The following is a 55,819-nucleotide window of genomic DNA, read 5'->3' as shown; positions in this document are numbered from 1 at the left end:
CGCTCCGGACACCAGGGCCATGGCCACGCCGACGATGGTGATGACCCATCCCACCGGGCCGTCGGCGACGAGCCCGATCACGATCGTCGCTGCGATGAAGGGCGCCGACAGGACCAGCAGTGCGGCCGTCGGCCAGCGCAGCAGCCGCACGGCCGAGGTGATCGCCACCGCGGCCCGTGTGCTGGTCTCGCCCGTGGTGTCGTCCACGTTCTGGGCCGCTCGATGAGCTGCTTGATTGGCCTGGGATGCCCATCGTCCGGGCCGCGATCTGCGCTCGTCCATGAGGCCATCGTAGGCAGACCCAGGTAGCCCTAGGGTGGCTTCGTGGTCATCGTGCTGTCGCTCGTCTCAGCTCTGTCGTACGGCATCTCGGACTTCCTCGGTGGAATCTTCGCCAAGCGAGCGAGCGCCTGGCCGGTCGCCGTGGTCGGGCAGTCGACGTCGGCGGTGTGCGCGCTCACGGCGCTCGCCCTGTTTCCCGGTTCGCCTGCCACGCCGGACCTGGTCTGGGGCCTGCTGGCCGGCAGCGGAGGAGGCGTCGGGGTCGGCTTCCTCTACCGGGGTCTGTCGACCGCCCGCATGGGCGTCGTGGCGCCGATCTCCGCCATCGGCGCCGCTCTGCTGCCCGTGGCCGCGGGCCTCATCTCCGGCGAGCGTCCCTCCCTGCTGGCCTTCATCGGAATCGTCGCCGCCTTCCCGGCGATCGTGTTGATCTCGCGCGTCCCGGCCAGCGAGGAGTCGGGCACCACGACCGCCAGCGGTATCGGCGACGGAGCGCTCGCGGGGCTCGGCTTCGGCGTGCTGTTCGTGTGCCTGGACCGTGTCAGTGACGGCGGCGCACTGACCGGGCTCGCGGCCTCCCAGGTGACGTCGGTGGTCACGGTGATCGCCGTCGCCACGGCGATGGGGGCGCCGTGGCTGCCCCGCGACCGGTTCGCGGCGCGCGCTGTCGTGATGGGTCCGCTCGGCTTCACCGCACAGGGCGCCTTCCTGTTCGCCACCCAGCAGGGCCTGTTGTCCGTCGTGTCGGTGATCTCGTCGTTGTACCCGGCCTCGACCGTGCTGCTGGCGGCCCTGCTGCTGCGCGAGAAGATCTTGGCGTGGCAGGCCGTCGGCCTGGCCCTCGCCGCCACCGCCGTCACCCTCGTCGCCCTCGCCTGACCGCTGACGAGTCACGGAGACCCGCCGACGAGTCACGCACGCCCGCTGACGAGTCACGTAGTCCTACCGACGAGTCATGAAAGCCCCCTGATGAGTCACCGCGACCCCGCGCCGAGACGGTCAGTGCAGTCCTTTGCCCGGCCACACGTTCACGCCACCGGCCCTGAGTGGCTCCTCACCAGTTCTCCGTGACTCGTCACCGGGTCTCCGTGACTCGTCAGCGGCCTACTTGAGGAACTTGGACGTGCTGCGGTCCTTCAGGGGCTTGCCGCCGGTCTGGCAGGTGGGGCAGTACTGCAGTGACGAACCGGAGTAGACGACCTCGAGGACCGTGTCGTCACACACCGGACACGCCTCGCCGGTGCGACCGTGCACGCGCATGCGGGTGCGCTTGCTGTCCTTGAGCTCCGCGGCGGGCTTGCCCCGGGACTGCTCGACAGCCTCGCTGAGAATGTCGTGCAGGGCCGTCTCGAGTCGCGAGATCTCGGCATCGGCGAGGGTGTCCGCGAGCGCGAACGGGGACAGCTTCGCAGCGTGCAGGATCTCGTCGCTGTAGGCGTTCCCGACGCCCGCGATGATCTTCTGATCCCGCAGCAACCGCTTGACCTGCATGTGGCGGGCCAGCAGGGGGCGCAGATCGAATCCGCCCACGAGCGGGTCGGGCCCGAGCGCCGCGATGCCCGGCACGTCGAGCGGATCGTTGACCAGGTACATCGCCAACCCCTTGCGGGTCCCGGCCTCGGTGATGTCGAATCCCTCGTGGGGACCGTCACCGCGATCCAGGCGCACGCGAGCCGCGAGCGGACCGTTGCCCATCTTGATGCGGGTCTCGGAGAACGCACTCGACCACCGCAGCCAACCGGCCTTGGCCAGGTGGACCACCAGGTGGATCCCATCGACATCGATGTCGATGAACTTGCCGTGCCTGGTCACCCCCGTGACCGCGAGACCCGCGAGCGAGTCGATCGGCGGATCGAAGGTCTTGAGCACCGAGAACGAGCCGACCTCCATCCCGGCGACGACGGCGCCCGCCATCTCTCGATCGAGGAACTCGACCAGGGCGTTGACCTCGGGCAGCTCGGGCATGACACCAGTCTGCCCCCTCGAGTCCGACGGAGCGCTGGATTCAGGAGTCGTGGTCGCTGAAGAACGTCTGCAGGCCGGGCCACGTGGCGTGGCGAGCACCCCGACCGGTGAGAACTCCCAGGTGACCACCCGCAGCCCGGATGATGCGTGTCTCCGGAGCACCGACGACGAGCTCGAGCAGACGGGTCACGGCGCGTTCAGGCGCGAGCGTGTCGCCGGTCCCGGCGACCACGAGTACCGGCACGTCGATGGCCCCCAGATACACCCGCCGACCCGCGATCTCCATGCTGCCGCTCGCGAACTCATTGCTGCGCATCACCACGTGGTACAGCTGCCCGAAGGTGCGCCCCGGATAGGCGTACATCGAGTCCATGAACTCATCGACCGCTTCGAGCTGGGCCAGGAAATCTCGGTCGTCGGCGTGCATCAGCATCGCGAACGGCTTGGTGAGGTACTTGTCGAGCGCCGAGATCTGAAAAGCGGCTCGCGTCATCCAGGCCGGAACACCGCCCATGGCGCGATAAGCAGGTCCCACCAGGGCGCCGACGGTGCGGTCGATCGGGCGGGCCAGGGCGAGCAGGGGCACCTCGCGCAGGTCGAAGGGGCTGGCCACCGCGGTGACGCCGGCGAGCGGCAGCTCGGGGTGCGCCGCGGCGGTGAACATCGTGAAGATGCCGCCGAGGCTCCACCCCGCCACGTGCACGTCGTCGCCCTCGTGGTGCGCCGACGTCGCGCGGATCGCCGCCGGCACGACGGAGTCGATCCAGTGCTCGAATCCCTGGGCCCGGTGCCGGAACTCCACCGGACCGTAGTCGGCCAGGTACACCGGGCGACCCTGCGCGACGAAGTACTCGACGACGCTGCAGGTGCGGCGCAGGTCGAAGGCGAGCGCGGGCGCGGCGAGCGGCGGGATGAACAGGACCGGCTTGCCGTGGGACTCCACCCCGGGCACCGGCACGTAGCGGTACAGCGCGAAGCCAGGCCCCTGCTCCACGATCTCGCGCGGTGTCCGGCTCAGGTCGGCGATGGGGCGGCGTCGCACCTTGTCGCCGACATTCTCGACGAGGGCACCGAGGTCTCGGGGAATGCGCACACCAAGCAGAGCCACGCGCCGATTGTCCCAGATGATCAGGCGACGAACGTCAGGTACAGCAGAACGGCGTTGAGTGCGATGACGATGCCTGCGACGAGGCAGGCCAGCAGCGTGGTCGCCCTGCGGTTCAGGTGTTCGCCCATCACGTCGCGCCGCGCGGTCAGGATCACCAACGGCACGAGAGCGAACGGGATGCCCATCGACAGGACCACCTGGGACACCACCAACGCCCTCGTCGGGTCCGCGCCCACGGCGAGGACGAGGATCGCGGGGATGGCGGTGATGACCCTGCGCACCACCACCGGGATCCGCACGCCCAGCAGCCCGTTCATGACCTCGGCACCCGCCGCACTGCCGATCGACGTGGAGGCGAGTCCCGATCCCAGCAGCGCGACGGCGAACAACAGCGCCACCCCCGCGCCGAGCTCGGATGTCACGACGTCGTGCACGCCAGCGAGCGTGTCGGTGCCGGGCAGCCCGGACAGGCTCGTCGCCGCCACGACGAGCAGCGACAGATTCAGTGCGCCGGCCAGGATCAGCGCGAGCACGACATCGGTGCGGGTCGCCGACAGCAGCTGCCGCACGCTGAGTCCGTCGCCGCGCCGTCCCAGCCGGGTCGTGGTCAGGCTCGAGTGCAGGTAGATCACGTGTGGCATGACCGTGGCGCCGATGATGCCCGAGGCCAGCAGCACGCTGTCAGCGCCGTCGAACGCAGGCACCAGGCCACCGGCCAGAGGTGCGATCTCAGGCGGGGCCACGACCAGCCCGGCCAGAAAACCGACGGCGATGAGCACCAGGAACCCCATGATGACGCGCTCCAGCGCCGCCTGTCCGCGTCGGTCCCCGATCCGCAGGATCAGCAACGACACCGTAGCGGTGATGACCGCACCCACGAGCAACGGCAGGTCGAACAACAGGTTCAGCGCGATGGCGCCACCCACGACCTCGGCCAGATCGGTCGCGATCGCGATCGCCTCGGCCTGCGCCCAGTAGGCGAGTCGGGCCCGACGGGGCAGCCGAGCACCCAGGTGCGAGGACAACGACTCGCCGGTGACCATCCCGAGCTTCGCCGACAGATACTGCACGAGGACGGCCATGACGTTGGCCAGGACCACGACCCACACCAGGGTGAACCCGAACTGCGAGCCCGCCGTCACGTTGGTCGCGACGTTGCCCGGATCGACGTAGGCGACCGCCGCGATGAACGCAGGGCCCAGCAGACCCACACGCGGCAGCCGAGGTCTCACGAGCACAGGGTCAGCATCCCCCACCGCCGCCTCGGCTCACGGCCGCCCCGCGCCGGGGTCGTGCCTGGGACTCAGAGGTTGCCGGTCTTGCCCTTGATCGTGTCCTGCACCTTGTCGACCTTGTCGGCGTACTTGCCGCCGGTCTTGTCGTCGACCATCTTGGCTGCCTTGTCGACCGCGCTGTCGATCTTGTCCGCGTTGTCGTTGACGGCCTTCTTGGCCTTGTCGAAGATTCCCATGGTTCCTCCAGTGGCATCGGTCCGAAGCGGACGGCTCCATCCTCTCTGAGCCCACAAAGCGAGACAACCTCGAACCGATCGCCGGTGGGGCCGCCTGCCTAGGGTGGAAATCTGATGCATCGCTTCCTGCCTGCCCTCGCCTCTCTCGCGGCGTCGCTCGCCCTGCTCGCCGGCTGCTCCGCGCCGGCCGACCCGCCTGCGGATCAGCCGCCCTCCTCCTCACCCACGCCCACCCCCACGCCCACACCGAGCACGACGCCTGCCCCGGTCTCCCTCGAGGCCGAGGTGTCGCGCATCGGCGATTCGCGATGGGACGCCATGGTGGCCACCGGCAGCTGGCGCGAGGGGTGCCCGGTCGGGCGCGCCGACCTGCGCGAGCTCGAGGTGCCGTTCGTTGACTTCGACGGGCAGACCCAGCGCGGGGTGATCGTCGCTCATCGCGACGTGATGGACAGCCTGCAACGGATCCTGCTCACCCTGCACGAGCGAGAGTTCCCGATCGAGCGGATGGAGCCGGTCGAGGCGTTCGAGGGCGACATGCTCGCGAGCCTGCAGACCAACAACACGTCGGCGTTCCACTGCCGCCGGCCCGACCAGATCAACGCACCGCAGGCCGAGTCTCCGCACGCCAACGGGCGGGCGATCGACATCAATCCCGACCTCAACCCGTGGATGGACCTGCGGTGTCAGTGCTGGTCACCGCGCGCCACGCACAACGATCGCGCTCCCGCGCCGGGCAAGATCACGCCCGACGACTCGACGGTGCGACTGTTCGAGGACGAGGGCTGGATCTGGCAGAACATCAGCGTCGCCGACTACATGCACTTCGACACCGGATATCCGTCGCAACCGCTCGGCTGACCTACCGCTGGCGCGAGCGCTGACCGCCGGTCGACGATCCGCCACCGCGCGAGCGGTTGCCGCCACCGCTGTTGCCGCCGCCGCTGGGACCGCGACCGCGGCCTCCGCCGCTGCGTCCGCCTCCGCCACGACCGCCGCGGCCCTGGACCTGGCCCTGGCCGCCGCTGCGCGAACCGCCCTGGTGGCTCGGTGCCTCGGGGGCTGCGGTGCCGGCACCGGACAACGACTCGACGGTCATGGGCGAGGGGGCAGTCGACGCGCGGTGGTGGCGTGCCGTGACGCCCGCCTTGCGCTGCAGCATGATGACGTCGCGCACCTGCTCGGGCGTGGTCATCGTGACGACCGATCCGGACTCACCGGCGCGAGCCGTGCGACCGGAACGGTGCATGTAGGCCTTGTGCTCGGCCGGCGCGTCATAGTGCACGACCAGTCCGATGCCGTCGACGTGGATGCCTCGGGCGGCGACGTCGGTGGCCACGATGACGCTGGCCTCCCCCTTGCTGAAGCGGGCGAGATTGCGCTCGCGGTGACGCTGCGAGAGGTCACCGTGCATGTCGACGGCGTCGATGCCGTTGTTGGTCAGCTGGCGAGCCAACCGGGTGGCGCCACGCTTGGTGCGGGTGAACACGATGCTGCGCGGGTTGGCGCTGAGCAGTGCGTGCGCTGTCTGCGACTTCTGGGTGGCGTCGCTGACCAGCACGTGGTGCTCCATGGTCTCGACCTGGTCGTCGGCACCGTCGACCTCGAACGTGCTGTGCTGAGGCAGGTGGCGGCGGACCAGCTTGTCGACGTCTCCGTCGAGCGTGGCCGACAGCAGCAGACGCTGGCTGGACTCCGGGGTCTTGGACAACAGGGCGTCGATCGGCTTGTAGAAGCCGAGATCGCACAGGTGGTCGGCCTCGTCGAGGACCGTCATCTCGATGTCGTCGAGCGTGAGGCAGCGGCGATCGAGCAGGTCGGTCAGGCGGCCCGGCGTGGCGATGACGATGTCGACGCCGTTCTTGAGCGCGTTGATCTGCTTGTTGATCGGCACGCCGCCGTAGACCGTCGTGTGCTTGAGGTCCATCTTCTGCGCCAGCGGCAACAGGGCGGTGTGCACCTGGATCGCCAGCTCGCGCGTCGGCAGCAGGATCAGGGCCCGTGGAGCCTTGGGCCGGCTACGACGCCCGGCGAGGCGGGCGAGCACCGGCAGACCGAAGGCGAGCGTCTTGCCCGATCCGGTGCGGGCGCGACCCAGCACGTTGTGACCGGCCATCGCGTCGGGGATGACCGCCATCTGGATGGGGCTGGGGGTGACGATCTCCTGCTGGGCCAACTTGCGCACCAGGCCATCGGGCAGGTCGAAAGAAGAAAAAGTAGAACTCACGTAAGGACTCACTGACGATCGGGGGGTGATGCCCGATGCCACTTCGCGCGAGTCGCGCTACTTCGTCGGGCCGGAACAACGCGGATGTGCGCGTTCGCGAACCTTCAATCTAGCAGCGACACCCGCGGCGCCACGAATCCTCACGCCGCTGCGCGGTGTGGGTCCGATCACGCCGTCACGAACGACTGCACGGCCGAGGTGAAGAACCCCAGTCCGTCGGTTCCGGGACCGCAGAGGTCCTCGACAGCATGCTCGGGGTGTGGCATCAGGCCGACGACGTTGCCCGCCTCGTTGGTGATGCCGGCGATGTCGCGCAGTGAACCGTTGGGGTTGACCTCGGCGTAGCGGAAGACGACCCGGCCCTCCCCCTCCAGGCGGTCGAGCGTGGCCTCATCGGCCACGAAGCCACCTTCACCGTTCTTGAGCGGAATGGTGATCTGCTGGTCCAGCTCGAACGCCGACGTCCAGGCCGTGGAGTTGTTCTCCACCACGATCTCCTGGTCACGGCACACGAAGGTGCGGTGATCGTTGCGGATCAGGGCGCCGGGCAGCAGGTGCGACTCGCACAGGATCTGGAACCCGTTGCAGATGCCCAGCACCGGCATGCCACCGTTCGCAGCGGCCACGACCTCGGTCATGACGGGTGCGAACCGGGCGATCGCGCCGCAGCGCAGATAGTCGCCGTAGGAGAATCCACCGGGCAGGATGACGGCGTCGACGCCCCCCAGATCGGCATCACCGTGCCAGAGGGCGACCGCCTCGCCACCGGCCAGTCGCACTGCGCGCTGGGCGTCGGTGTCGTCGAGGGACCCCGGAAAGGTGACGACGCCGATCTTCACGCCTGGTCCGCCAGACCCTCGTCGACGCGGACGGTGAAGTCCTCGATGACCGGGTTGGACAGCAAGGTCTCGGCGATCTGGCGCACCTCGGCCAGGGTCTGGTCGTCGGCCGTGGCGACCTCGAGCTCGAATCGCTTGCCCTGGCGGACATCGACGACGGAGTCGAAGCCGAGCCGGGGCAGAGCCCCGTGCACGGCCTTGCCCTGGGGATCGAGGATCTCGGGCTTGGGCATGACATCAACGATGACGCGCGGCATGCTCACATCGTAGGGGTGGCCGCCCATCGGCATGGACGACGACCCATCGTTAGCCTCGAGGAGGGCAGACCAAGGAGGAAAACACACATGGCTCGACGCTGGCTCGACCAGTCATTCCTCGGGCGATCGCTGTGGCACATCGTGCCGCGCGATCATCGCCAGAGCAGCCAGTCGTTGCGACGCCGCCAGATCACGACGGCGGCGGTCGTGGTGGTCGGGGCGATCGTGCTGGGCGTCTCCTTGCGCATCGAACCGGGAAGTGCGTGGTTCTACCCGTCGACCCTGCTGCTGGCGGCGGTGTGGGCCGTCGGCGCTCTCATCTCCGGCCCGCTGTACCTGGGCCGGATCGTCGACGTCAGGGACGAGACCCCGCGCCGACCCGTGGTGCAGCCCATCGCCATCGGACTGGCGATGGGTGGGGTCTTCGCGCTCGGAGCGCTCCTGGTGCGTCCGATCGATCCCCTGGCCGATCAGGTGGCCAACGTGCTGCAGTTCGCGATCGTGGGCTCGCTGCCGATCCTGATCGCCATCACCGTCATCAACGGAATCGCCGAGGAACTGTTCTTCCGCGGCGCGGCGTATGCCGCGATCACCCGGCACCCGGTCGTCTGGACGACTGCGGCCTACACCGTCGCGACGGCCGCCACCGGCAACATCATGCTGTCGTTCGCCGCGGCCCTGCTCGGTGTCGTGGTCGGTCTGCAACGCCGGGCATCCGGCGGCATCCTCGCCCCGATCCTGACGCACTGCACCTGGTCGATGGTGATGCTGCTGGCCCTACCGCCGATCTTCGGCCTGCGCTGACGCATCCTCGAGCGCCTGACGCACCGCTTCGCCGTAGGTCAGCACGTCCCGCGGGACCACCGCGTCGATGGAGTGCTCGGAGACCAGCACCTCGGTCGACATCGAGTCGATCAGGTTCTTGGCCGTCGTGGTGTCGACGCTCGTCACCAGCGCGATCCACCGCGACGACAGTCCGGGGGTGAGGACCGGCACCGTCTTGATGGGCAGCCGCCGTCCGTGCATCTGTTCGGCAGCCTGCTGCATCATCTCCAGGTACGAGACCTGGTCGGCACCACCGATCTCGAACGTCTTGCCCACCGCATCGGGGTGGTCGACCACTCCGGCGAGATAGGCCACGGCGTCGTCGATGCCGATCGGTTGCGTGCGGGTCTCTGCCCACTTCGGCACGACCATGACCGGCAGGTTCTTGACCAGCTGGCGGGTCAGCTCCCAGGAGATTCCCTCATGACCCACGACCACCGCTGCCCGCAGTGCCGTGACCGGCACATCGGTCTCTCCCAGCAGCTGCTCGACCTGGCGGCGCGACCTCAGGTGCGGCGACAGGTCCTGACTGTCCGCTCCCAGACCGCCCAGGTAGACGATCTGCCGGACACCACACAGGGCCGCAGCCGCCGCAAAGGCACGCGCCGCCTTCGCGTCCTTGGCCTCGAAGTCGTCGTCGTCCAAGGAGTGGATCAGGTAGATGGCGACGTCCACGCCGTCGAGCACCGGCGCCAGCGTGGACGCGTCGTGCACGTCTCCGCCCACGGCTGTGCCGGGCCCGTCATAGTCATCGGGCCGGCGCGTCATCGCGCGGACCTCGTGACCCGCCTCGATCAGGACCGGCACCAACCGACTGCCGATGAATCCCGTCGCACCCGTCACCAGAACAGTCGCCATGCCGTCACCCTATGGGCGCACGGCTCGCTTCGCTCGCCGTCACAGCTGCTCGTTCCTCGCCGCTGCCGGGCTTCGCCCGGGCGCCTGCCTCGCTCCGCTCGGCCCATGGCCGCGTTCGGTGGCCCGGCAACGACGAGTTAGGAGAGTTCGCGCTTGAGGATCTTTCCGGTGCTCGTCATCGGCAGCTCGTCGACGAACTGCACCGCGCGGGGGTACTTGTAGGCGGCGAACTGGTCCTTGCCCCACGCGATGACGTCGTCCTCGGAGACGTCGTCGTGGTCCTTGTTCTTGACGATGACGGCCTTGATCTCCTCGCCGTGGGACTCGTGCGGGACACCGATGACGGCGACCAGCGAGACCGCAGGATGCTCCATGAGCACCTCTTCGAGCTCGCGCGGGTACACGTTGTACCCGCCTCGGATGATCATGTCCTTGGACCGGTCGACGATGAAGTAGTAGCCGTCGTCGTTCTTCTTGCCGAGGTCACCGGAACGGAACCAGCCCTCCTGGATGGACTCCTCGGTGGCATCGGGGCGGTTGTAGTAGCCCTTCATAACGTTGTGACCCTTGATGGCGATCTCGCCGACGGCATCGGCGTCACCGTCGACATCGCTCCAGTCGTCGTTGATCAGCTTCATCTCCACGCCGGGGATCGGCTTGCCGATCGAGCCGACGAGCGGCTCCTCACCGAAGACCGAGAAGGACGCGACCGGCGACGTCTCCGACAGGCCGTAGCCCTCGAGGATCGTGACGCCGAACTTGGCCTTGAAGTCCTTGTGGACCTCGCCGGGCAGCGCCGAGCCGCCCGCAGCGGCGACGCGCAGGTTGTCCGCGATCGCGCTGACGTCGACGTCGGGCTCGTCCAAGGTGCCGAGCAGACCCCAGTACATCGTCGGGACCCCCGCGAAGAAGGTGACGTCGTGCTTGAGCATGAGGCCGAGCGCCGCCTTGGCCTCGAACCGGGGCAGCATGACCACAGTTCCGCCGAACGCGATGGCGCCGTTCTGGATGACGGTCTGCCCGAACGAGTGGAACAGCGGCAGCACGCACAGGTACGTGTCAGGGTGATCGACGTCGGCGCCGAACAGGTCCTTGCCGGACAGCGCGTTCTCGCGCATGTTGCTGTGGCGCAGCTCGGCGCCCTTGGGCTGCCCGGTGGTGCCGGAGGTGTAGAGGATGACGGCCGTGTCGTCGTCGTCAGCGTCGACGGTCTCGAACGTGGGCGCCTGCTCGGCGATCAGGGGCGCGTAGAACTCCGGCGGCTCCATGGGCGCGGGCGCGGCCGAGTCGGCCTTGATCAAGAAGAACTCCTCACACGTGTCCGTGTTGCCGAAGCCCTCCCAGGCGGCGTCGCCGATGGGCAGGTCGGCCGATCCCTCAAACGCGAAGTAGGCCTTGGCCTCCGAGTCCAACAGGTGATAGGCCACCTCGCGCGCCTTGAGCAGCACGTTCAGCGGTACCACCGTGGCGCCGGCCTTGAGGATGCCGTAGTAGATGATCGAGAAGTACGGAACGTTCGGGCAGCTGAGCGCCACCTTGTCGCCCGCGCCGATGCCGCGCGATGCGAGCAGGTTCGCGACCTGGTTCGCAGCGCCGTTGAGCTGCGTGTAGCTCAACTCGGTGTCGCCGAACACGATCGCGGTGCGATCACCGTGCTTGGCGGTCGTGTCCTCCAGCAGTGCGGCCAGGTTTCCCACGGTGACTCCTCAGTTTTGTGACGGGGCTCTCAGCCTATCGGCCAAACGCATGGCCCGCGGGGCGGGACGAGTCGGCTGCCCCCGCACAGGAATCTAGAAGGTCTCGCCGGTCAGGAGCTCGTAGGCCCGCACGTAGCGGGCGCGGGTGCGATCGACGATCTCTGGCGGCAGCGTGGGCGGCGGTTCTCCTGCGTGGCGGTCCCAGCCGCTGACCTCCGACGTGAGCCAGTTGCGCACGATCTGCTTGTCGAACGACTCCTGCACCTGACCCTCGGCATAGGCGTCGGCAGGCCAGAACCGTGATGAGTCCGGGGTCAGCACCTCATCGCCGAGCACGATCTGGCCGGTGGACCGGAGCCGCCCGAACTCCAGCTTCGTGTCGGCCAGGATGATGCCGCGCTCCCGGGCGATCTCGTCGGCGCGGATGTAGACCTGCAGGGTCAGGGCCCGCAGCGCCTCGGCATCGTCGGCGCCGATGGTGCGCACCACGTGCTCGAAGTCGACGTTCTCGTCGTGCTCGCCCAGGTCGGCCTTGGTGGCCGGGGTGAAGATCGGCTCGGCCAGGCGGCTGGACTCCACGAGCCCGTCCGGCAGAGGCACACCACAGACCTCGCCCGTGGCGCGATAGTCGATCAGGCCCGAGCCGGTCAGGTAACCGCGGGCCACGCACTCGACCGGGAACATGTCGAGCTTCTGGACGACCAGGGCGCGGCCGCTGACGACGTCGGGCACCTCGGTGGAGACCACGTGGTTCGGCACCAGATCGGCCAGCTGGTCGAACCACCACAACGACATGCGGGTGAGGATCTCGCCCTTGTCGGGGATGCCGGGCTCCAGCACGAAGTCGTAGGCCGAGATCCGGTCCGACGCGACCATCAGCAGGTGATCGGCGCCCCATGCACCCGGGTCCGGTGCGGTGCCCCATGCACCCGGGTCCGAAGAGTAGGCGTACAGGTCGCGGACCTTGCCGGAGTGCAGATGGGTCGCACCGGGAATCGTCAGAGCCACGGAGCCCACCCTAGAGGTCGTCAGCCGAACACGATGAAGGCCACCACGGCGGCGACGGCGAACACCACGCCCAGAAGCAGCATGGTGCGGGCCACCGAGGAAGCCGCCTGATCGGCCCCGACCAGACGGGCTCGGGTGGGGTCGACGGGGTCGACCAGCACCTCGACGGACTGGCCCACCGCATACGACGGATCGAGCATGCCGCGCAGCTGGACGCGTCGGCCGTCCGGCGTCACGTACATGACGCGCTGGGGCCGGGAGGCGTCGACGACCGTGCCGCTGGTGCGCTGCCAGTGCTCGGGCAGCGTGCCGACCGATCGACGCGCGCGAGCACCCCAGGCCACGAACGCGACCGCGCCGGCCGCGAACAGCAGGGGGATCAGCTCGAGCCCCATGTCAGCGGCTCACAGGATCGAACCGGGCGTGTAGGCGGCGCCACCCGGATCGCCTGCGGCGACGGCCTCGATGGCCGCCACGACGGCCTCGATCTGGCTGCGGGCGGCACCCGTGAACTCGATCGGCTCGGCGACCAGCGCCTCGAGATCGGACTCGGTCAGGCCCAGTCTCTCGTCAGCGGCCAGGCGGGCGAACAGATCGTTCTCGGCGGCGCCCTGCTCGCGCATCTCCAGCGCCACGGCGACCGCGTGCTCCTTGACCGCCTCGTGGGCGGCCTCGCGTCCGACGCCGCGGCGCACCGCTGCCATCAGGACCTTGGTGGTGGCCAGGAAGGGCAGGTACCGGTCGAGCTCGCGCTGGATGACGGCGGGGAACGCACCGAACTCATCGAGCACGGTCAAGAAGGTCTCGAACAGGCCGTCGGCGGCGTAGAAGGCGTCGGGCAGGGCGACCCGGCGCACCACCGAGCACGACACATCGCCCTCGTTCCACTGGTCGCCGGCGAGCTCGCCGACCATCGAGGCGTAACCGCGCAGGATGACTGCGAGCCCGTTGACGCGCTCGCACGAGCGGGTGTTCATCTTGTGCGGCATGGCGCTGGAGCCGACCTGGCCGGGCTTGAATCCTTCGGTGACGATCTCGTTGCCGGCCATCAGACGCATCGTGGTGGCGAGGTTGGAGGGCGCCGCCGACAGCTGCACGAGCGCGGTGACGACGTCGTAGTCCAGCGACCGGGGATAGACCTGCCCGACGCTGGTCAGCACCGACTCGAACCCCAGGTGCGCTGCGACCCGCTGCTCGAGGTCCGCCAGCGCCGACTCGTCGCCGCCCAGGAGGTCGAGCTGGTCCTGCGCCGTGCCGACCGGGCCCTTGATGCCGCGCAGCGGGTATCGGGCGAGGAGGTCGTCGATGCGGCCGACCGAGGACATCAGCTCGTCGGCAACGGTCGCGAATCGCTTGCCCAAGGTGGTGGCCTGGGCCGCGACGTTGTGGCTGCGGCCCGCCATGACCAGCTCGGCGTGCTCGACCGAGAGCCGACCGAGCCGGGCAAGGGCCGCGACGGCGCGGGACCGCACGAGCTCCAGCGAGGCGCGCACCTGCAGCTGCTCGACGTTCTCGGTGAGGTCGCGCGACGTCATGCCCTTGTGGATGTGCTCGGAGCCGGCCAGCGCGGCGAACTCCTCGATCCGAGCCTTGACGTCGTGCCGAGTGACCTTCTCGCGCTCGGCGATGGACGCGAGGTCGACCTGGTCGAGGACGGCCTCGTGCGCCTCGATGACGCCGTCGGGGGTGTCGACACCCAGATCGCGCTGAGCCTTCATCACCGCGATCCAGAGCTGGCGTTCGAGCACGATCTTGTGCTCGGGCGACCAGATCAGCACCAGGTCGGCGGAGGCGTAACGAGAGGCCAGGATGTTGGGGGTGCTCACGGGGCCGATTCTTTCACCTGCCGGGCCGAGACGACCCCGCCGGGACGGGGTCACGGCCGACGCCGACTCGCGCCCACCAGGTCGAGGACGCCCAGGATGCCCAGGACGACACCCAGCGGCTGCCCACGAAACCACCCGAGCTCGGTGTCCCGGAAGAACACCAGCAGACTGGCAGCGGCGGCGAGCAGCAGGACACCGGCAATGAGGTCGAAGGTACGCATGGGTCGACGATGCCCGCGGCGATCGGCGCTGGCATCGGTCGAAGGTCGGTCGCGCAGTGGGCCGAAGGTCGGCCCCACCGTCACGCGCCCGAGCCGGCGGCTGCCCGCGCGATGTCGGTGCGGTGCTGCGCTCCGTCGTAGGAGATCTCGGCGATCCCGGAGTACGCGCGCTCACGCGCCTGCGTCAGATCCGTCCCTGTGGCGGTCACCGCCAGGACTCGCCCACCGGCAGTGACGACCTGACCGTCGACCTCGGCCGTGCCGGCGTGGATGACGTCGACACCGTCGATCGCGTTGGCGGCGTCGATACCGGTGATGACGTCGCCGGAGCTGGAGGTCGCGGGGTAGCCGGCCGAGCTCATCACGACGGTCACCGACGACTCGGCTGCCCACTGCGGCAGGCCGACATCGCCGAGCGAGCCCGTGGCAGCACCGTGCAGCAGCGCGGACAACGGCGTGCGCAGCAACGCCAGGATCGACTGCGTCTCGGGGTCTCCGAAGCGCGCATTGAACTCGATCACCCGCACGCCTCGACCGGTCAGTGCCAGCCCCGCATACAACAGGCCGGAGAAGGGGGTTCCTCGGCGCGCCATCTCCTGGACCGTGGGCACGAGCACGCGGCGGCACACCTCCGCGACCAGATCGTCCGGCGCCCACGGCAGTGGCGTGTACGCACCCATGCCGCCGGTGTTGGGGCCCTCGTCGTCGTCGAGGGCGCGCTTGAAGTCCTGCGCAGGCTGCAGCGGGAGCACCGTCTCGCCGTCAGTGATCGCGAACAGCGAGACCTCGGGGCCGTCGAGGAACTCCTCGATCACGACGGTGCCGCACTGGGCCGCATGGTCGATCGCCTCCTGCCGGTCATCGGTGACGACGACGCCCTTGCCCGCTGCCAGGGCGTCGTCCTTGACCACGTACGGGGCGCCGAACGTGTCGAGCGCCTCGACGACCTGCTCGGCGGTCTCGCACACGCGCGCCATGGCAGTCGGAACCTCGGCCGCAGCCATCACCTGCTTGGCGAACGCCTTGGAGCCCTCGAGCTGCGCGGCCGCGGCTGTCGGCCCGAAGCAGGCGATGCCGACCTCACGCACGGCGTCGGCGACTCCGGCGACCAGCGGCGCCTCGGGCCCCACGACGACCAGGTCGACACCAAGCTCGGTGGCCAGGGCCGCGACCGCGGTCCCGTCCATAGGGTCGACCTCGTGCACGGGCGCGAACGCTGCGATCCCCGGGTTGCCGGGGGCCGCATGAACTTCCGTGACCTGGGCGTCACGCGACAGGGCGAGGGCGAGGGCGTGCTCGCGGCCGCCGGTTCCGATCACAAGGGTCTTCACGACGACCGAGCCTATCGGCGTGTAGGGGCCGGGGGCACCCGCACCAACTTTTGTTGCAGAATGCAGGTGTCCGAGCCCGTCATAGCTGCGGTTCGCTCCAAAAGTTGGCGCCGGGGCACCGCCTGAATCAGAGCAGGTCGTGCCGCACGATGGTCTGCTCGCGGTCGGGTCCCACGCCGATCGTCGAGATGCGGGCTCCGGACATCTTCTCCAGGGTCAGCACGTAGTCCTGGGCGGTCTGCGGCAGGTCCTCGAAGGTGCGGCACGTCGACAGGTCCTCGTGCCAGCCGTCGAAGTACTCGTAGATCGGCTTGGCGTGGTGGAAGCCGGTCTGCGTCATCGGCATCTCGTCGATGCGCTCACCGTCGACGTCGTAGGCCACACAGACCGGGATGCGGTCCCAGCCGGTCAGCACGTCGAGCTTGGTCAGCACGAAGTCGGTGACGCCGTTGATGCGGGCCGCGTAGCGGGCGATCGGAGCGTCGTACCAGCCACATCGGCGAGGACGGCCGGTCGTGGTGCCGAACTCGGCACCGTTGGTGCGCAGCCGGGCGCCGTCGCCGTCGTCATCGAACAGCTCGGTGGGGAACGGGCCCTCACCGACGCGGGTGGCGTAGGCCTTGACGATGCCGATGACGCGAGTGATCTCGCTCGGAGCAATGCCCGATCCGGTGCACGCACCGCCCGTGGTCGCCGACGACGACGTCACGAACGGGTAGGTGCCGTGGTCGACGTCGAGCAGCGTGGCCTGCCCGGCCTCGAGCAGCACCGTCTTGTCGGCGGCGAGCGCCTCGTGCAGCAGCAGCGGGGTGTCGGCCACCATCGGGCGCAGCCGGTCGACGTAGGTGAGCAGCTCATCGACGATCTCATCGACCTCGACGGCCCGACGGTTGTAGATCTTGGTGAGGATCTGGTTCTTGAGCTCGAGCGCACCCTCGACCTTCTGGCGCAGGATCTTCTCGTCGAACAGGTCCTGGATGCGGATGCCGAGACGATTCATCTTGTCCGCGTAGGTGGGGCCGATGCCGCGTCCGGTGGTGCCGATCTTGCGGCTCCCCAGGAAGCGTTCGGCAACCTTGTCGACCGTGCGGTTGTAGTCGGCGATGACGTGGGCGTTGGCGCTGACCACGAGCTTGGACGTGTCGATGCCGCGCGCCTCGAGTCCGTCGATCTCCTCGAACAGGACCTTCAGGTCCACGACCACGCCATTGCCGATGACCGGGACGCAGCCGGGGCTGAGGATGCCGCTGGGCAGCAGGTGCAGCGCGTACTTCTGATCACCGATCACCACCGTGTGGCCGGCGTTGTTGCCGCCGTTGAACTTCACGACGTAGTCGACGCGGCTGCCCAGGATGTCTGTGGCCTTGCCCTTGCCCTCGTCGCCCCACTGGGCGCCGACGATCACGACTGCGGGCATGGAAATGCACCACCCTCACATGCGACAAGCCCCGTATTCGCGGGGCTCTGACCTCTGCAGTCTAACCGAGACGGGCCGTCCCACGTTGCACCGACCAGCACCTGTCAGGCTTGACGGGCGCGGTATGCGGCGACTGCGGCCCGATTGCCGCACGCGGTGCTGCAGAAGATCCGCGAGCGGTTGCGTGACAGGTCCAGCACCACGCCGTCGCACGTGTCGTCGGCGCACACGCCGAGCCGCGACATCTCGTCGGCCCGGATCACGTCGACCATCGCCATGGCGCTCTCGACGGCGATGCGCACCGCGAAGCGCTGATCATCCTGGACGGCGTGCAGGTGCCAGTCCGTGTCGCCGTGCCTCGCCAGCTGCGGGAGCGCCGCATTCTCGCGCAGCATGGCGTTCACCAGGTCGACCGCGTCGTCGCGACTCGCCAGGAGCAGCTGGCGAAAGGCCGGGCGCATCGCCCGCACCTCTTCCAGCTCAGCACGCGTGCCGCGCAGCACGCCGGTGTAGCCATGGTCGGCGTAGAAGGCGGCGAGCTGCTCGGGGGTCTCGAGGGTGTCGGGCTCGAGGGCGGAGTTGGCCAGCCAGACCAGCGATCCGAGCGCCCCCTCGACGTCATGCGCGAAAGCCATGTTGACACATTACACCGTCGCCACTAACGTCACATGTCATGGAGCCTATGACTCATGACGTTCGGTCCTCCGAGATCGCCGCGTCCCGCACGGCCGCCGGCCTCACCCTCGCCGTGCTGTCAGCGCTCTCCTTCAGCCTGTCCGGTCCCCTGGCCAAGGGTCTGATCGAGGCCGGATGGACCGCCGGCTCCGCCGTGACGGCACGCGTACTCATCGCCGCGGCCGTCCTCGCGATTCCAGCGCTGGTGGCTTTGCGGGGCCGGTGGGCGCTGTTGCGCAGCAACCTCGGACTCGTGCTCGCCTACGGCACCATCGCCGTCGCGGGCTGCCAGCTCGCCTACTTCAACGCCGTCGACCGCATGCAGGTCGGCGTCGCCCTGCTGATCGAGTTCACCTCGCCGGTCGCCGTGCTGGCGTGGATGTGGTTCCGGCACCACCAGCGACCCAGCCGGCTCACGGTTGTCGGTGCGTTGCTGGCCGCGGCCGGCCTGGTGCTCGTGCTGGACCTGCTGTCAGGAGCCGATGTCGACCCGCTGGGCATCGTCTGGGCCCTGGGAGCCATGGCAGGAGCGGCGTTCTACTGGATCATCTCCGGCGACGAGGACAACGGACTACCCGGCATCGTGCTGGCCGCCGGCGGCGTGATCGTCGGCGGAGTCGTGCTGCTGCTCGCCGGTGTCATCGGCATCATCCCGCTCGCCGCCAGCCGGTCGGACGTGGTCCTGGCCGGCACGTCGCTGCCGTGGTGGGCCGCCCTCGCCGCGCTGGGCATCGTCACCGCGGCACTCGCCTACGTGCTGGGCATCGCGGCCACCCGGCGCCTCGGGTCCCGACTCGCCTCGTTCGTCGGGCTGTCCGAGGCTGTTGCGGGTGTGGTGTTCGCCTGGCTGCTGCTGGGCGAGACCCCTCGGTCTGTCCAGCTGGTCGGCGGTGCGTTCATCCTCGCCGGCGTCGTCGCCGTACGTCTGGGTGAGCCGAAGGTCGCCGGGGCGCCTCCCGCTGGTGTCGCACCGTAGGCTGACCCTCCCATGACACGACTTCTCGCGATTGCCAACTCCGGTGCCGGATCCTCCGACGACCAAGTCACCGACCAGGTGATCAGGGCCCTCGAGAAGAGTTACGACGTCGAGCTGGTGAGCACGGGCGGCCTCGACGACCTGAAGGAGGCGTTGGCAGCTCGGCCCGATCTCGACGGGGTGGTCGTGCTGGGCGGCGACGGCAGCCTGCACGCGGTGGTCGCCGCGCTGCACGCAGTCGACCGACTCGGCGACGTGACGATCGGCCTCGTGCCCCTGGGCACGGGCAACGACTTCGCCGCGACGCTCGGCCTGCACCCCGATGCCGTGTCTGCGGCCGAGGTCATCGTCGAGGGCACGACCCGCCAGATCGATCTCATCATCGATGGCACGGGCAATGTCGTCATCAACGCGGCCCACATCGGCATCGGCGCCGAGGCTGCCGCCGCGGCACGGCCCTGGAAGAAGTCGCTCGGACCGGCGGGTTACGCGGTGGGTGCTGCCATCACCGGCCTCAAGGGGCTGACGACACCCGGCGCCCGGCTCAAGATCAGCGTCGATGGCAGGACGCTCTCCCGGAGGTCCCCCGTCATCCAGGTGGCGGTCGGCAACGGCCAGTTCGTCGGGGGCGGAGCGCCGCTGTTGCCGCAGGCCGACCCGTCTGACGGGGAGCTCGACATCTCGGTGTCCTACACCGAGTCGGCCCGACGACGCATCGCCTACGCATTCAGCGTGCGACGCGGCGACCACCACCAGCGCGACGACGTCGTCTACCTGCGCGGCAGCCACGTCACCGTCGACGGAGACGCCCTCCGCTGCACCAGCGACGGCGAGCTGGCGGAGGCCTCCCAGCACTATGAGTGGCGGATCGTTCCCGCCGCCCTGACCATGTACGTCCCCTGACCTCCGGCCCGACGAGCTACTTCACCAGTACGGCGTAGGCCTCCGGGCTCGACTCGTGCAGGAACTCGCGGCACCGGTGGGTCTCGGCGTCGTCGCCCAGACGTGCCGAGGCCTCGGCGAGCGCAGCGAGCGCGCGAAGAAACGGCTGATTCGGCTCGTGTGACCACGGCACGGGGCCGTGGCCCTTCCAGCCACTGCGACGCAGCATGTCCAGGCACCGGTGGTATCCGGTGCGGGCGAAGGCGTACCCCTCCAGGTCGATCCCGTCGTCGAGGGCCGTCTCGGCCAACGTGATCCATGCCGACACCGAATCGGGGTGCAGCGAGGCCACGTTCTTGGGATCGCTCCCCTCGGCCAGCATCGCCGCGCCGGGGTCCTCGGGCAGGAAGGTCTCGGGCGGTTCGCCCAGCAGGTTCGTCATGCCCCCATCCTGACACCCGTCACATGATTCCCAGGAGAACCCCGAAAGCTGGCGCCTGACCCTCGTTGCAACAGGGGTGATGTGTCACCTTCCGGGTACCGGGTCGCCGTCCACAGCGAGGTGGCCGTGGGTCGACTGTCCACAGTCCTTCAGGTGTCGTCGGTCGAAGGCCCCGCATCGATCAACGATGAGGTCGTGAACGATCAACTGATCCACCGCGCCGAGGCCCGAGGGTTCATCTCGCGCCGTGAGATCCTCGACTCTGGGTACGACGACCGCGACATCCGAGAAGCCAAGGCGATCGGTCTGCTGACCAGGATCGGCGCAGGGCTCTACGCACTCTGCGCTACCTACGACTCGCTCTCCGCCGAGAAGAAGCTCGTGGCCAAGAGTCGCGCCGTGTTCCATCGACATCGCGGGGCCGTCGTGCTCACCCACCAGTCGGCGGCGGCCATCCACGGCATGGCGCTGTGGAATGCGTCGCTCGAGGAAGTGCACGTCACGCGCAAGGACTCCGGCCGCGGACGGCATGAAGCAGGTGTTCAGCACCACGTGGGCACCATCGCCGACGCCGACGTGGTCGAGGTGAACGGGGTCCTGGTCTCCTCGCCCGATCGTTGCGTGTGGGAGCTGGTATGCGGCCTGACCACCGAAGCCGGACTGGTCACGGCGGATTCCGCGCTGCACCAACGGCTGGTCACTCCCGACTCGCTGCTCGAGACCTCAGGCCCGTTCCACACCTGGCGCGGATCACGGTCGGGACGACTCGTCCTCAGCCTGGCCGACGCTCGCGCTGAGTCGCCGGGCGAATCGCGAAGCCGATACCTGTTCTGGCGTCATGCCCTACCCCAACCGGACCTTCAGTTCACGGTGCTCGACGAGCGCGGACTCCTCGTGGCGCGTACCGACTTCGCCTGGGAGCTCTACCGGCATCTTGCCGAGTTCGATGGTCGCATCAAGTTCGACGGCACGTTCACTCCCGAAGGATTTCAGACGGTCTTTGACGAGAAGCGACGCGAAGACCGAGCGCGCGCGCAGGGGTGGGGTCTGTCGCGCGTCATCTGGAAGGACCTGCGCCAGGACAACGCCCACACAACGGCGACGCGGATCCGTCACGCACTCGAGCAGTCTCGTTCGCTGTACGGCCGCACGATCATCGCGTGACAGAAAGCTGGCACATCACCCCTGTTGCAACGAGGGTGATGTGCCAACTTTCGGGGTTCTCCTGGGAATCAGGAGACCAGAGTGATCAGAGGCGGGTGCCGGCGGAGCGGAGGGCGGCGCAGGCCTCGGCGACGCGGGTGGACATGCCGGCCTCGGCGGCCTTGCCCCAGGCGCGGGGGTCGTACTGCTTCTTGTTGCCGACCTCGCCGTCGACCTTGAGCACGCCGTCGAAGTTGCGCAGCATCCACTCCGCGACGGGGCGGGTGAAGGCGTACTGGGTGTCGGTGTCGACGTTCATCTTGACGACGCCGTAGTCGACCGCGGCCGAGATCTCATCAGGCAGCGAGCCCGATCCACCGTGGAAGACCAGGTCGAACGGTGCGGCCTTGCCGTACGTGTCGGCCACGACCTGCTGGGCCTTCTGCAGGACCTCGGGGCGCAGCTTGACGTTGCCCGGCTTGTAGACGCCGTGCACGTTGCCGAAGGTGAGCGCGGTCAGGTAGCGACCGTGGTCGCCGGTGCCCAGCGCCTCGGCGGTGGCCAGGGCGTCCTCGGGCGTGGAGTACAGCTGGTCGCCGCCGCCGCCCTCGACGCCGTCCTCCTCGCCACCGACGACACCGATCTCCACCTCGAGGATGATGTTCGCCGCCGCGCACCGGGCCAGCAGCTCCTGGGCGATCTCCAGGTTCTCCTCCAGCGGCACGGCCGAGCCGTCCCACATGTGTGACTGGAAGTACGGGAGCCCCCCGGCCTTGACCCGCTCCTCGGACGCTGCCAGCAGCGGACGCACGAACCCGTCGAGCTTGTCCTTGGGGCAGTGGTCGGTGTGCAGGGCCACGTTGACCGGGTACTGCTTGGCCACCTCGGCGGCGAAGGAGGCGAAGCCCAGGGCGCCCGACACCATGTTCTTGACCGTCGGGCCGGAGAAGTACTCCGCGCCGCCGGTCGAGACCTGGATGATGCCGTCGCTCTCCGCCTCGGCGAATCCTGCCAGGGCCGCATTGAGCGCCTGCGAATTGGCGACGTTGATGGCCGGGTAGGCGAACGACTCGCTCTTGGCCTTGTCCAGCATCGCGGCGTAGACCTCGGGTGTGGCGACGGGCATGCGAGCTCCAGATTTCGTGGGGGATCGTGTCCGGCCAGTATTCCAGCCGCCCACCCCGGCGACGAACTACCCCGCCATCGCCTTGACCACGGCGCGTGCCGCGACCTGCACCGGGCTCCACGTCGACCCGAAGGGCGGCGCGTAGGCGAGGTCGAGCATGACGACGTCGTCGATGGTGAGTCCGCTGGCCAGCGCCGTGCCGATGACATCGATGCGCAGGGCCGCGTCCTCGGCCCCGACGATCTGCGCCCCGAGCAGCCGGCGCGTGGTGCGGTCACCGACCATCAGCACCGTCATCTCGGCCGAGCCGGGCATGTAGCCGGCGATGTTGGTGGTGACCACCGAGGCGACCACGGGGTCGAATCCGGCGTCCCTGGCCTGCTGCTCGCCCAGTCCCGTGCGCGAGATCTCCAACGAGCAGAACTTGGTGATCGCGGTCTGCACGACGCCGGGAAAGGTCAACGAGGGAGCGCCGTCGAGAATGTCTGCCGCGATGGCGTCGGCGGCGACCATGCCCTGCTTGTTGGCGTGGGTGCCGAGTGCCAGGTGGACGTGATCGCCGGTGACACGGTCGATCGAGGCCACGCAGTCGCCCGCCGCCCAGATGTCGTCGCGACCGACCACCTGCTGGTGCTGATCGACCATCAGCGCCCCCTTGGGCCCCCGCGTCAGACCAGCGTCTGCGGCCAACGAGGTGCGGGCCGAGACGCCCAGGCCGAGAATGACCAGGTCGGCCGGGATCGACTCGCCGTCGACCTCGACGGCCGTGACCCGGCCATCGTCGTCGAGGGTGAAGCCGGTGACCGCCGTGCTCTCGCGCAGGTGGATGCCGCGGGCGCGCATCGCATCGGCGATCAGCTCGCCCATCTGCGGTTCCACGATCGGCAGGGGAGTCGGCGCCTGCTCCACGACCGTCGTGTCGAACCCGCGCGAGACGCACGCCTCGGCCATCTCCAGGCCGATGTAGCCACTGCCGACCACCACGACGTGCTCGGGGCGACGGTCCATGGCGTCGATCACGGCCTGACCGTCGTCGAGGGACTGCACACCGAGGATGCCGTCACCGTCGATGCCCGGCAGGTCCGGCCGCAATGGCTCGGCGCCGGTGGCGATGACGAGCCGGTCATAGGTGAGAGGATCGCCCTTCGCGAGGGCAAGGCTCTTGGCCTCGACATCGATGGCCGTGACCTCGACACCGGTGCGCAGATCGATGCCGTTCTCGCGGTGCTCCTCGGGGGTGCGCGCGACCAGGTCGTCAGCAGAATCGACGTCGCCAGCGATCCAGTAGGGGATGCCGCACGCGGAGTACGACGTGCGGTCGGTGCGTTCCAGCACGATCACCTCGTGCTCGTCGGGCAACGTGCGCCGCAGATTCGAGGCGACGGTCGCACCTGCTGCGTCGCCCCCGATCACCACCACTCGAGACATGCCTTCGACCCTACGGGCCGATGAGGAGACGCGCAGGCAGGATCAGGGCGAGGTGCTGTCGGCGATCGAGCCGCCGACGAAGACGGCACCTGCCACCAGCAGGCAGCCGAGCACCGGCCAGATCACCATCACCGAAACCCTCGAGACTGCGCGCGCGATGCCGACGCCCGACAACACGAACGCACCGATGATGGCGAGATAGACCAGACCCGAACCCAAGGAGATCCTGGCGGTGCTGCACTCGCCGGGGCCGCACGTGTCGGTGGCCATCACGAAGAAGCCGGTCAGGATGAAGGCCGCCACCGACTCCAGGACGAGGATGATCAACGCGAACGTCGTGGCGACGACATCGAGCACCCGACCGGCCGACATCAGCGCTCGGGCGAGGAGGGGACACCGTGGTCCCGGATCCACGCGTGCATCGCGATGGCGGCTGCGGCCCCTGCGTTGATCGAACGCGTCGATCCGAACTGGGCGATCGACAGCAGCGAGGTGCTCGCGGCACGGGCCTCGTCGCTGAGCCCGGGGCCCTCCTGGCCAAACAGCAGCACACAGCTCACCGGAAGGGGCGTCGTCTCCAGGGGCGTCGAGCCGGCCGTGTTGTCGATGCCGATGATCGGCACCGTCTCGCTGTCAGCCCACGCGTGCAGCGCAGCGACATCGGCGTGGTGACGCACGTGCTGGTAGCGATCGGTGACCATGGCGCCACGACGATTCCAGCGCCGCTTGCCCACGATGTGCACCTCAGCGGCGAGGAACGCGTTGGCGGTGCGCACGATCGACCCGATGTTGAAGTCGTGCTGCCAGTTCTCGATGGCGACGTGGAACGGATGGCGGCGTTCGTCGAGGTCCGCAACGATCGCCGCCAGGCTCCAGTAACGGTACCGGTCGGCGACGTTGCGGGTGTCGCCGTCGCGCAGGAGGTCGGGGTCCCAGTGGGTTCCGTCGGGCCAGGGGCCGCTCCACGGACCGACGCCGATGGCTGGTTCGGTCCCCGACGGCTCGGGCGCCGGGGGCTCGGTCACGGCGGGCCCATCAGGAGGACGCGACACCGAACTCGGCGCGGTAGGCGCGAACTGCGTCGAGGTGCTCGGCGTGGTCGCCCGTGCGCTCCAGGTACTCGACGATCTCGTCGAGGCTGACGATCGAGGTGACCGTGGTGCCGAGGTCGCGCTCGACCTGGCCGATCGCCGACAGGTCCCCGGTACCGCGCTCCTGCCGGTCCACGGCCACCACGATGCCGGCGATCGAGGCGCCCTCGGCGGCGATCACCGTCTCGACCTCACGGATGGCCGTGCCCGCCGTGATGACGTCGTCGACGACCAGGGCCCGCCCGACCAGCGGCGCACCGACGATCAGGCCGCCCTCACCGTGGTCCTTGGGCTCCTTGCGGTTGAAGCACCAGGGGACGTCGCGACCGTGGTGGTCGGTCAGGGCGACGGCCGTGGCGGCGGCGATCGGGATGCCCTTGTAGGCCGGCCCGAGCAGCACGTCGAACTCGACGCCGCTGTCGACGATCGCCGACGCGTAGTGCCGGCCGAGGGCGGCGAGACGCTCACCGGTGTTGAACAGACCTGCATTGAAGAAGTACGGCGACGTGCGGCCCGACTTGAGCGTGAACTCCCCGAACCGCAGCACCCCGTGCCGCAGGGCCAGCTCGATGAACTCCCCCGACGTGGCCGACGAGCTCATGCCGCGTCGGCGGAGACAGCCCGGTCCGCCGGCGGAGCCGTGGCCTCCTTGTCGACCGTGTCGACGAGATCGCCGACCACGATGTTGCGGTCGTCGGTGTGGAACAGCTCCGAGCAGGTCAGCATCGTCAGCTGCGAGGACGTGGGCGCCTCGCCCTTGGAGTCGGGGTCCGGGACGTTCCACAGCGGCCAGCTGGTGGTGAAGTCGACGGTGATCTCGTCGCCGTCGTGCTTCAGCTCGTAGGTGTAGATCTTGGTGCGCGTCTCGACCTCGACCATGTCGCCGGCGCGTAGGTTGAGGAAGTCGCGGAACGGCTCGCCGTGGGTGACGCGGTGCCCCGCGATGGCGAAGTTTCCCTTCTCGCCGGGCAGGGAGCCGTCGGGGTACATGCCCACGCCCTCGGCGAGGGTGGCGTCGTCGAAGCCCTCGACGATCGGGATCTCGAAGTCCTCACCGAAGCGGTCGACCCGCAGCAGCGCGACGGCGTCGCCCTCGATGCCGTTGCTCCACTGCGCCTGGGTGGTCTCGGTGATCTCGGTGGCCTTCTGCTTGGACACGATGTTGGTGCCGAAGTACTGCCACCCGAACCAGCCGACCATGCTCAGCCCACCCACGATCAGCAGCACACCGATCAGCGTGACGATGCGGCTGCCCGCACCACGCCGACGACGTGGGGGCCGCGAGGCGCGCCGGGACGGAGAGGCCGTGGTCGTCATGGACTCAGTGTTTCACCGAACACCGAATCAGACCGGCCCGGTCTCGAACCTCGCCGATAAAAATCTGATTTCGCTCCCCCGGCAGCGCGAGAGGGCCTAGACTAGAGGGGTCGCCCCACCGTTTCACCCCCCGAGAACGGTGGGGTGACTTATGTCCCCACCGCTGCGCGCGGCCACGCTCCACGCAGGTACTGCGGCGCGTAGCCGGCATCGTCGCGCTCCACGCCCAGCGTCGCCGCAGCTCGCAGCGGCCAACCTGGATCACGGAGTGCCGCGCGCCCCAGCAGGACGACATCGGCCGATCCGTCGGCCAGCACCTGCGCGGCCTGCTCGGGCTCGGTGATGAGACCGACCGCCCCGGTCGGCAGGCCACTGACCTGACGCACCTCGGCAGCGAAGGGCACCTGGAAGCCCGGACCGACGGCGATCTGCTGCTCGGCGATCGCGCCGGCCGAGGAGACGTCGACGAGATCGACGCCGTGACCGGCGAGCAGCTGGCTGATCCGGGCGGTCTGCTCGACGTCCCAGCCCTGCAGGCCGTCGGGCGCCCAGTCGGTGGCCGACAGCCGCACCAGCAGAGGCTTGTCCGCAGGCCAGACGGCCCGCACGGCGTCGACGATCTCGACGAGCACACGGGTGCGATTCTCGAAGGAGCCGCCGTACTCGTCGGTGCGCTCGTTGATGAGCGGGGAGAGGAACTGGTGCACGAGGTACCCGTGGGCGGCGTGGATCTCGACGGTGTCGAAGCCGGCCTCGTCCGCGCGGCGCGCTGCAGCCGCAAACGCACCAGGCAGGGCGCGCACCTCCTCGAGGCTCAGCGCACGCGGTGCGTCATTGCCCGGGTAGGCGGTCGCGGTGGGAGCCACGGTCTGCCAGCCGTCGGCTGCATCGGGCACGCTGCCCTCGCCAGCCGGGAACAGACCGTAGGTGGAGGCCTTGCGGCCCGCGTGCGCCAGCTGCACGCCGATGGGGGTGCCGCGCTCGTGCACGAACTCGACGATCTTGCGCCACGCCTCGGCCTGCTCGTCGTTCCACAGCCCGGTGTCCTCGGGACTGATCCGGCCCTCGGGGACGACGGCGGTGGCCTCGGTCAGGACGAGGCCGAAGCCGCCGATCGCGTGCGAGCCGAGGTGGACCAGGTGCCAGTCGGTCGGCACCCCGTCGCGCGCCGTGACGCTGTACTGACACATCGGCGCCAGCCAGATCCGATTGGCGGTGGTCATGCCGCGAAGGGTCAGGGGCTCGAACAACAGGCTCATGCTGGGTGCAACCGCACACCGGCGCAATCGCTTCCCCGGCTTCACCAGATCAGCGCGGCACGGACGTAGGCTCGGACCATCATGCGATCACCTGCGGCACGCCTAGACGGACTCGGCACGACGGTCTTCGCGGAGATGACCGCACTCGCTCTGAAGACCGGCTCGGTCAACCTCGGGCAGGGTTTTCCGGATACCGACGGTCCCGACAGCGTGATCGACCGCGCTGTGGAGGCCCTGCGGTCGGGGCGCAACCAGTACGCCCCAGGCGCCGGCGTTCCCGAGCTGCGGGTCGCAATCGCCGATCATCAGCGGCGCCTCTACGGCATCGAGCTCGACCCGGACACCGAGGTGGCAGCCAGCACCGGCGCGACCGAGGCGATCGCCGCCGCACTGCTCGGTCTGATCAATCCTGGCGACGAGGTCGTGGTGCTCGAGCCGTACTACGACTCCTACGTCGCAATGCTGCAGATGGCCGGCGCGGTCCGACGACCCGTCACGTTGCGGGCTCCGGACTTCCGCCTGCCGATCGACCAGCTGCGCACGGCGGTCACCGAACGCACCACCGCGATCCTGCTGAACTCGCCGCACAATCCGACCGGCGCGGTGCTGACCCGCGACGAGCTGGCTGCCGTGACCGACCTGGCGATCGAGCACGACCTGATCGTGATCAGCGACGAGGTCTACGAGCACCTCACGTTCGGCGTCGAGCACATTCCCATCTCGACCCTGCCCGGCATGGCCGAGCGCACCCTGACGATCAGCTCAGGGGGCAAGAGCTTCTCGTTCACCGGCTGGAAGGTCGGCTGGGCGAGCGGACCGGCCGGTCTGGTGCGCGCCATGACGGGCGCCAAGCAGTTCCTCACCTTCACGTCGGGATCGCCCCTGCAACCCGCGATCGCGGCCGCCCTGGACGACGCCGAGGCCATCACGGGCGATCTCCGCCGCACCCTGCAGGCCAGACGCGACCAGCTGTGCGCCGGACTGGCCGACATCGGATTCGACGTGTTCGTGCCCGATGGCACCTACTTCGCGACCACCGACATCCGCTCCTTGGGCTTCGAGGACGGCCTGGAATTCTGCCTGTCCCTGCCCGAGCGCTGCGGCGTGGTGGCGGTCCCCCACCAGGTGTTCTACGACGACAAGGAGGCCGGGCGGCCGCTGGTGCGCTGGGCGTTCTGCAAGACCGAATCGGTCATCGACGAGGCCCTCCAGCGGCTTCAGGCCCTGCGACCGTAGCCGGCAGCGATCACTCGACCAGCCCCCGCGGAACAGGCTCTGCGGCTGCTAGTGCAAGGGATCGATTGACGTGTCGAACTCTTGGGGCTTTTTATGCAGGTACAGGTCGCCGTCGGCCCGGGCAATGAGACTTTCCTCGGTGTCAGATGGTTGGGCCTCGACGAGGCCGTACGTCCAGGGGACACTCGAATCGACTTGGAGGCGGTCGAGCAGGTCCTTGGCCCGTGTCAGAGTGGTGTTCGGGAGAAGTAGCACGAACTCGTCGCCGCCCGTGCGAGCGATCGAGTCACGGCGACGTGTGGCGTGCTCGAGGTGTGCCACCATGACGATCAACATCTGGTCGCCGGCGGCGTGCCCGAACCGATCGTTGATTGCCTTGAACCCGTCGAGGTCAATGGCCACGACCGCCAGGGGTGCGCGCGTGCGGGCCGTGTCGGCGAGCTCGTGACTGAGCCGTGAGGCAAGCCCGTTGCGGTTCAGCGCGCCGGTGAGTGGGTCGGTCTCAATCTGCCGGTCCAGCTTCGCGCGCAGGTACAGGGCGGCTTCGAGACAGAAGGTCGACGCAAGTACCAGGTTCGCCCAGGTCGCGAACAGGCTCCCGATGCCGCCGATCCAGACAGCCGATCCAGACAGCAGGAACATCGCGGCGACGCTGGTTCGAGCGGTTCGATGGTCGAAGAACCACCCCAGGTAGCAGCTCATCATGGGGTAGAGCACGAGGTTGTTCACCGCCATGGTGACGTCGGCGGCCTGCGCGGTCTGCAGGGCTGTGACCCCGATGAACAGCCAGCACGCGGCGAGCGCCGCCCACGGTGGGAACCGTTCGCCGAGCGCGGCCGGCAGGCCCGCCGCCGTCACGGCCAGGGCAATGATCAAGATGGTCCACCGAGTAGAGACGTTGACCGATCCTGTGAGGAGGTCGAGGACCCCTGTGGCCGCGACCACCGCAGCAGCCAGTGAAGTCACCAAGGCAAACGACGCCGACCTGACGGTCTTGCTCGTGCGAGGTCCGTGCACCGTTACCTCCAATCTCGCGGTGCTTACCATGTCACGTTTCTGACCACCCTGCAGGGCCTTTTCGGCGGCGTGCTGCCAGGACTGCCCACCCGCTGCCCGGACCCGCCGCGTGTCGTTCGTCGTGGTCGTCACGTGCACCCCGCATCCCTCACGGACACCGTCCGAAACCATGGGTGGAGCATTCCTCCGTCATGACTGGGCGTGTCCAGACCGGATGTTCGCGGCGTAGGGTGGGCGGCGCGCGGGAGCCCGGGGACGATCGGGGCTGAGAGGGCACATACGCCGACCGCTGAACCTGATCTGGATCATGCCAGCGAAGGGAGCGATGATGGTGCTGTCCGGCACCGATGTACTCGTGATCGGCCACGGCGTGGTCGGCGCCATCGCCGCGTGGCGGGCGCGGGTCGCAGGCCTCGCGGTGACCTGCCTGGACCCGCATCCGGGTGCGGGTGCCTCCTACGCCGCGGCGGGGATGCTGGCGCCTGTCACCGAAGCCGACTTCGGCGAGCACGACCTCGTGCGGCTCAACGTGGCGTCGGCAGCCCGGTGGCCGGCATTCGCGGCCGAGGTCGAGCACGCCTCCGGCATGGACATCGGCTTCTGCACGAGCGGGATCCTCTCCGTCGCCTATGACGTGGGCGATGCCCAACAGCTGGACCGGCTGTGTCAGGTCCAGCGACGCTGGGGACTCGAGGTCGAAGAGCTGGCCGTCGCCGGGGCACGCGACCGCGAGCCTTTGCTCGGACCCCGGATCGCAGGCGCCTACTGGGTCCCGGGCGACCACCAGGTCGACCCGCGTGCCCTCCACCGGGCGCTGCGCGAGAACCTTGCCCGGCTCGGCGTCACGACGTTCTCGGTCGCTGCGGCTCGGCTTCTCACGGACTCCGCCGGCGCGGTGGTCGGCGCTGTCGACACTGAGGGAGTCACCCATCTGGCGGACCGCGTCGTGGTCGCCGCAGGACATGCAACTCGCGCACTGGTTGCCCCGCTGGAAGGGGTCGAGGCTCCCACACGTGCGGTCAAGGGACAGATCGTCCGCCTCGACGGTCGCGACGCAGGGTGGATCGGTGAAGCCCGCATCGTGCGTGGGCTCGTGCAGCAACGTCCCGTCTACGTCGTGTGGCGGCCCAGCGGCGAGATCATCATCGGGGCCACCTCCGAAGAGCTTCCCGACGACCGGCAGTCCACCGTCGGTGGCGTCTTCGGACTGCTGCGCGACGCGCGCGCCATCATTCCGGGCCTCGACGAGCTACCCATCGCCGAGCTCGCCGCGCGCGCCCGGCCGGGCAGTCCGGACAACCTGCCACTGCTCGGCCAGACCGCTACTCCGGGGCTGATTCTGGCCACCGGCCACTATCGCAACGGCATCTTGCTGGCCGCCCTCACGTCCGACGCCTGCGACGCGATCTTCGCGCAGCGCCCCCTCGACGAGTTGTGGTCGACAGCCGACCCGATGAGATTCTGCACGAAGGAGACCAGATGACCGCACTGACCGTCCACATCAACGGCGAGGCCCGCCAGCTCGCGCCCGACACCTCGCTCGAGCAGATCGTCATCGAGCTGTCGTCCGGTCCGGCCAGGTGCGCCGACGACGGCAGGCCTCGCGGAGTCGCGGTCGCCGTCAACGACTCGGTGGTCCCCCGCGGGCAGTGGTGCACGACGTCTCTCCGCGCCGGGGATCACGTCGAGATCGTCCGCGCCGTCCAGGGAGGCTGACCCATGACCGATGATCTGCTGTGCATCGCCGGTGTCAGCTTCGACTCGCGGCTCGTGATGGGGACGGGCGGCGCAGCAAGCCTGCTCGGCCTGGAGGAGGCGTTGCTCGCCTCCGGGACCGAGCTCACCACTGTCGCGATGCGCCGCGTGCAGGCCGGCAACGAAGAATCCGTCTGGGCCGTGCTCGAGCGCAACGGCATCAAGGCCTTGCCGAACACAGCCGGCTGCTTCTCGGCCAAGGAGGCTGTCCTCACCGCCCAGCTCGCGCGCGAGGCCTGCGCGACGAGCTGGGTCAAACTCGAGGTCATCGCCGACGACATCACGCTGCTCCCCGACCCGGTGGAGCTCCTCAAGGCGGCGGAGCAGCTTGTCGCTGACGGCTTCGTCGTGATGGCCTACACGAACGATGATCCGATCATCGCGCGCAAGCTCGAGGACGTGGGCTGCGCCGCGGTCATGCCGCTGGGCGCCCCGATCGGCTCGGGGCTGGGCATCCTCAACCCGCGCAACATCCACGCGATCACCCAAGCGGCGAGGGTCCCGATCATCCTGGACGCCGGCATCGGCACCGCATCGGATGCGACGCTGGCGATGGAGCTGGGTTGTGATGGCGTGCTCCTCGCGACCGCGGTCACCCGGGCCGCCGATCCGGTCCGCATGGCCCTGGCAATGAAGCAGGGCGTCGAGGCCGGGCGCCTGGCCTTTGGGGCGGGGCGCATACCCCGACGCGACGAGGCTCTTGCGTCGTCGTCACCGGACGGGCGGGCCAACCTCGACCTCGCGCTCTGAGATGCGGCTCCCACCTCGGCCTGCACGACTGCGGGGGCCGGCGCGTGGCGTGTCTCGGTCGGGCAGACTGACGGGATGAGTGACTCGACCGTGGCCTCAGCCAGACAGCGTCTTGTTCAAGCGCGCCTCTATCTGTGCACCGATGCGAGCAAGGGCCCGGCCGGCCTTGTCGCACTGGTGCGCTCGGCCATCGCAGGCGGTGTCGACATCGTCCAGGTCCGCGACAAGTCGCTCGCGGCTCGCGACGAGCTCGCCCTCCTCGACGACGTGCGCGACATCTGCGACGAGGCCGGGACGCTGTTCGCCGTCAACGACCGTGCCGACTTCGCCACGCTGACCGGCGCGCAGATCCTGCACACCGGGCAGGACGATCTCCCCGTGGCCGACGCACGCACCCTCGTGGGTCCCGACGTGCTGCTGGGACGCTCCTCGCACAGCGTCGAGCAGGCCGCGACCGCCGAGGCCGACAGCGATGTCGACTACTTCTGCGTTGGCCCTCTGTGGGAGACGCCGACGAAGCCCGGTCGCGCTGCCGTCGGTCTCGACACGCTGCGCCAGGTCGTCTCGTGCGATCCGGTCAAGCCCGTCTTCGCGATCGGGGGGATCGACAACGCACGACTCGGCTCGGTCATGGATACCGGAGCCACACGCATTGTTGTCGTGCGCGCGGTCACCGAGGCCGACGATCCCGAGGCCGCGGCCCGCAGGCTGCGTTCACGGCTCGACGCCTCGGCCTGATCCGAGCTGCCAGCACGAAGCGAAACGGAGACAGCGCAGCCAGACGAGGGCCACAGTGTCACGGTGCCCACGTCGGGCAAGACCCGACGCCGATTGCCGATCACTTGGTGCCGCTCCTGCTCGGCATGGCGCGCGACGGGGCACCACCGATCTTCTGGTCACCACCGACCGCGGTGGGCAACTCCACGGGCCCTCATTCCAGCGGTCAACGGACTGGCCGACGCTGGGTCGCGGTCGCCGATCCACGATCTGCGGCGCACCGACATGATGCCTACGGCTCGTGCGGAGCCGAGGTCGGGAGAATCGAGGCACGGGCCGATCACTCGTCCAGCGCCCCGGCGGACCAGGACATCCGCTACGTGGGTAACGCCGACGATCGCGCTGTGTGCGGCTGAACGCGCCCGGCGCACGTGAGGGCAAGCCAAGCACGAGGGCTCCACATGAATTCGTGGAGCCGCCTGTCGGAATCGAACCGACGACCTTTTCATTACGAGTGAAACGCTCTACCGACTGAGCTAAGGCGGCCAACGGTCCAGCGGGGATCGCCCGCCGAACCGGAATCGAGTCTACCCACTGCCTGCCATCGCGACGAACTGGCCGCCGCACTGCGGTCGCGAGGGCCGGGACAAGTACTCCGTCCGCGTCTACGCTGCGTCCATGACCACTCCCCCCACCACCACGGCCGTCGTCACCGGAGCAGGCCGCGGCATCGGGCTGGCCTTCGCCCGAGGCCTGGCCGATCAGGGCCACCGGGTCGTGCTGACCGACATCGACGGCGTCGCAGCAGAGCAGGCTGCTGTGGAGATCGGCAGGGGTGCCGTCGGGATCTCGCACGACGTTCGCGATCCGGCCTCGAGTCGCGCCGTCGCCGAGATGGCCGGCGAGCACGGGCGGCTCGCGGTGTGGGTCAACAACGCGGGTGTGCTGTTCGCCGGACCTGCCTGGGAGAGCACCGACGACGAGCTCGCCACGATCCTCGACGTCAACGTCCGTGGTGTGATGGGCGGCTGCTCCGCCGCGATCTCCCAGATGGGCACCGCTGGCGGCCGCATCCTCAACGTCGCCTCCATCTCCGCGCTGACGCCCGTGCCGGGACTCGCGATGTATGCCGCGACCAAGGCGGCCGTGCTGTCGTACACGACCTCGTTGCAGGGCGACCTGCGTCATGCTGGTCTACCCGTCACCGTCAAGGCGCTGTGCCCCGATGTCGTCGGAACCGACATGGTGACGTCACGGGAGAAGGACCCCGGTGCAGCCATGTTGTTCTCCGGGCCCAGGCCGCTCGACGCGGACGAGGTCGCCGCTGCCGGTCTCGACCTGTTGGACAGCCGGCAGGTGTTCCGGGTCGTGCCGCGCTGGCGCGGTGCCCTGGTGCGCACGGTCGACGTTGCTCCCTCGACCGGACTGCCCCTGCTGCGTGTCATGCGCAGGCTCGGAGACGCACGCCAGGCGAAGTCCTGAGCGACGTCCGAGCGTGTGGGACTGCCTCAACTCGTCGCGGGCCACCTAGGATCGGGGCGTGGACGACGACGTGCAGACCGAGCTGGAACAGATCCGCGCGAGCATCGACAACATCGATGCCGCGCTCGTGCACGTGCTGGCCGAACGGTTCAAGTACACCCAGCGGGTGGGACGACTCAAGGCCGAGCACGACCTGCCGCCGGCTGACCCCGACCGCGAGTCACGTCAGATCGCGAGGCTGCGCAGCCTCGCCGACGATGCCGACCTCGACCCGGCCTTCGCCGAGAAGTTCTTGAACTTCATCATCGATGAGGTCATCCGCCACCACGAGGCCATCCGGGGCTGACAAATTTTGTGACGTAGATCGTCACTCCTGAACCAGGAAGTGACGATCTACGTCACAAAATTTGGTCTACTCCTCGCACGTGGTGTCGTTCTCCGGGACCGTTCCGTCCACCAGGTAGGCGTCGATGGTGTCGTCGATGCACTGGTTGCCGGAGTTGTAGGCGGTGTGGCCGTCGCCCTCGCGGGTGAGCAGCACGCCCGAGGAGAGCTGGTCGGCCAGCTTGACCGCTGACTCGTAGGGGGTGGCGGGATCGCGTGTGGTGCCGACGACCACGATGGGTGCGGCGCCCTCGGCGGGCACCGGCTCCTGAGGGTTGCTGGGACGGATCGGCCAGTCGGTACAACCGAGCGCCCCCCATCCCAACGACCGCCCGAACACCGGCGACGCCTGCTCGAAGCGCGGCAGCGCATCGCGGACCGTCTCGAGGTCGGGCTGCTCGGACTCGTCGAGGCAGTTGATCGCGTAGATCACCTGCCCGATGTTGCCCGCGTACGAGCCGTCGGTGTCGCGGCTGAAGTAGGCGTCGGACAGCAGCAGCATCGTGGTGCCGTCGCCGTCCACGACCGCCTGCTGCAGCGCCTGGGTGAGGACGTCCCATGTCTGCTCGCTGTACAGCGGCAGCGCCAGGCCGTAGAACGCCTGGCCCTCGGTGAGCTCTCGACCGACCCCGGTGGGCATCGGCGTGGAGTCGAGCTGCTCGAGGAGGTCCGCCACGGTCGTGCGCGCCTCCTCGATCGACGAGCCGATGGGGCAGTCGCCCTGATCGACGCAGTACGCGGCATAGGCGTCGAAGGCTCGCTGGAATCCGGTGGCCTGTCCCAGCGATGCCTCGATGCTGTCCTCGAGCGGATCGACCGCGCCGTCCAGCACCATGCGCCCGACCGTGTCGGGAAACAGGTTGGCGTAGGTGGCGCCCAGCACGGTGCCGTAGGAGGCGCCGAACCAGTCGAACTCGTCCTGGCCGAGCAGCGCCCGCACGACGTCCATGTCCCGCGCGGCCTCCTCGGTCGAGACGTGCGCGGCCAGCTCGCCGGAGTTCTCCTGGCAGGCCGTACCCAGGTCGGTGAGGCTCTCACGCAGTGCCGTGACCTCCGCCGGGTCGTCAGGATCGGGATCGGTCTGGGTGAACTCGTCAAAGCCTGCGTCCGACAGGCACTCCAGCGGCGTGCTCTCGCCGACACCGCGCGGGTCGACACCGACGACGTCGTAGGCGTCGAGGACCGAGGAGCCGAACTGGGTGGACATGGAGTCGGCGAAGTCGAGCGCCGATCCGCCGGGTCCACCGGGATTGACGAAGACCGCCCTCGACGCGTCCGAGTCGCCGGCCGGATAGACCTTCACCGCGAGCTCGAGCGTGTCGCCCGTGGCGTCCTCGTAGTCGATGGGCACCGTGACCCGCGCGCACTGCGCGTCGCCGCAGTCAGTCCACTCCAGATCCTGCTCGTAGTAGCTGGCCAGCGACGCATCGACCGCCTCGCCCGTGGCCTGGGGCGGCTCCCACTCCCCGCCACCGGCACGGGTGCCCACGAAGACGGCGGCGATCGCCACCAGCACCACCGCCACAGACGCGGCAGCAATGACGACGAGACGGGTTCGGGTCATGAGCGAAGCTCCAACATCATGCGTTCGAGGGCCAGGGGTGCGGCCGCGTTGGCGGCCAGCGCGTCGCGACAGCTCACGATCGCATCGATCGTGCGGATGGTCGATTCGGGGGTCCACAAGCGGGCGAGTGCCGCGATCTGGTCGATGGCGTCGGCATTGACGAAACCGGTGCCGGAGCCCAGCTGCGAGGCGACGACGTCGCGACACAGCGACAACAGCTCGAGCAGCACCCCGTCGATGGAGTCGAGCGCGAGCCGCTTGCGGCGCCTGGTCTGGTCCTTCTCCATCGACGACAGGGCACCGGCATAGCCAGCGGGGCGGCGGCCACGCTCCTCCACACCCCAGGTCTGACGCAGGTCGGACAGCTCGTCGGCCTCAGAGGTGTCGGCGAGGCCGGAGGCGTGGGCCGTGGCGGCCTCGACGACGGCATGCGCCGCGGTCACGCAGTCGCCGATGGTGCGCAGCTCAGAGGGCAGGGACAAGATGTCGCGCCGGCGTTGCCGGGCTGCAGGGTCGCGCGCGAGCCCCCGGGCCCGTCCGATGTGACCCTGCGAGGCAGCGGCGGCTGCCTCGGCAACGTCGGGGTCGATGCCGTCGCGCTCAACCAGCAGTCGGGCGATGTCGGCAGCTGGCGGGGTGCGCAGCAGCACCGGCCGGCAGCGCGACCGGATGGTGATGACGACGTCCTCGAGCGCCGGCGCACACAGCATCCAGATCGCGTGCGGCGACGGTTCCTCGACGGCCTTGAGCAGCGCGTTGGCAGCCGCCTCGGTGAGCCGGTCGGCGTCCTCGACGATCATGATCTGCCACCGTCCCACCGCCGGACGCAGGGCGGCCCCTCGCACGTGCTGACGAGCGTCGGCCACACCGATCGACAGTCCAGCGGTGTTGATGACCGTGATGTCGGGATGACTGCCGGCCCGGGCCGTGGTGCACGACTGACAGTGACCGCACCCGTCGGAGTCGCACTGCAGGGCGGCGGCGAAGGCGCGGGCGGCGTTGGACCGGCCCGACCCCGGCGGGCCGGTGAACAGCCACGCGTGGGTCATGGAGCGGCCCTCCCCCGACGCCGACGCGACCGCAGCCTGCAGGGTCTGCACGACCGGAGCCTGCCCGACCAGGTCGGACCACACCGTGGCCCGGGCGACAGCAGTCATCTGCGCTTCTCCAACCACGGCTCGACGGCCGGGCGGATCGCCGCGTGGACGTCGTCGGGGCCACCGCCGGGAGGCACCACGAGGTAGTGCTGGGGGTCGGCTGCCGCGAGGTTCAGGAAGCCCTCGCGCACACGGCGGTGGAACTCCAGCGGCTCGGCCTCGATGCGATCGGCACCCTCGAACCGGGTGAGACCCAGCTCAGGATCGACGTCGAGCAGCACCGTGAGGTGCGGGCGCAGGGAACGGGTGGCCCAGCGAGCGACGTGCTCGACCTCCTCGACGGCCAGAGCACGTCCGGCGCCCTGATAGGCCAACGTCGAATCGACATAGCGGTCGGTGATGACGACGTGTCCCGCCTCGAGCGCCGGCAGCACCACCGAGTCGACGTGTTCGGCCTTGTCGGCGGCGTAGAGCAGGGCCTCGGTGCGCGGCGACAGGTCGCCGGTCTCGTGGCCGAGCACGATGGAGCGCAGCTGCGCACCCACCGCCGTGCCACCGGGTTCTCGAGTCAGCACGACCCGGTGACCGAGGCTCTCCAGCCACTCGAGGAGCAGGGCCGACTGGGTGGACTTGCCGCCTCCCTCACCACCCTCGAGGGCGATGAACACCCCGGAGTCGGCGAAGTACGGCTGCATGGGGGCGAGCCTAGTGGGCGGGTCCGACTGGCCCAGCCGGACGGTTGTCGAACCCACCTGCTCAGTAGGTGAGCACTACCGTGAGCGAGTCGAGGAAACCTTCGATGCTCGCCGAGAACTGCTCCTCGTAGTCGCCGTTGCCGCAGGCGGTGTAGGCGATGAGCGCGAAGTCGCCGTACCGGTGGGCGCGCAGCAGACCCTGGGCCTCATCGCCGGATCGGAAGGAGCGCTCGACGAACTTCTGCTCCACCTGCGCCGAAGAACCCTCCACGCTGGCCGGCACCATGACGGTGCTCTCGGTGACGTCGAGATCGCCGGACCCGCCGAGGGCCTCACCGATCTGCTGCACCTGCTGGTCCGCGATCTCGTCGTCGGTGGGGGTGTCGTCGGATCCGACACCAGCCGGCTGCTGGATCCCGACGACACACGCGGAGTCTCCGACCTGCCACTGCGCCGAGCCCTGCTCGGTCTGCAGCTGTCTCCAGCCGGACGGAACCGCCGACGGCTTCCAGACGACGTCCGTGGGCGGTTCGTCCGCGACGATCTTGGCCGTCACGTCGTCCTCGGACGAGCTGGCGCTCGGTGCCGGGTCGTCGGTCGCGTCAGATCCGCAGGCCACGAGCCACCCGCACAGCATGACGACCGCGGCCGCCTGTCCCCTGCGCTTCATCGATCCCCCTCGGACCTGGACTGCTGAACTGGTGTAACGCCTCAAGACGTCTTGGTCGGGGCCTTCTTGGTGGCGGCCTTCTTGGCCGGGGCCTTCTTCGCTGCAGTCTTCTTCGTCGCTGCCTTCTTGGCCGGAGCCTTCTTGGCGCCGGTCTTCTTCGCCCCGGCCTTCTTGGTCGTCTTCTTGGCGGTCTTCTTGCCGCCCTTCTTGGCGGGGCCCTTGGCGCGTCGCTCGGCGAGCAGCTCGTAGGCCCGCTCGGGCGTCAACGTCTCGACGTCGTCGTCCTTGCGCAGCGTGGCGTTGTACTCGCCGTCGGTGACGTAGGCGCCGAAGCGACCGTCCTTGGCGACGACGGGCGTGCCGCTGACCGGATCCTCGCCCAGCTCCTTGAGCGGCGGCTTGGCCGCACGTCGCCCGTAGGTCTTGGGCTGGCTGTAGATCTCGCGCGCACGTTCCTCGGTGATCGTGAGGAGCTCCTCCTCCTTCTCCAGCGAGCGCGAGTCGGTGCCCATCTTCAGGTACGGCCCGTACCGACCGTTCTGGGCCGTGATGTCGACGCCATCGACGCCCGTGCCCACCACGCGCGGCAGGGTCAGCAGCGTGACGGCCTCGTCGAGGGTGATCAGCTCCAGCGACATGGTCTGGAACAGGCTCGCCGTGCGTGGCTTGTCGGCCTTCTTGGCGCCCTCGGGCAATGCCTCGGTGACGAACGGACCGTACCGGCCGTTGCGGACGGTGACCATGAGACCGGTCTCGGGATGAGAGCCCAGCTCCTTCTCCATGCCGGCCGGGGTGGCCAGCAGCTCGCGGGCCTTCTCGAGGGTCAGCTCGTCGGGGGGCAGGTCCTCGGGCACGTTGCCACGGGTGGGGACCTGCTTGCCGTCGTCATCGGTGCTGAACGGAGGGCCCTCGACATAGGGGCCGTAGCGGCCGACGCGCAGGTTGACGTCGTCACCCAGCGGGAACGTGGCCAGACCACGCGCGTCGATGTCGGGCAGGTTCTGGATCAGCAGCTTGAGGCCGGTGTTGTTCTCACCCTGCCCCGCCCAGAAGTTCTGCAGCACGTGCAGACGGGCCTCGCGGCCCCCGGCGACCTCATCCAGGACGCTCTCGAGCTCGGCGGTGAAGGAGTACTCGATGAGACGTCCGAAGTGCTGCTCGAGCAACCGGATGACGCTGAACGCGACCCAGGCCGGCACGAGCGCCGTGCCCTTCTTGTACACGTAGCCGCGGTTCTGGATGGTGCCGATGATCGAGGCGTAGGTCGACGGACGACCGATCTCACGCTCCTCGAGCTCCTTGATCAGCGTGGCCTCGGTGAAGCGGGCGCGCGCCTTGGTCTGGTGCCCGGCCTGACCCAGGTCGGCGGCTGTGACCGTCTGCCCCTCGGTCAGGTTGGGCAGCTTGGTCTGCTGGTCGTCTCCGGTGGCGTCGTCGTCGGTGGACTCGACGTAGGCCTTGAGGAATCCGTAGAACGTGATGGTGCGGCCTGACGACGCGAATTGAACGTCCTCTCCGCTACTCGCCCGTGCGCCGACGCGTATCGCGACTTGATCACCGACTGCGTCGCGCATCTGGGAGGCCACGGTGCGCTTCCAGATCAGGTCGTACAGCCGTGCTTCGTCGCCGGACAGCTTGGCCTGCTGCGGGGTCTTGAACGTCTCGCCGGCGGGCCGGATGGCCTCGTGCGCCTCCTGGGCGTTCTTGACCTTGCCGGTGTAGACGCGGGGCTTCTCGGGCAGGTACTCCTTGCCGTACAGCTCGGTGACCTGCGAGCGCGCCGCGCGGATGGCGGTCTGCGACAACGTGATCGAGTCGGTGCGCATGTAGGTGATGAGCCCGTTCTCGTACAGGCGCTGGGCGACCTGCATGGTGCGGGCAGCGCCGAAGCCGAACTTGCGCGACGCCTCCTGCTGCATCGTGGTGGTGCGGAACGGGGCGTACGGCTTGCGGGTGTAGGGCTTGGACTCCACCGACGACACCGTGAACGGCTGGTCGTGCAGGCCGTCGGCCAGCGCCGACGCGGCGATCTCGTCGAGGTGCACGACCTTGTCGCTGGTCAGCGATCCGCCGTTGTCGAAGTTGCTGCCGTTGGCGACGCGCAGGCCGTCGACGGTCGACAGCTTGGCGGGGAACTCGCGTGGGTCGTGGCCCTCACCGGCGTCGAAGGTGGCCTCGAGGTCCCAGTAGGAGGCCATCGCGAATTCCATGCGGTTGCGCTCGCGCTCGACCACGAGGCGCGTGGCGACGGACTGCACACGACCGGCGGACAGGCCGCTCATCACCTTCTTCCACAGCACCGGGCTGACCTCGTACCCGTACAGGCGGTCGAGGATGCGCCGGGTCTCCTGGGCGTCGACGAGATCCATGTCGACGTCGCGGGGGTTCTCCATGGCCCGCAGGATCGCGTCCTTGGTGATCTCGTTGAACACGATCCGCTTGACCGGGACCTTGGGCTTGAGCTCGTCGAGCAGGTGCCACGCGATGGCCTCGCCCTCGCGGTCCTCATCTGTCGCGAGGATGAGCTCGTCGGCGCTCTTGAGGAGCTTCTTCAGCTTGGTGATCTGGCTCTTCTTGTCCGCAGAGACCACGTAGACCGGCTCGAAGTCGTCGTCGATGTTGACGCCCAGGCGGGCCCAGGGCTCACCCTTGAAGGCCGCCGGAACCTCGTCGGCACCCCGGGGCAGGTCGCGGATGTGGCCGACGGAGGCGTCGACGACATAGCCGTCGCCGAGGTAGCCCGCAATGCTGCGGACCTTGTTCGGTGACTCGACGATGACGAGGCTGGTCAACGGGTGCTCCTTAGGTGGCCGACGCAGCACACGCTAACGCCTGCTGTCAAGCATTCAGACCACCCGGGTCTGAACCTGGTGAGAACTGTCCCCCCACGGTGACAGAATCAGCAGGTGGATATGTCGGGGTATCGGGTGCTGTGGCGCGACCCTCGCGTCCGGTCGCTGTTCGTCGCCGCCTTCTTCGCGCGCATCCCCGCCCTGGCGGCCCCGCTGGTGTTCACCCTGCACGTGGTGCAGAATCTCGACGGCACCTACGCGCAGGCCGGCCTGGTCGCAGCGGCCTCCACGATCGGCGCTGGCATCGGCTCGCCGTGGCGTGGCCGACTCATCGACCGCCTCGGGCTACGGCGAGCCGTGATCCCCTCGGTCGTCGCGGTGGCCGTGCTGTACCCGCTCGCCGCCTTCGCCTCGTTCGTGTTCCTGGTGCCCCTGGCCTTCTGCATGGGCTTGTTCCTCATACCCATCTTCTCGATCATGCGACAGGCGCTCAGCGTGCTGGTCTCGGTCGACCGCCGCCGTCTGGCCTTCTCGGCCGACAGCGTGGTGGCCGAGGCGAGCTTCATCATCGGCCCCGCCACCGGGGTCCTGGTGGTCACCCAGTTCGGTGCCAGCGCGGCGCTGGTCGCGATCGGCCTCAGCGAGGCTGCGGCCGGAGCCATGCTGCTGCGCCTCGATCCCCCGTTGCGTTCGGTCGCCGAGACCCCCGACGCCCAGCGAGGCGAGGAGCTGGCAGCCACGAAGGAGCCCTGGATGTCAGCGCAGATCGGCTTCCTGTTCCTCATCTCGGGCGGCGCGGTCATCACCCTCATCGCCACCGACCTGGGCATCGTCGCGGTGCTCGAGACCCTCGACAACACGGGAGCCATCGCGTTGGTCTTTGCCCTGTGGGGCGGAGCCTCTCTGGTCGGCGGGGTGCTCTACGGGGCGTGGCACCGCTCGTACCGGCCCACCCACCTGCTGCTCGCGCTCGGCCTGACGACCATCCCGGTCGGACTGGCAGGCAACGTGTGGGCGCTCGCCCTGGCGGTCATCCCCACCGGTTTTCTGTGCGCACCCACCCTCACCGCAGCAGCCGAGTGGATCACCGAGCTGACGCCCGAGGACCGTCGCGGCGAGGCGATCGGCTGGCACGGCACCTCGTTCACGATCGGCGCCGCGATTGGTGCTCCGGCCATCGGCCTGTCGATCGACCAGGTCGGTCCGTGGGGCAGCTTCGCGCTCGGCGGTCTGATTGCCACCGTCATCGCCCTGATCGCCTGGGGCGCGCAGCTGCTCCCGGGCCTCGGGCCGCCACCCAAGGCCGACACATCGGTCGCGCCGTCACAACTGCACGACTAGGTTCGCCACGTGGAGATGATCTTCGGGCCGCAGCGCGGCCCCGTGTCGGCTGACGAGCTCGCCGATCACTACCCGTGGCCCGATCGTGCGGGGCGCGCCTGGGTGCGGGCCATGATGGTCAGCACCCTCGATGGAGCGGGCGCCGGCGCGGACGGCCTGAGCGGATCGATCTCCGGCAGCGCCGACCGCGACGTGTTCACCGCGGTACGCCGCTACGCCGACGCCGTCCTGGTGGGCGGCGGCACCATGGCGTCGGAGCGATACGGCGCCATGAAGGCCGTCAGCGACGATGCCGAGCGTCGCGCCGCACAGGGTCAGGCCGAGGCCCCTCGGCTGGTGGTCGTGTCCGGATCGCTGGACCTGCCGATGGGGGACGACGGATTCCTCGGCTCGACCGCCGCACCGTTGGTCCTCACCGGATCGGGCGCCGACCCCGACCGGGTGGCCGCGCTGGAGGACCGCTGCGAGGTCGTGCGTGCTCCCGACGCACGGGTGCCGCCGCAGTGGGCGATCGACCAGCTGGTCGATCGCGGCTTGTGGCGCATCGTGTGCGAAGGCGGCCCCACGCTGCTGCGCGACGTGTCGGCAGCCGGGCTGCTCGACGAGGCTGACCTGACGTTCTCCCCTCGACTGGTCGGCACATCGGCGACGCCGAACACCGACCTGATCACCGATCCGGGTGCCTTCGAGCTCACCCACGTGCTCACGGCCGACCACTTCCTGATGAGTCGTTACGTGCGGGCCAGCCAGTGATCTCCTTGCGCGAGCTGGCCGCGCTGGCCGCCGAGCACGCCGACGACCTCGATCACGTCGTCGAACCGTTCCGGATTGGTGAGCACGCCTTCGACACCGACGTCGAGCCAGTGATCATGGGCGTCGTCAACCTGTCGTCCGACTCCTGGTACCACGACAGCGTCGCGTTCACCCGAGAGTCGGCCCTGCGGAGAGCCCAGGTGCTCGTGGCGCAGGGCGCCCATCTGATCGACGTCGGGGCCGAGTCGGTCCAGAAGGCCGCCGAACGCGTCGATGCCGACGACCAGAGCGCCGCCTTGGTCCCCGTCATCGAGGACATGGTCGGCGAGGGCATCGCGGTGTCGGTCGAGAGCTACCACCCGTCCGTGGTCGAGCCTTGCCTCGCGGCCGGCGCCGGCGTGCTCAACCTGACCGGGTCGGTCGACGACGACGCCATGTTCTCGCTCGCCGCCGCTCACGGCGCATCGGTGGTGCTGTGCCACATCGGTGGCAGCAACCCCCGCGATCTCGACCCTGCCGTCGCCCAAGGCGAATCCGACCCCTTCGACACGATGCGCGAGCAGTTCGGTCGCCGCGTCGGCCGGGCGCGCGAGCTCGGCGTGTCATCGGTGTCGATCGACCCCGGTGTCGGCTTCACGTTCGCGTGGAAGCCATCACCCAGCGAGCGGTCCCGCCACCAGGCGTCGGTGCTGCTGCAGTCGTTCCGGTTGCGGCGCCTCGGCCTGCCGATCTGCCACTCGCTCCCCGCGGCCCACCATCTCTTCGGCGACGAGTTCCGCACCGCCGAGGGCTTCTTCACCGTCCTCGCCTCCCTGGGCGGCACCGGCATCTACCGCACCCACGAGGTGCCCCGCATCCGCGCGGTGCTCGCCGCGATGCACGAGTTCGGGGTGCATCCACCGGCTCGATGAGCCCTCGGCTGCTGGCGACCTGCCGGATCCGCGTCGTCTCGATACCGTCGGACCGTGACTCATCGACACGTGCACGTGGTGCTGCCGCACCAGCTGTTCGAGTCGCATCTGGACGCAGAGGACGGCACCACGTTCGTGCTCGTGGAGCACGACCTGCTCTTTCGCCAGTACCGCTTCCACGTGCACAAGCTGATCCTGCACCGCGCGAGCATGCGCCGATTCGCGACGCAGCTGCGTGAGCGCGGTTTCGAGGTCGAGACCATCGACACCGACGGCCGCACGACCAGCCGCGCAGCCCTGACCCGGATGCTCGAGCGCCTCGCACCCGAGCGCATCACCCTGCACGACGTCGTGGACGACTGGCTCGAGCAGGACCTCGTCGCGGCCCTGGCCGAGGCCGGTCACGAGAGCTCTCCCGACGACTGGCTGGAGTCGCCCAACTTCGTGACCACGCGGGCCCAGGTGGCCGAGCAGGTCGGTGACCAGGGCGCCCGCATGCAGCACTTCTACACGTGGCAGCGCCGCCGTCTCGACGTGCTGGTCGACGCCGACGGGGACCCGGCCGGCGGTCGCTGGTCCTTCGACGACGAGAACCGCAAGAAGCTACCTCGCAATCACCCGGTTCCCGATCCGGTCCAGCCCGACCCTGACGACGAGGTGACTGCCGCGATCGCCTGGGTCAAGGAGGCGTTCAGCGGCAACCCGGGCAACCCCGACACGTTCTGCTGGCCCACCTCGCACGCCGAGGCCGAGGTTGCGTTCGAGACCTTCCTCGAGCAGCGCTTCGCCGAGTTCGGGCCCTACGAGGACGCCCTCAGCACCGAGCACCCGTGGGTGTTCCACTCACTCCTCACACCTCCGCTCAACGTCGGCCTCATGTCCCCCCACCGCGTGCTGCAACGAGCCCTGGAGGTGGCCGAGCGCGATGCCGTGCCGCTACGGTCCTTGGAGGGATTCGTTCGCCAGATCATCGGGTGGCGCGAGTACATGCGCGCCACCTACGTGGTCCACGGCCGGCGCATGCGCAGCACCAACGCGCTGGAGCACGCGCGCCCGCTGGCCGAGGGCTGGTGGACGGCGTCCACCGGACTCGCCCCGGTCGATCACGTGGTCGGCCAGGTGGTGGAGCACGGCTACGCCCACCACATCGAGCGCCTGATGGTGCTCGGCAATGCCATGTGCCTGCTGCGCACCGACCCGCACGACGTCTACGAGTGGTTCATGGAGATGTTCGTCGACGCCTACGACTGGGTCATGGTGCCCAACACCTACGCCATGAGCCAGTTCGCGGCCGGGGCCTCGATCACGACCAAGCCCTACGTGTCGGGCTCGAACTACCTCAAGAAGATGAGCGACTACGCCAAGGCCGGCTGGGGCGAGGACTGGAGCGCGGACTGGGACGCGCTGTACTGGACGTTCGTGCGTGATCACCGTGAGGTCTTCGCCAGCAACCCGCGCTCGAAGATGATGGCCTCGATGTACGACAAGCTCGATCCCGCGACCAAGGCCGAGCACACCCGCCGAGCCGGGCCGTGGCTCGCCGGTCCAGAGTCGAGCTGAGGATGCCTCGCCTGCACGCTCTCGAGCTGCTGCCCGACGCGGCCGGTGAGGCGACGATCCGCGACGACTGGCAGGCGCTGCGCGACGCCGGGCTGCCCTCGATGCTCGACCATCGCGGCGGCACGAACACGCCGCACGTCACCGTGATCTCGGTCCCGGCCATCGATGGTGCTCTGGAGCGGGTCGCGGCCGATTCCATCGCGTCGTTGCTTCCGCTGTCGGTGTCGACCGCAGGGATCGCCGTGCTCGGCGGCGCACTCATCACGCTGGTGCGCCTGGTGGCCCCGTCGGACGACCTGGTGGGTCAGGTGATGCCACTTCGGGCCGCCACCACGGGCCATCCACACCCCGGCTGGACGCCACACGTGACGCTGGCCCGACGGTTGCCGCGCGACGCCGTACAGCGCGCCCTCGACGTCCTGGCACCCCGCACCGACGCCCTCGTGTTGACCACGCTGCGCCGATGGGACCCCGACACCGGCACCGTCCGCACGCTCGGTTCGCGCTGAGACCGCTCAGCTCTAGAGGGTCAGGAAACCGTCGGAGACGAGATCGCGAACCTGAGGCAGATGGGTGGCCCGGAGATCGGAGATCTGGAGCAGGTCGCCGAGCGCGTCGAGGATCTGCCCGACCGAGAGGTCGCCGTCGCAGGCGCCGACGAGCGCGGCCGACGCCGAGTCGACCTGGCGGGTGCGGCGCACGCCGTGCTGCAGCTGCAGCACGACCTGCTCGGGGTGCTCGGCCCCGACCCGGCCGGCGGTGCGCTGCACGAGGTCGGGGGCGGCCTGCAGATGCTCACCGAGCAGGGAATCGTCGTCCAGACTGCGCAACGCGTCGACCGAGCGGCCCCACTGCGCGATCGCGGGTCCGACCGGGGGCGCAATCTCGCCGGTCCACTCCTCGAGTCGCAGCTGCGGGGTCGCATCGGTGCGGCGCAGGGAGAGCCAGCCGAATCCGACGCCGCTGATCTTCTCGGCATCGAACCACGCCAGCCACTCGTCGTAGCGGCGCGTGTGCTCCGGACCGGGCGCGAGGCCGGCGTCGGACAACCACATCTCGACGTACTCCGCCGGGTCGACCAGCTCACGTTGCAGCACCCATGCGTCGACCGACCCCGTGGTCGAGCTCGGCATCCAGTCGGCGAGGTCTTCGCGCCAGTCGCGGCCGTCGCGGTGGGCCCAGTTGGCGAGGATCTGGCACCAGCCACCGGGGTTGAGGTGATCGGCCGCTCGCTCGACCAGGTGCCGCACCACGGCGTCGCCGGGCATGCCGGAGTCCCGGTACACCAGGACCTCGGCCCCGGGCGGGGAGATGACGAAGGGCGGGTTGGTGGCGATCAGGTCGAAACGCTCACCGGCGACGGGATCGAACAGGCTGCCGTCGCGCACGTCGACCTCGACCTCGTTGAGCGCCGCCGTGAGGCGAGCCATCGCAAGCGCGCGCGGGTTGACGTCGGTGGCCACGACGGTCTGCGCGTGCTGCGCGAGGTGGAGGGCCTGCACGCCGCAGCCGGTCCCGAGGTCGAGGGCCGTGTCGACCGGATCACGCACGACCAGCTGCGCGAGGCTCGAGGAGGCCTCGCTGATGCCGAGCACGTGCTCGGGGTCCATCGGTCCGGCCGGACCGCCGAGGCCGGGCGTCGCGTCGCACACGATCCACCAGTCATGGGCCTCGTCGCCGTACGGGCGCACATCCATCTGGGCGCGCACCGTGCCGCCCGACGTCTCAAGCAGTCCACCCGCCACGAGCGGGTCGACCAGGCCCGGCAGGGCGGCATCGGCGGCATCGCGAGACACCTCGGTCTGGAGCGTCAGCAGCCGCACCAAGGTCGAGAGCGGTGAGCCGTCGGTGGTCGCCTGCAGCGCCGGGACCACCTGATTGCGCCCGAGCGCACCGTGCGCCCTCGACCCCAGCAGGGCGTAGGTCGCGTCCGCGGTGAAGTCAGCACGACGCAATGCATCTCGCAGGCGATGGACGACGTCAAGGGGAAGCATCCGCCCAGCCTGCCACCGAGAGCCCCGACATCTGCTACCCACCGGACCGAATCGATGCGAGCCATCGGTCCGGCGGGTAGCGAATTGTGGACTAGCGGGTGACCTCGGCCTCCGCCGCGGGGAGCTCCTCGCCGATGGCGATCGGGCGGCGCTTGGAGATGTACACCGCGAGCACGATGATCAGGACGGCAACACCGGCAATCGAGTACCGGATCGGCGCGCTCGCGTCCTGACCGTACGAGAACTGCACGACCAGCGGCACGATGAGCAGGGCGACCAGGTTCATCACCTTCAACAACGGGTTGATGGCCGGACCGGCGGTGTCCTTGAACGGATCGCCGACCGTGTCACCGATGATCGTGGCCTCGTGCGCCGGCGATCCCTTGCCGCCATGGTGGCCGTCCTCGACCAGCTTCTTGGCGTTGTCCCACGCGCCGCCGGCGTTGGCCAGGAAGACCGCCATCAGGACACCGGCACCGATCGCACCGGCGAGGAAGGCACCCAGCGGGCCGACGCCCAGACCGAAGCCGACCGCGATCGGCGAGAGGATGGCAAGGATGCCGGGCGTGGCCAGCTCACGCAGGGAGTCGCGCGTGCAGATGTCGACGACCTTGCTGTACTCGGGGCGGCCGGTGCCTTCCATGATTCCGGGGATCTCGCGGAACTGGCGACGCACCTCGTACACGACCGCGCCAGCAGCACGACCGACGGCGCTGATCGCCAGGCCCGAGAAGAGGAACACCACGGCCACACCGATGATCAGGCCCACCAGGATGCTGGGGTCGCCCACGTTGATGACGCCCTGCAGGGGCAGCGTGTCGGACTGCTCGATGCTGCCGAGGAACTCCTGCAGCGGACCGGGATCGTTGACGTTGTACTTGCTCAGCACCTCGCCGAACCCTTCTCGAATACCGTCGGCGAACGCGCCGAACAGCGCCGTGGCCGCGAGCACCGCCGTGGCGATCGCGATGCCCTTGGTGATGGCCTTGGTGGTGTTGCCCACGGCGTCGAGCTCGGTGAGGATCTGCGCGCCCTCCGCGTCGACGTCGCCGGACATCTCCGCGATGCCCTGGGCGTTGTCGCTGACCGGACCGAAGGTGTCCATCGCGACGATGACACCGACCGTGGTCAGCAGGCCGCAGCCGGCCAGGGCGACCGCGAACAGCGACACCACGATCGAGCCGCTGCCCAGCAGGAACGCGCCGTACACGGCCGCGCCGATGACCAGTGCGGTGTAGACCGCGGACTCGAAGCCGACCGACAGACCGGACAGGATGACGGTGGCCGCACCGGTCATCGACGTCTTGCCGACGTCCTTGACCGGGCGGGTCTCGGTGCCGGTGAAGTAGCCCGTCAGCGCGAGGATCACGGCGGCCAGGACGATGCCGATCAGCACCGCGACGATCGCGATGATGCGCGGATCGCCGTCGAGGTCGGCGATCGCCTCGGCCGGCAGGACCTGGGAGAGCAGCGACTGGCCGTCGTCGACCGGCAGGCTCAGACCGCTGAAGCTGGACGGCAGGTAGAACCAGGCGAACGCCGAGCTGGCGACCGCAGAGATCAAGGCCGAGATGTAGAAGGACCGGTTGATCGTGGTCAGCCCGTTCTCCCCCTCGACCGGGCGGGTGATGTAGACGCCGATGATCGCCGTGATGGCGCCGATCGCCGGAACGACCAGGGGGAAGACCAGGCCCTGCTCGCCGAATGCGACCGAGCCGAGGATCAGCGCGGCCACCAGGGTCACCGCGTAGGACTCGAACAGGTCGGCCGCCATGCCGGCGCAGTCGCCGACGTTGTCGCCCACGTTGTCCGCGATGGTCGCAGCGTTGCGGGGGTCGTCCTCGGGGATGTTGTTCTCGACCTTGCCCACCAGGTCGGCACCGACGTCGGCCGCCTTCGTGAAGATGCCGCCGCCGACACGCATGAACATGGCGAGCAGCGCGGCTCCGAAGCCGAAGCCCTCGAGCACCGAGGGCGCGTCACCCTCATAGATCAGGACGACCGCAGCAGCGCCCAGCAGGCCGAGGCCGACCGTGGACATGCCGACCGTGCCGCCGGTGCGGAACGCGATGCGCATGGCCCTCTCGCGACCCTCGTCCTGCGCCGCAGCTGCGACGCGCACGTTGGCGCGCACCGCCAGCCACATGCCGAACCAGCCGATCGCGGCCGAGAACAGGGCACCGGCGGCGAAGGCGACCGAGCGGCCGACCTTGACCTCAGTGCTGCCGGGCAGCAGGAAGAGAAGACCGAACGCGATGACCGCGAAGACGGCCAGCGTCTGGAACTGACGGCGCAGGTACGCCGAGGCGCCTTCCTGCACCGCGAGGCCGATCTCGATCATCTTCTCGGTTCCCTCGGGCGCCTTGAGCACCTCGGCGCGGAACACCGCAGCCATCAGCAGCGCGAGAATTCCGACACCAGCGACGATCGCCACGTAGATCGTGTTGTCGCCGGTGAGCTCGAGGTCCGAGACTGCCGCAACGTATGTCGCGTTCGACATGTTCTTCCTCCATCAGGTGGGACAGGTCGTGGGCCTTGGACCAGCCCGACGTGACGCAGGCTACACGGACCTGGACGCGACGAACCGCACGTCGTGCTACCGACATGCCTCGTGTTCGACTCAGGCGCGGGCGGCGCGGGCGTCATCGACGGAGGCGTGCAGGCCGAAGACCTTGTCGAGGCCGGTGATCTCGAAGATCTTCAGGATTCGTTCCTGGGTGCACACGATGTCCAGCGATCCGCCTTCACCGCGCACCCGCTTCAGTGCGCCCACCAGGACGCCCAGTCCCGTGGAGTCCAGGAACTGCACCTGCTGCACATCGACGATCAGGCGGTTGTGGCCGGCCTCGACGGCCGTCACGATGCTCTCGCGCAGCCGCGGCGCCGTGTACACATCGATCTCACCACCGATCTCGATGACGTCGAACTCATCGACTGCGCGGGTCGTGATCGTCAGCTCCATTGCACTCCCTCTCCTCGAGGAATCATCTCATCACGCGGGCTCCACGGCCGAGCAGCGCCCATCAGGTGGACCGGTGCGAGAATCAAGCAGTGGACCCCGCCGACCTGTTGCAGCGGCATCCCGATCGCGTCACTCATGTCGAGCACGTGCCGGAGCGTGTGGCGGTGGTGCAGCCGTGGCCGGAGTGGATCGATCCGCTGGTGCGCGCGGTGTTCGAGGCTCAGGGAATCCAGACGGTCTGGGGCCACCAGGCCGAGGCGATGGAGCACCTGCACGCCGGACGCCACGTGGTCATCTCGACCGGCACTGCATCGGGAAAGTCGTTGGCGTTCCAGGCCCCGGCGCTCACCTCAGTCGTGGCGGGGCGCGCCGGCAGCAGCCTGCTGGGCCATCGTCGACCGACGGTGCTGTACCTGGCACCGACCAAGGCACTGGCCGCCGATCAGCTGCGCCGCCTCGCTCCTGCCGCCCAGCTGGCGCGTGCGGCCACGGTCGACGGCGACAACACCCGCGAGGAGCGCGCCTGGGCACGCGACCACGCCAACTACGTGCTCACCAACCCCGACACGCTCCACTACTCGATCCTGCCGGGCCACGACCGATGGGCGCGCCTGCTCGGCGGACTGACCCACGTGGTCATCGACGAGTGCCACCACTACCGAGGCGTGTTCGGGGCCCATGTCGCTCACATCCTGCGGCGCCTGCGGCGTCTGTGCGCCCACCACGGCTCCGATCCACTCTTCGTGCTGTCGTCGGCGACAGTCGCCGATCCCCAGGTGTTCGCGCGCCGACTGACCGGGCTCGATGCATCAACGGTGACCTCCGACGCCTCACCCCACGGGGCCCGCACGATCGCCCTGTGGGAACCGCCTGTCATCGGCGCAACACCCGATGGTGTCGATCTGGCCGGCATCCGTCGTTCGGCGACCTCGGAGGCCGCAGAGCTGATGACGGACCTGGTGATCGGTCGGGTGCGCACGTTGGCGTTCGTGCGGTCGCGCCGCGGCGCCGAGACCGTGGCGGCGACGTCGCAGCGGCTCCTCGGCGAGGTCGACCCGGAGCTGGTCGGGCGGGTCGCGACCTACCGCGGTGGCTATCTGCCCGAGGAACGTCGAGCGCTGGAGGATCGACTGCGCTCCGGTGATCTGCTGGGCCTGGCCAGCACCAACGCGCTCGAGCTCGGGATCGACATCGCCGGACTCGACGCCGTGATCACCGTCGGATTCCCCGGCACCCGCGCGGCCCTGTACCAGCAGCTTGGCCGGGCAGGGCGTGACGGCCGGGAGTCCCTGGGCATTCTCGTCGCGCGCGACGAGCCCATCGACACCTATCTGGTGCACCATCCCGAGGCGCTGTTCGGGCCGCCGGTCGAGGCCTCGGTGTTCGATCCCGACAACCCGTACGTGCTCGGCCCCCACCTGGCAGCCGCGGCGCAGGAGCTGCCGCTGACCGAGGACGACTTCGACACCTTCGGGCCCCGCGCCGCCGAGGGTGTCGCGGCCCTGGAGGCAGCCGGCTGGCTGCGTCGCCGGCCCGCGGGCTGGTTCTGGACCAAGCGTGAACGCGCGGGCGACCTCGCCGACCTGCGCTCCAGCGGCGGCAGCCCGGTACAGATCGTCGACGACGCCACCGGTCGCCTGGTGGGCACTGTCGATGCCGGATCGGCCGACAGCCATGTCCATGCCGGTGCCGTCTACGTGCACCAGGGCGAGGTGCATCTCGTCGACGACTACGACCTCGAGCACGGCGTCGCCCTCGTGCACCGCGATGACCCGTCCTACTCGACCCAGGCGCGGTCGGTCACCGAGGTCCAGATCACCCAGACGCTGCGCAGCGAGCGGTGGGGGCCGGCCGAGATCAGCTTCGGCACGGTCGACGTGCACAGCCAGGTGGTCTCGTTCCTGATGCACAGCAACTCCTCGCACAGCGTCATCGCCGAGGAACCGCTCGACCTGCCCGAGCGCACCCTGCCCACCCAGGCCGTGTGGTGGACGGTGTCGCCTGACGCCGTGGCGGGCGTGCTCGAGGACACCGACGTGCCCGGAGCCGCACACGCCGCCGAGCATGCCTCGATCGGTCTGCTGCCCCTCCTCGCGACCTGCGACCGCTGGGACATCGGCGGACTGTCGACGGCTCTGCATCCGGACACCGGTGTGCTCACCGTGTTCGTGTACGACGGCCATCCCGGTGGTGCGGGTTTTGCCGAGCGGGGACACGCTCTGGCCGCACGCTGGTTGCGCATGACCAGAGAGGCGATCGCTGCCTGTCCGTGCCCCGATGGCTGCCCGGCCTGCGTCGTCTCGCCCAAGTGCGGCAACGGCAACGACCCGCTCGACAAGGCCGGCGCGGTCCGCCTCCTCGACGTCGTCCTGGCCCACGCTCCCGAACCAGGTGACGTCGAGGGCTGAGCAGGCTCATTCCAGGTAGGACTGCGGCGCGGCGCGGGCCGGGATCTCTGCGGCCCACCGGTGGCCCCACCACCGCTGGCTCGTGGTGCGGGCCGTGACCGTCGCGACGTCGTCGTCCATGCGGCAGGCAATGAGGGTCGCGCGATTGAGCCGAGCGGTCTCCTCTGCGGCCGAGCACCCCTCGAGCCCGACGGTGCTGGCTCGGCTGGCGGCCAGCGCAGACAGGTCGGCCGCCGACGCTGCGCGGTGCCGCATGGCCACCAGTCCAGCCATCTCGGTGGCCACCAGGGCCAGCAGCACCAGTGCCGCTGCGGCCCACAGTGCGTGCATCGTGACCGAACCTCGGTCGCCGGGAGCTCGATGCGCGACCCGGCGGTTCACGGCGCCTCCAGGACGGCTGAGGCCTCGGCGGCAATGTCCTGCGAGCCGATGCCGGAGAAGAAGGGCACGGGCATCGTGGAGCGGGCCTGGACCCGGACCGTCACGACACCGTCGGAGATGTCGACCTCGACCTGGGTGTCGGCCGGTACTCCCTGCCGGGCCGCATGGGTGGCGGTGTCGACGGTCTCGCCGCGAGCGATCAGCCTGGCCGCCTCCCGCGCGGAGTCGGTGACCCGAACCTCGGACAGCCCCAGCGAGACGACCCACAGGAGCAGCAGGACCAGCATCACACCGAACGGAGCGACGCTCATGAGCTCGGCGGTGGCCATGCCCCGTTCGCGGGCACGACGCGCCGTGGAACGGCCTGCGGCGTGGCCCCGCGCACCGAGCGAAGGACGTGAGATGGGCATGTCGGGCCTCCCGGTCCGGAGGGCCGGGGCGACTCGAGCCGCCCCGGCCGGACGGTCAGAACGGCAGCAGGTCCGGGATCCGGTCGATGACGCTCTTGACCATCTCTCCGAACCACTCGGACTGGCCGATCTTGACCAGGACTCCACCGACGGTGCAGGCCCCGAGGGTGCCGACCGAGTACTCGACGGTGGACATGCCTGTCTCGGACCGGCCTGCTGCTGTGCGGCTGGACAGACCGCGACGGGCGCGGGTGATGATGCGGTGCATGGTGTACCTCCTGAATGGAAACTGACACTCAGAAGATGGTCGGTTCAGCGCCCTTTCTGCGGCCGGATCACTGCGCTGGGGAGAACCCGCTCAGGCATCGAACCCTGTGCACAAAACCTCGGGCACAAAACGCCGGGCACAGAGCACAGGGTCAGATCGAGCGACGCTCCAGCATGCCGCGCAGGTAGGCCGCCTGGCCCAGGTGCTGAGCCATGTCGTCGGCGACGCTGACCAGGCGCACCGCCACGGTGACCGGCGGATCCCAGCTGGCGTCCACGACGCGGTCGAGGTCGTCGATCGGCATCGCGGACAATGTCTCCACGGTGGAGGCGTGCACCGCCGAGAAGTAGTCGTGCAGCACGCGGGGGTCGTCGACCGCGAAGGCCGCCACCTCCTCGGCACTCTGGCCGTAGCCAATCGCGTCGTCGGGGTACGGCAGAGCGAATCGCGCGGCCCAGCCGTCGGCGGTCCACACCTGCTCCGTGTCGAGCAGACCCGCCACGTGGTCGTCCTGCACGCGTGCGAGGTGCCAGATCAGCCAGCCGATGGAGTTGGAACCCTCGTCGGGACGCCACGTCACGTCCTCGACCGACAGCCCCTCGAGGACCGTCGGCACCAGCTCGCGAGCACGACCGAACGCATCCAGCAGGATCGCGACCGCGCGATCAGGACCGGAGTCATCGGGCTGCGTGTCATCAGTGCGGTCTGGTGCAGAAGTCATGCCTCCAACGTCTCACGGCCCCTGATCACCAGCCGATCGTCGAGGCGGTGGCCACGATGGTGGGCACGATCCCGATCAGCAGGAACGCCGGCATGAAACAGATTCCCAGGGGTGCGGCGGTTCGGACCCCCACGCGCCGAGCGGCATCGCGGCGCTGCGCGACCCGCTCGCGATTCACGTCGCCGGCCACGGCCGCCACGACGTCGGAGATCGGTACGCCAGACTGCTCGGCGCGACGCAGCGCCCGGGCGAGCGGTCGCAGCGGACCCGCGACGTCCTG

General features: G+C 69.1%; 58 protein-coding genes, 1 tRNA gene and 1 riboswitch (2 of these 60 cut by a window edge). Of the genes, 19 read left to right on the top strand and 40 right to left on the bottom strand.

Annotated features, from left to right (window positions below; genetic code table 11):
- Positions 1–282, bottom strand: partial view of a hypothetical protein gene (locus ACHAA3_RS11735; protein ID WP_435709197.1) — the 5' end (the start) only. Its footprint begins 357 nt before the window's first position; 282 of the gene's 639 nt are visible here — the first part of the coding sequence; its start codon is at positions 280–282; its stop codon lies beyond the left edge, outside the window.
- 42 nt (positions 283–324) lie between these two features.
- On the opposite strand from ACHAA3_RS11735, the gene ACHAA3_RS11730 reads away from it, so the two are divergent.
- Positions 325–1,161: an EamA family transporter gene (locus ACHAA3_RS11730; RefSeq protein WP_435709196.1), complete on the top strand. Its 837-nt coding sequence runs from the start codon at positions 325–327 to the stop codon at positions 1,159–1,161.
- Positions 1,162–1,386: 225 nt separating this feature from the next.
- Here the strand turns inward: ACHAA3_RS11730 and ACHAA3_RS11725 are convergent, their stop codons facing one another.
- The 4 genes from ACHAA3_RS11725 to ACHAA3_RS11710 form a co-directional block, all read right to left on the bottom strand.
- Positions 1,387–2,247, bottom strand: coding sequence for an Fpg/Nei family DNA glycosylase (locus ACHAA3_RS11725; RefSeq protein ID WP_435709195.1), 861 nt, complete (start codon positions 2,245–2,247; stop codon positions 1,387–1,389).
- A gap of 40 nt (positions 2,248–2,287) precedes the next feature.
- Positions 2,288–3,355, bottom strand: coding sequence for an alpha/beta hydrolase (locus tag ACHAA3_RS11720; protein ID WP_435709194.1), 1,068 nt, complete (start codon positions 3,353–3,355; stop codon positions 2,288–2,290).
- A 20-nt stretch (positions 3,356–3,375) separates the two neighbouring features.
- The gene (locus ACHAA3_RS11715) at positions 3,376–4,557 is read right to left on the bottom strand and encodes an Nramp family divalent metal transporter (protein WP_435709202.1); all 1,182 of its coding nucleotides are present in this window, start codon (positions 4,555–4,557) and stop codon (positions 3,376–3,378) included.
- Between the two features lie 101 nt (positions 4,558–4,658).
- Complete coding sequence (locus ACHAA3_RS11710; protein ID WP_435709193.1) at positions 4,659–4,826, bottom strand: antitoxin; 168 nt, start codon at positions 4,824–4,826, stop codon at positions 4,659–4,661.
- A gap of 114 nt (positions 4,827–4,940) precedes the next feature.
- Here ACHAA3_RS11710 and ACHAA3_RS11705 point away from each other — a divergent pair, with 114 nt between their 5' ends.
- Positions 4,941–5,687, top strand: coding sequence for a M15 family metallopeptidase (locus tag ACHAA3_RS11705; protein ID WP_435709192.1), 747 nt, complete (start codon positions 4,941–4,943; stop codon positions 5,685–5,687).
- 1 nt (position 5,688) lies between these two features.
- Here ACHAA3_RS11705 and ACHAA3_RS11700 read toward each other — a convergent pair whose 3' ends face one another.
- The 3 genes from ACHAA3_RS11700 to purS form a co-directional block, all read right to left on the bottom strand.
- Complete coding sequence (locus tag ACHAA3_RS11700) at positions 5,689–7,011, bottom strand: DEAD/DEAH box helicase (RefSeq protein ID WP_435709191.1); 1,323 nt, start codon at positions 7,009–7,011, stop codon at positions 5,689–5,691.
- Between the two features lie 209 nt (positions 7,012–7,220).
- Positions 7,221–7,892, bottom strand: coding sequence for a phosphoribosylformylglycinamidine synthase subunit PurQ (gene purQ, locus ACHAA3_RS11695; protein WP_435709189.1), 672 nt, complete (start codon positions 7,890–7,892; stop codon positions 7,221–7,223).
- Positions 7,889–8,149, bottom strand: coding sequence for a phosphoribosylformylglycinamidine synthase subunit PurS (gene purS, locus ACHAA3_RS11690; RefSeq protein ID WP_435709188.1), 261 nt, complete (start codon positions 8,147–8,149; stop codon positions 7,889–7,891). Before purS ends, purQ begins: the two co-directional genes overlap by 4 nt.
- A gap of 87 nt (positions 8,150–8,236) precedes the next feature.
- Here purS and ACHAA3_RS11685 point away from each other — a divergent pair, with 87 nt between their 5' ends.
- The gene (locus tag ACHAA3_RS11685; RefSeq protein ID WP_435709187.1) at positions 8,237–8,953 is read left to right on the top strand and encodes a CPBP family glutamic-type intramembrane protease; all 717 of its coding nucleotides are present in this window, start codon (positions 8,237–8,239) and stop codon (positions 8,951–8,953) included.
- Here the strand turns inward: ACHAA3_RS11685 and ACHAA3_RS11680 are convergent.
- From ACHAA3_RS11680 to ACHAA3_RS11640, 9 genes are all read right to left on the bottom strand, one after another.
- Positions 8,927–9,832, bottom strand: coding sequence for an NAD(P)H-binding protein (locus tag ACHAA3_RS11680; RefSeq protein ID WP_435709186.1), 906 nt, complete (start codon positions 9,830–9,832; stop codon positions 8,927–8,929). The genes ACHAA3_RS11685 and ACHAA3_RS11680 overlap by 27 nt on opposite strands.
- A 137-nt stretch (positions 9,833–9,969) precedes the next feature.
- Positions 9,970–11,529, bottom strand: coding sequence for a long-chain-fatty-acid--CoA ligase (locus tag ACHAA3_RS11675; protein ID WP_435709185.1), 1,560 nt, complete (start codon positions 11,527–11,529; stop codon positions 9,970–9,972).
- A 93-nt stretch (positions 11,530–11,622) separates the two neighbouring features.
- A complete protein-coding gene (locus ACHAA3_RS11670; RefSeq protein WP_435709184.1) occupies positions 11,623–12,537 on the bottom strand; it encodes a phosphoribosylaminoimidazolesuccinocarboxamide synthase in 915 nt (304 codons plus the stop codon).
- Positions 12,538–12,557: 20 nt separating this feature from the next.
- Positions 12,558–12,932 (bottom strand): DUF3592 domain-containing protein, encoded by a 375-nt coding sequence (locus tag ACHAA3_RS11665; RefSeq protein WP_435709183.1) that lies wholly within the window; start codon positions 12,930–12,932, stop codon positions 12,558–12,560.
- A gap of 9 nt (positions 12,933–12,941) precedes the next feature.
- On the bottom strand, positions 12,942–14,363 hold the full coding sequence (gene purB, locus ACHAA3_RS11660; RefSeq protein WP_435709182.1) for an adenylosuccinate lyase: 1,422 nt from the start codon (positions 14,361–14,363) through the stop codon (positions 12,942–12,944).
- A gap of 50 nt (positions 14,364–14,413) precedes the next feature.
- Positions 14,414–14,584, bottom strand: a complete 171-nt coding sequence (locus ACHAA3_RS11655) for a hypothetical protein (RefSeq protein WP_435709181.1) — start codon at positions 14,582–14,584, stop codon at positions 14,414–14,416.
- Between the two features lie 80 nt (positions 14,585–14,664).
- Positions 14,665–15,915, bottom strand: coding sequence for a phosphoribosylamine--glycine ligase (gene purD / locus ACHAA3_RS11650; RefSeq protein ID WP_435709180.1), 1,251 nt, complete (start codon positions 15,913–15,915; stop codon positions 14,665–14,667).
- 127 nt (positions 15,916–16,042) lie between these two features.
- Positions 16,043–17,332 carry an adenylosuccinate synthase gene (locus tag ACHAA3_RS11645; RefSeq protein WP_435709179.1) on the bottom strand — a complete coding sequence of 430 codons (1,290 nt, stop codon included), beginning with the start codon at positions 17,330–17,332 and terminating at the stop codon, positions 16,043–16,045.
- 104 nt (positions 17,333–17,436) lie between these two features.
- Positions 17,437–17,967 carry a CGNR zinc finger domain-containing protein gene (locus ACHAA3_RS11640; RefSeq protein ID WP_435709178.1) on the bottom strand — a complete coding sequence of 177 codons (531 nt, stop codon included), beginning with the start codon at positions 17,965–17,967 and terminating at the stop codon, positions 17,437–17,439.
- 47 nt (positions 17,968–18,014) lie between these two features.
- Here ACHAA3_RS11640 and ACHAA3_RS11635 point away from each other — a divergent pair, with 47 nt between their 5' ends.
- Positions 18,015–18,983 (top strand): EamA family transporter, encoded by a 969-nt coding sequence (locus tag ACHAA3_RS11635; protein WP_435709177.1) that lies wholly within the window; start codon positions 18,015–18,017, stop codon positions 18,981–18,983.
- Positions 18,984–18,995: 12 nt separating this feature from the next.
- On the top strand, positions 18,996–19,886 hold the full coding sequence (locus tag ACHAA3_RS11630) for a diacylglycerol/lipid kinase family protein (RefSeq protein WP_435709176.1): 891 nt from the start codon (positions 18,996–18,998) through the stop codon (positions 19,884–19,886).
- A gap of 16 nt (positions 19,887–19,902) precedes the next feature.
- Here the strand turns inward: ACHAA3_RS11630 and ACHAA3_RS11625 are convergent, their stop codons facing one another.
- A complete protein-coding gene (locus ACHAA3_RS11625) occupies positions 19,903–20,307 on the bottom strand; it encodes a DUF3151 domain-containing protein (RefSeq protein ID WP_435709175.1) in 405 nt (134 codons plus the stop codon).
- Between the two features lie 195 nt (positions 20,308–20,502).
- Between ACHAA3_RS11625 and ACHAA3_RS11620 the strand changes: the two genes are divergently transcribed.
- Positions 20,503–21,471, top strand: a complete 969-nt coding sequence (locus ACHAA3_RS11620) for a hypothetical protein (protein ID WP_435709174.1) — start codon at positions 20,503–20,505, stop codon at positions 21,469–21,471.
- Between the two features lie 85 nt (positions 21,472–21,556).
- Here the strand turns inward: ACHAA3_RS11620 and fbaA are convergent, their stop codons facing one another.
- The 7 genes from fbaA to ACHAA3_RS11585 all read right to left on the bottom strand — a co-directional run bounded on the left by fbaA (position 21,557) and on the right by ACHAA3_RS11585 (position 27,671).
- Entirely contained in the window at positions 21,557–22,576 is a 1,020-nt protein-coding gene (gene fbaA / locus ACHAA3_RS11615) for a class II fructose-bisphosphate aldolase (protein WP_435709173.1), read from the bottom strand.
- A 66-nt stretch (positions 22,577–22,642) separates the two neighbouring features.
- Positions 22,643–24,004: an FAD-dependent oxidoreductase gene (locus tag ACHAA3_RS11610; RefSeq protein WP_435709172.1), complete on the bottom strand. Its 1,362-nt coding sequence runs from the start codon at positions 24,002–24,004 to the stop codon at positions 22,643–22,645.
- 42 nt (positions 24,005–24,046) lie between these two features.
- Positions 24,047–24,376: a hypothetical protein gene (locus ACHAA3_RS11605; RefSeq protein WP_435709171.1), complete on the bottom strand. Its 330-nt coding sequence runs from the start codon at positions 24,374–24,376 to the stop codon at positions 24,047–24,049.
- The gene (locus ACHAA3_RS11600) at positions 24,376–25,029 is read right to left on the bottom strand and encodes a TrmH family RNA methyltransferase (protein WP_435709170.1); all 654 of its coding nucleotides are present in this window, start codon (positions 25,027–25,029) and stop codon (positions 24,376–24,378) included. The genes ACHAA3_RS11605 and ACHAA3_RS11600 overlap by 1 nt, the downstream gene beginning before the upstream one ends.
- A gap of 10 nt (positions 25,030–25,039) precedes the next feature.
- Entirely contained in the window at positions 25,040–25,696 is a 657-nt protein-coding gene (gene pyrE, locus ACHAA3_RS11595) for an orotate phosphoribosyltransferase (protein WP_435709169.1), read from the bottom strand.
- Positions 25,693–26,412: a sortase gene (locus ACHAA3_RS11590; protein ID WP_435709168.1), complete on the bottom strand. Its 720-nt coding sequence runs from the start codon at positions 26,410–26,412 to the stop codon at positions 25,693–25,695. The genes pyrE and ACHAA3_RS11590 overlap by 4 nt, the downstream gene beginning before the upstream one ends.
- A 149-nt stretch (positions 26,413–26,561) precedes the next feature.
- A complete protein-coding gene (locus ACHAA3_RS11585) occupies positions 26,562–27,671 on the bottom strand; it encodes an NADH:flavin oxidoreductase/NADH oxidase (RefSeq protein WP_435709167.1) in 1,110 nt (369 codons plus the stop codon).
- A gap of 81 nt (positions 27,672–27,752) precedes the next feature.
- Between ACHAA3_RS11585 and ACHAA3_RS11580 the strand changes: the two genes are divergently transcribed.
- On the top strand, positions 27,753–28,907 hold the full coding sequence (locus ACHAA3_RS11580; protein WP_435709166.1) for a pyridoxal phosphate-dependent aminotransferase: 1,155 nt from the start codon (positions 27,753–27,755) through the stop codon (positions 28,905–28,907).
- 48 nt (positions 28,908–28,955) lie between these two features.
- Here ACHAA3_RS11580 and ACHAA3_RS11575 read toward each other — a convergent pair whose 3' ends face one another.
- Entirely contained in the window at positions 28,956–29,873 is a 918-nt protein-coding gene (locus tag ACHAA3_RS11575) for a diguanylate cyclase domain-containing protein (protein WP_435709165.1), read from the bottom strand.
- 282 nt (positions 29,874–30,155) lie between these two features.
- Positions 30,156–30,263, top strand: a riboswitch (TPP riboswitch).
- Here ACHAA3_RS11575 and thiO point away from each other — a divergent pair.
- The 4 genes from thiO to thiE all read left to right on the top strand — a co-directional run bounded on the left by thiO (position 30,232) and on the right by thiE (position 33,167).
- Entirely contained in the window at positions 30,232–31,407 is a 1,176-nt protein-coding gene (thiO, locus tag ACHAA3_RS11570; RefSeq protein ID WP_435709164.1) for a glycine oxidase ThiO, read from the top strand. Its footprint overlaps the riboswitch before it by 32 nt.
- Positions 31,404–31,640: a sulfur carrier protein ThiS gene (gene thiS, locus ACHAA3_RS11565; RefSeq protein WP_435709163.1), complete on the top strand. Its 237-nt coding sequence runs from the start codon at positions 31,404–31,406 to the stop codon at positions 31,638–31,640. Before thiO ends, thiS begins: the two co-directional genes overlap by 4 nt.
- Positions 31,641–31,643: 3 nt before the next feature.
- Positions 31,644–32,429, top strand: coding sequence for a thiazole synthase (locus tag ACHAA3_RS11560; protein ID WP_435709162.1), 786 nt, complete (start codon positions 31,644–31,646; stop codon positions 32,427–32,429).
- A gap of 75 nt (positions 32,430–32,504) precedes the next feature.
- Positions 32,505–33,167 (top strand): thiamine phosphate synthase, encoded by a 663-nt coding sequence (gene thiE, locus ACHAA3_RS11555; protein WP_435709161.1) that lies wholly within the window; start codon positions 32,505–32,507, stop codon positions 33,165–33,167.
- Between the two features lie 449 nt (positions 33,168–33,616).
- Here thiE and ACHAA3_RS11550 read toward each other — a convergent pair.
- Positions 33,617–33,692 (bottom strand) — tRNA-Thr (locus ACHAA3_RS11550).
- A gap of 132 nt (positions 33,693–33,824) precedes the next feature.
- Between ACHAA3_RS11550 and ACHAA3_RS11545 the strand changes: the two genes are divergently transcribed.
- Together ACHAA3_RS11545 and ACHAA3_RS11540 are read left to right on the top strand one after the other, a co-directional pair.
- A complete protein-coding gene (locus ACHAA3_RS11545; RefSeq protein ID WP_435709160.1) occupies positions 33,825–34,628 on the top strand; it encodes an SDR family NAD(P)-dependent oxidoreductase in 804 nt (267 codons plus the stop codon).
- Positions 34,629–34,686: 58 nt separating this feature from the next.
- Positions 34,687–34,974, top strand: coding sequence for a chorismate mutase (locus ACHAA3_RS11540; RefSeq protein WP_435709159.1), 288 nt, complete (start codon positions 34,687–34,689; stop codon positions 34,972–34,974).
- A 66-nt stretch (positions 34,975–35,040) separates the two neighbouring features.
- Here the strand turns inward: ACHAA3_RS11540 and ACHAA3_RS11535 are convergent, their stop codons facing one another.
- The 5 genes from ACHAA3_RS11535 to topA all read right to left on the bottom strand — a co-directional run bounded on the left by ACHAA3_RS11535 (position 35,041) and on the right by topA (position 41,830).
- Positions 35,041–36,576, bottom strand: a complete 1,536-nt coding sequence (locus ACHAA3_RS11535) for an alpha/beta hydrolase (RefSeq protein WP_435709158.1) — start codon at positions 36,574–36,576, stop codon at positions 35,041–35,043.
- Positions 36,573–37,733, bottom strand: coding sequence for a DNA polymerase III subunit delta' (locus ACHAA3_RS11530; RefSeq protein ID WP_435709157.1), 1,161 nt, complete (start codon positions 37,731–37,733; stop codon positions 36,573–36,575). The genes ACHAA3_RS11535 and ACHAA3_RS11530 overlap by 4 nt, the downstream gene beginning before the upstream one ends.
- Positions 37,730–38,368, bottom strand: coding sequence for a dTMP kinase (gene tmk, locus ACHAA3_RS11525; RefSeq protein WP_435709156.1), 639 nt, complete (start codon positions 38,366–38,368; stop codon positions 37,730–37,732). The genes ACHAA3_RS11530 and tmk overlap by 4 nt, the downstream gene beginning before the upstream one ends.
- 61 nt (positions 38,369–38,429) lie before the next feature.
- Positions 38,430–39,038 (bottom strand): hypothetical protein, encoded by a 609-nt coding sequence (locus ACHAA3_RS11520; RefSeq protein ID WP_435709155.1) that lies wholly within the window; start codon positions 39,036–39,038, stop codon positions 38,430–38,432.
- Positions 39,039–39,079: 41 nt separating this feature from the next.
- The gene (gene topA / locus ACHAA3_RS11515; RefSeq protein ID WP_435709154.1) at positions 39,080–41,830 is read right to left on the bottom strand and encodes a type I DNA topoisomerase; all 2,751 of its coding nucleotides are present in this window, start codon (positions 41,828–41,830) and stop codon (positions 39,080–39,082) included.
- A gap of 120 nt (positions 41,831–41,950) precedes the next feature.
- Between topA and ACHAA3_RS11510 the strand changes: the two genes are divergently transcribed.
- The 5 genes from ACHAA3_RS11510 to ACHAA3_RS11490 are packed head-to-tail and all read left to right on the top strand — an operon-like array spanning position 41,951 to position 46,904.
- Positions 41,951–43,171: an MFS transporter gene (locus ACHAA3_RS11510; RefSeq protein ID WP_435709201.1), complete on the top strand. Its 1,221-nt coding sequence runs from the start codon at positions 41,951–41,953 to the stop codon at positions 43,169–43,171.
- A 15-nt stretch (positions 43,172–43,186) separates the two neighbouring features.
- Entirely contained in the window at positions 43,187–43,924 is a 738-nt protein-coding gene (locus ACHAA3_RS11505; protein ID WP_435709200.1) for a dihydrofolate reductase family protein, read from the top strand.
- Positions 43,921–44,835: a dihydropteroate synthase gene (locus tag ACHAA3_RS11500; RefSeq protein WP_435709153.1), complete on the top strand. Its 915-nt coding sequence runs from the start codon at positions 43,921–43,923 to the stop codon at positions 44,833–44,835. Before ACHAA3_RS11505 ends, ACHAA3_RS11500 begins: the two co-directional genes overlap by 4 nt.
- Positions 44,836–44,889: 54 nt before the next feature.
- A complete protein-coding gene (locus tag ACHAA3_RS11495) occupies positions 44,890–46,395 on the top strand; it encodes a cryptochrome/photolyase family protein (protein WP_435709152.1) in 1,506 nt (501 codons plus the stop codon).
- A 2-nt stretch (positions 46,396–46,397) separates the two neighbouring features.
- Positions 46,398–46,904, top strand: coding sequence for a 2'-5' RNA ligase family protein (locus tag ACHAA3_RS11490; protein WP_435709151.1), 507 nt, complete (start codon positions 46,398–46,400; stop codon positions 46,902–46,904).
- Positions 46,905–46,916: 12 nt separating this feature from the next.
- Here the strand turns inward: ACHAA3_RS11490 and ACHAA3_RS11485 are convergent, their stop codons facing one another.
- From ACHAA3_RS11485 to ACHAA3_RS11475, 3 genes are all read right to left on the bottom strand, one after another.
- Positions 46,917–48,389 carry a DUF7059 domain-containing protein gene (locus ACHAA3_RS11485; protein WP_435709150.1) on the bottom strand — a complete coding sequence of 491 codons (1,473 nt, stop codon included), beginning with the start codon at positions 48,387–48,389 and terminating at the stop codon, positions 46,917–46,919.
- A gap of 91 nt (positions 48,390–48,480) precedes the next feature.
- The gene (locus ACHAA3_RS11480; protein WP_435709149.1) at positions 48,481–50,889 is read right to left on the bottom strand and encodes a sodium-translocating pyrophosphatase; all 2,409 of its coding nucleotides are present in this window, start codon (positions 50,887–50,889) and stop codon (positions 48,481–48,483) included.
- Between the two features lie 120 nt (positions 50,890–51,009).
- The gene (locus ACHAA3_RS11475) at positions 51,010–51,351 is read right to left on the bottom strand and encodes an STAS domain-containing protein (protein WP_435709148.1); all 342 of its coding nucleotides are present in this window, start codon (positions 51,349–51,351) and stop codon (positions 51,010–51,012) included.
- Between the two features lie 89 nt (positions 51,352–51,440).
- On the opposite strand from ACHAA3_RS11475, the gene ACHAA3_RS11470 reads away from it, so the two are divergent.
- Complete coding sequence (locus tag ACHAA3_RS11470) at positions 51,441–53,759, top strand: DEAD/DEAH box helicase (protein ID WP_435709147.1); 2,319 nt, start codon at positions 51,441–51,443, stop codon at positions 53,757–53,759.
- 6 nt (positions 53,760–53,765) lie between these two features.
- On the opposite strand, the gene ACHAA3_RS11465 is transcribed toward ACHAA3_RS11470, so the two are convergent.
- From ACHAA3_RS11465 to ACHAA3_RS11445, 5 genes are all read right to left on the bottom strand, one after another.
- A complete protein-coding gene (locus ACHAA3_RS11465) occupies positions 53,766–54,140 on the bottom strand; it encodes an Rv3654c family TadE-like protein (RefSeq protein WP_435709146.1) in 375 nt (124 codons plus the stop codon).
- Positions 54,137–54,550 carry a TadE family type IV pilus minor pilin gene (locus tag ACHAA3_RS11460; protein WP_435709145.1) on the bottom strand — a complete coding sequence of 138 codons (414 nt, stop codon included), beginning with the start codon at positions 54,548–54,550 and terminating at the stop codon, positions 54,137–54,139. Before ACHAA3_RS11460 ends, ACHAA3_RS11465 begins: the two co-directional genes overlap by 4 nt.
- A gap of 55 nt (positions 54,551–54,605) precedes the next feature.
- The gene (locus ACHAA3_RS11455) at positions 54,606–54,818 is read right to left on the bottom strand and encodes a DUF4244 domain-containing protein (RefSeq protein ID WP_435709144.1); all 213 of its coding nucleotides are present in this window, start codon (positions 54,816–54,818) and stop codon (positions 54,606–54,608) included.
- 151 nt (positions 54,819–54,969) lie between these two features.
- Positions 54,970–55,539, bottom strand: coding sequence for a mycothiol transferase (locus ACHAA3_RS11450; RefSeq protein WP_435709143.1), 570 nt, complete (start codon positions 55,537–55,539; stop codon positions 54,970–54,972).
- Between the two features lie 25 nt (positions 55,540–55,564).
- Positions 55,565–55,819 carry the final stretch of a type II secretion system F family protein gene (locus ACHAA3_RS11445; RefSeq protein ID WP_435709142.1) on the bottom strand. It continues 441 nt past the right edge of the window, so the window shows 255 of its 696 coding nt (coding positions 442–696); the start codon falls outside the window, past its right edge; it ends in the stop codon at positions 55,565–55,567.

This window comes from Aeromicrobium sp. CF3.5, assembly GCF_051262695.1.
In the GTDB taxonomy this organism is placed as follows: domain Bacteria; phylum Actinomycetota; class Actinomycetes; order Propionibacteriales; family Nocardioidaceae; genus Aeromicrobium.
Note: the sequence above shows the minus strand (reverse complement) of the source record. Positions and strands in the feature narration are given on the sequence as shown.

Excerpts from the sequence above, each read along its gene's own strand:
- thiE (WP_435709161.1), top strand. The coding sequence starts at position 32,505 with ATGAGTGACTCGACCGTGGCCTCAGCCAGACAGCGTCTTGTTCAAGCG.
- purS (WP_435709188.1), bottom strand. The coding sequence starts at position 8,149 with ATGCCGCGCGTCATCGTTGATGTCATGCCCAAGCCCGAGATCCTCGAT.
- ACHAA3_RS11645 (WP_435709179.1), bottom strand. The coding sequence starts at position 17,332 with ATGCCCGCAGTCGTGATCGTCGGCGCCCAGTGGGGCGACGAGGGCAAG.
- ACHAA3_RS11490 (WP_435709151.1), top strand. The coding sequence starts at position 46,398 with ATGCCTCGCCTGCACGCTCTCGAGCTGCTGCCCGACGCGGCCGGTGAG.
- ACHAA3_RS11685 (WP_435709187.1), top strand. The coding sequence starts at position 8,237 with ATGGCTCGACGCTGGCTCGACCAGTCATTCCTCGGGCGATCGCTGTGG.
- ACHAA3_RS11640 (WP_435709178.1), bottom strand. The coding sequence starts at position 17,967 with ATGGCTTTCGCGCATGACGTCGAGGGGGCGCTCGGATCGCTGGTCTGG.
- ACHAA3_RS11580 (WP_435709166.1), top strand. The coding sequence starts at position 27,753 with ATGCGATCACCTGCGGCACGCCTAGACGGACTCGGCACGACGGTCTTC.
- thiS (WP_435709163.1), top strand. The coding sequence starts at position 31,404 with ATGACCGCACTGACCGTCCACATCAACGGCGAGGCCCGCCAGCTCGCG.
- ACHAA3_RS11480 (WP_435709149.1), bottom strand. The coding sequence starts at position 50,889 with ATGTCGAACGCGACATACGTTGCGGCAGTCTCGGACCTCGAGCTCACC.
- fbaA (WP_435709173.1), bottom strand. The coding sequence starts at position 22,576 with ATGCCCGTCGCCACACCCGAGGTCTACGCCGCGATGCTGGACAAGGCC.
- ACHAA3_RS11680 (WP_435709186.1), bottom strand. The coding sequence starts at position 9,832 with ATGGCGACTGTTCTGGTGACGGGTGCGACGGGATTCATCGGCAGTCGG.
- ACHAA3_RS11585 (WP_435709167.1), bottom strand. The coding sequence starts at position 27,671 with ATGAGCCTGTTGTTCGAGCCCCTGACCCTTCGCGGCATGACCACCGCC.
- ACHAA3_RS11625 (WP_435709175.1), bottom strand. The coding sequence starts at position 20,307 with ATGACGAACCTGCTGGGCGAACCGCCCGAGACCTTCCTGCCCGAGGAC.
- ACHAA3_RS11665 (WP_435709183.1), bottom strand. The coding sequence starts at position 12,932 with ATGGGGCTCGAGCTGATCCCCCTGCTGTTCGCGGCCGGCGCGGTCGCG.
- ACHAA3_RS11705 (WP_435709192.1), top strand. The coding sequence starts at position 4,941 with ATGCATCGCTTCCTGCCTGCCCTCGCCTCTCTCGCGGCGTCGCTCGCC.
- ACHAA3_RS11725 (WP_435709195.1), bottom strand. The coding sequence starts at position 2,247 with ATGCCCGAGCTGCCCGAGGTCAACGCCCTGGTCGAGTTCCTCGATCGA.
- ACHAA3_RS11590 (WP_435709168.1), bottom strand. The coding sequence starts at position 26,412 with ATGACGACCACGGCCTCTCCGTCCCGGCGCGCCTCGCGGCCCCCACGT.
- ACHAA3_RS11510 (WP_435709201.1), top strand. The coding sequence starts at position 41,951 with ATGTCGGGGTATCGGGTGCTGTGGCGCGACCCTCGCGTCCGGTCGCTG.
- ACHAA3_RS11630 (WP_435709176.1), top strand. The coding sequence starts at position 18,996 with ATGACACGACTTCTCGCGATTGCCAACTCCGGTGCCGGATCCTCCGAC.
- ACHAA3_RS11610 (WP_435709172.1), bottom strand. The coding sequence starts at position 24,004 with ATGTCTCGAGTGGTGGTGATCGGGGGCGACGCAGCAGGTGCGACCGTC.
- ACHAA3_RS11530 (WP_435709157.1), bottom strand. The coding sequence starts at position 37,733 with ATGACTGCTGTCGCCCGGGCCACGGTGTGGTCCGACCTGGTCGGGCAG.
- thiO (WP_435709164.1), top strand. The coding sequence starts at position 30,232 with ATGCCAGCGAAGGGAGCGATGATGGTGCTGTCCGGCACCGATGTACTC.
- ACHAA3_RS11455 (WP_435709144.1), bottom strand. The coding sequence starts at position 54,818 with ATGCACCGCATCATCACCCGCGCCCGTCGCGGTCTGTCCAGCCGCACA.
- ACHAA3_RS11605 (WP_435709171.1), bottom strand. The coding sequence starts at position 24,376 with ATGTCGGCCGGTCGGGTGCTCGATGTCGTCGCCACGACGTTCGCGTTG.
- ACHAA3_RS11505 (WP_435709200.1), top strand. The coding sequence starts at position 43,187 with ATGATCTTCGGGCCGCAGCGCGGCCCCGTGTCGGCTGACGAGCTCGCC.
- ACHAA3_RS11475 (WP_435709148.1), bottom strand. The coding sequence starts at position 51,351 with ATGGAGCTGACGATCACGACCCGCGCAGTCGATGAGTTCGACGTCATC.
- ACHAA3_RS11655 (WP_435709181.1), bottom strand. The coding sequence starts at position 14,584 with ATGCGTACCTTCGACCTCATTGCCGGTGTCCTGCTGCTCGCCGCCGCT.
- ACHAA3_RS11635 (WP_435709177.1), top strand. The coding sequence starts at position 18,015 with ATGACTCATGACGTTCGGTCCTCCGAGATCGCCGCGTCCCGCACGGCC.
- ACHAA3_RS11485 (WP_435709150.1), bottom strand. The coding sequence starts at position 48,389 with ATGCTTCCCCTTGACGTCGTCCATCGCCTGCGAGATGCATTGCGTCGT.
- ACHAA3_RS11520 (WP_435709155.1), bottom strand. The coding sequence starts at position 39,038 with ATGAAGCGCAGGGGACAGGCGGCCGCGGTCGTCATGCTGTGCGGGTGG.
- ACHAA3_RS11450 (WP_435709143.1), bottom strand. The coding sequence starts at position 55,539 with ATGACTTCTGCACCAGACCGCACTGATGACACGCAGCCCGATGACTCC.
- ACHAA3_RS11545 (WP_435709160.1), top strand. The coding sequence starts at position 33,825 with ATGACCACTCCCCCCACCACCACGGCCGTCGTCACCGGAGCAGGCCGC.
- pyrE (WP_435709169.1), bottom strand. The coding sequence starts at position 25,696 with ATGAGCTCGTCGGCCACGTCGGGGGAGTTCATCGAGCTGGCCCTGCGG.
- ACHAA3_RS11710 (WP_435709193.1), bottom strand. The coding sequence starts at position 4,826 with ATGGGAATCTTCGACAAGGCCAAGAAGGCCGTCAACGACAACGCGGAC.
- ACHAA3_RS11535 (WP_435709158.1), bottom strand. The coding sequence starts at position 36,576 with ATGACCCGAACCCGTCTCGTCGTCATTGCTGCCGCGTCTGTGGCGGTG.
- tmk (WP_435709156.1), bottom strand. The coding sequence starts at position 38,368 with ATGCAGCCGTACTTCGCCGACTCCGGGGTGTTCATCGCCCTCGAGGGT.
- ACHAA3_RS11460 (WP_435709145.1), bottom strand. The coding sequence starts at position 54,550 with ATGCCCATCTCACGTCCTTCGCTCGGTGCGCGGGGCCACGCCGCAGGC.
- ACHAA3_RS11560 (WP_435709162.1), top strand. The coding sequence starts at position 31,644 with ATGACCGATGATCTGCTGTGCATCGCCGGTGTCAGCTTCGACTCGCGG.